Annotated in this window: 48 protein-coding genes and 3 pseudogenes (2 of these 51 only partly in view); 28 read left to right on the top strand and 23 right to left on the bottom strand. The window is 67.8% G+C overall.

Annotated elements, in window-relative coordinates:
* Positions 1-1268: the 5' portion of an AMP-binding protein gene (locus tag Q3A80_RS24495; RefSeq protein ID WP_446331447.1), read on the bottom strand. It extends 367 nt beyond the left edge of the window; the window shows 1268 of its 1635 coding nt (coding positions 1-1268); the start codon lies at positions 1266-1268; its stop codon lies beyond the left edge, outside the window.
* A gap of 585 nt (positions 1269-1853) precedes the next feature.
* On the opposite strand from Q3A80_RS24495, the gene Q3A80_RS24490 reads away from it, so the two are divergent.
* Both Q3A80_RS24490 and Q3A80_RS24485 read left to right on the top strand, forming a co-directional pair.
* The gene (locus Q3A80_RS24490; RefSeq protein ID WP_446331446.1) at positions 1854-2309 is read left to right on the top strand and encodes a carboxymuconolactone decarboxylase family protein; all 456 of its coding nucleotides are present in this window, start codon (positions 1854-1856) and stop codon (positions 2307-2309) included.
* Between the two features lie 130 nt (positions 2310-2439).
* On the top strand, positions 2440-3540 hold the full coding sequence (locus Q3A80_RS24485) for an AraC family transcriptional regulator (protein ID WP_446331445.1): 1101 nt from the start codon (positions 2440-2442) through the stop codon (positions 3538-3540).
* Positions 3541-3565: 25 nt separating this feature from the next.
* Here the strand turns inward: Q3A80_RS24485 and Q3A80_RS24480 are convergent, their stop codons facing one another.
* The 6 genes and pseudogenes from Q3A80_RS24480 to Q3A80_RS24455 form a co-directional block, all read right to left on the bottom strand.
* Entirely contained in the window at positions 3566-5059 is a 1494-nt protein-coding gene (locus tag Q3A80_RS24480) for a HAMP domain-containing sensor histidine kinase (RefSeq protein WP_446331444.1), read from the bottom strand.
* Positions 5059-5778 carry a response regulator transcription factor gene (locus Q3A80_RS24475; RefSeq protein WP_446331443.1) on the bottom strand — a complete coding sequence of 240 codons (720 nt, stop codon included), beginning with the start codon at positions 5776-5778 and terminating at the stop codon, positions 5059-5061. Before Q3A80_RS24475 ends, Q3A80_RS24480 begins: the two co-directional genes overlap by 1 nt.
* A gap of 264 nt (positions 5779-6042) precedes the next feature.
* Positions 6043-6299: pseudogene (locus tag Q3A80_RS24470) on the bottom strand (transposase); the annotation flags it as partial.
* Positions 6300-6377: 78 nt separating this feature from the next.
* A complete protein-coding gene (locus Q3A80_RS24465) occupies positions 6378-7349 on the bottom strand; it encodes a PDR/VanB family oxidoreductase (protein ID WP_446331442.1) in 972 nt (323 codons plus the stop codon).
* Positions 7350-7371: 22 nt separating this feature from the next.
* A complete protein-coding gene (locus Q3A80_RS24460; RefSeq protein WP_446331441.1) occupies positions 7372-8769 on the bottom strand; it encodes an SLC13 family permease in 1398 nt (465 codons plus the stop codon).
* A complete protein-coding gene (locus Q3A80_RS24455) occupies positions 8766-9992 on the bottom strand; it encodes a Rieske 2Fe-2S domain-containing protein (RefSeq protein ID WP_446331440.1) in 1227 nt (408 codons plus the stop codon). The genes Q3A80_RS24460 and Q3A80_RS24455 overlap by 4 nt, the downstream gene beginning before the upstream one ends.
* A gap of 273 nt (positions 9993-10265) precedes the next feature.
* Between Q3A80_RS24455 and Q3A80_RS24450 the strand changes: the two genes are divergently transcribed.
* A complete protein-coding gene (locus tag Q3A80_RS24450) occupies positions 10266-10826 on the top strand; it encodes an SLOG cluster 4 domain-containing protein (protein WP_446331439.1) in 561 nt (186 codons plus the stop codon).
* A 67-nt stretch (positions 10827-10893) separates the two neighbouring features.
* Here Q3A80_RS24450 and Q3A80_RS24445 read toward each other — a convergent pair whose 3' ends face one another.
* The 6 genes from Q3A80_RS24445 to Q3A80_RS24420 all read right to left on the bottom strand — a co-directional run bounded on the left by Q3A80_RS24445 (position 10894) and on the right by Q3A80_RS24420 (position 16980).
* Positions 10894-12210, bottom strand: coding sequence for a hydantoinase/carbamoylase family amidase (locus tag Q3A80_RS24445; RefSeq protein WP_446331438.1), 1317 nt, complete (start codon positions 12208-12210; stop codon positions 10894-10896).
* Positions 12210-13187, bottom strand: a complete 978-nt coding sequence (locus Q3A80_RS24440) for a dihydroorotate dehydrogenase (RefSeq protein ID WP_446331437.1) — start codon at positions 13185-13187, stop codon at positions 12210-12212. The genes Q3A80_RS24445 and Q3A80_RS24440 overlap by 1 nt, the downstream gene beginning before the upstream one ends.
* Positions 13180-14040 carry a dihydroorotate dehydrogenase electron transfer subunit gene (locus Q3A80_RS24435; RefSeq protein WP_446331436.1) on the bottom strand — a complete coding sequence of 287 codons (861 nt, stop codon included), beginning with the start codon at positions 14038-14040 and terminating at the stop codon, positions 13180-13182. Before Q3A80_RS24435 ends, Q3A80_RS24440 begins: the two co-directional genes overlap by 8 nt.
* Before the next feature lie 39 nt (positions 14041-14079).
* Positions 14080-15327 carry an MFS transporter gene (locus Q3A80_RS24430; RefSeq protein ID WP_446331435.1) on the bottom strand — a complete coding sequence of 416 codons (1248 nt, stop codon included), beginning with the start codon at positions 15325-15327 and terminating at the stop codon, positions 14080-14082.
* A 151-nt stretch (positions 15328-15478) separates the two neighbouring features.
* A complete protein-coding gene (locus tag Q3A80_RS24425; RefSeq protein ID WP_446331434.1) occupies positions 15479-15802 on the bottom strand; it encodes a hypothetical protein in 324 nt (107 codons plus the stop codon).
* Positions 15803-15906: 104 nt separating this feature from the next.
* Positions 15907-16980 carry a porin gene (locus tag Q3A80_RS24420; protein WP_446331433.1) on the bottom strand — a complete coding sequence of 358 codons (1074 nt, stop codon included), beginning with the start codon at positions 16978-16980 and terminating at the stop codon, positions 15907-15909.
* 332 nt (positions 16981-17312) lie between these two features.
* Between Q3A80_RS24420 and Q3A80_RS24415 the strand changes: the two genes are divergently transcribed.
* Positions 17313-18227 (top strand): helix-turn-helix domain-containing protein, encoded by a 915-nt coding sequence (locus Q3A80_RS24415; RefSeq protein ID WP_446331432.1) that lies wholly within the window; start codon positions 17313-17315, stop codon positions 18225-18227.
* Between the two features lie 52 nt (positions 18228-18279).
* On the opposite strand, the gene Q3A80_RS24410 is transcribed toward Q3A80_RS24415, so the two are convergent.
* The 3 genes from Q3A80_RS24410 to Q3A80_RS24400 form a co-directional block, all read right to left on the bottom strand.
* Positions 18280-18921, bottom strand: coding sequence for an HD domain-containing protein (locus Q3A80_RS24410; RefSeq protein WP_446331431.1), 642 nt, complete (start codon positions 18919-18921; stop codon positions 18280-18282).
* Positions 18922-18957: 36 nt separating this feature from the next.
* Entirely contained in the window at positions 18958-20007 is a 1050-nt protein-coding gene (locus Q3A80_RS24405) for a patatin-like phospholipase family protein (RefSeq protein ID WP_446331430.1), read from the bottom strand.
* Positions 20008-20082: 75 nt separating this feature from the next.
* A complete protein-coding gene (locus Q3A80_RS24400) occupies positions 20083-23559 on the bottom strand; it encodes an AAA family ATPase (RefSeq protein ID WP_446331429.1) in 3477 nt (1158 codons plus the stop codon).
* A gap of 265 nt (positions 23560-23824) precedes the next feature.
* On the opposite strand from Q3A80_RS24400, the gene Q3A80_RS24395 reads away from it, so the two are divergent.
* The 4 genes from Q3A80_RS24395 to tcuC all read left to right on the top strand — a co-directional run bounded on the left by Q3A80_RS24395 (position 23825) and on the right by tcuC (position 28819).
* Positions 23825-24748, top strand: a complete 924-nt coding sequence (locus tag Q3A80_RS24395; protein WP_446331428.1) for a LysR family transcriptional regulator — start codon at positions 23825-23827, stop codon at positions 24746-24748.
* A gap of 92 nt (positions 24749-24840) precedes the next feature.
* A complete protein-coding gene (gene tcuA / locus Q3A80_RS24390) occupies positions 24841-26247 on the top strand; it encodes an FAD-dependent tricarballylate dehydrogenase TcuA (protein WP_446331427.1) in 1407 nt (468 codons plus the stop codon).
* Positions 26234-27436 carry a tricarballylate utilization 4Fe-4S protein TcuB gene (gene tcuB / locus Q3A80_RS24385; RefSeq protein WP_446331426.1) on the top strand — a complete coding sequence of 401 codons (1203 nt, stop codon included), beginning with the start codon at positions 26234-26236 and terminating at the stop codon, positions 27434-27436. Before tcuA ends, tcuB begins: the two co-directional genes overlap by 14 nt.
* 66 nt (positions 27437-27502) lie before the next feature.
* Entirely contained in the window at positions 27503-28819 is a 1317-nt protein-coding gene (gene tcuC / locus Q3A80_RS24380) for a tricarballylate/proton symporter TcuC (protein ID WP_446331425.1), read from the top strand.
* A 102-nt stretch (positions 28820-28921) separates the two neighbouring features.
* Here the strand turns inward: tcuC and Q3A80_RS24375 are convergent, their stop codons facing one another.
* Positions 28922-30268, bottom strand: coding sequence for an MFS transporter (locus Q3A80_RS24375; protein WP_446331424.1), 1347 nt, complete (start codon positions 30266-30268; stop codon positions 28922-28924).
* 299 nt (positions 30269-30567) lie between these two features.
* On the opposite strand from Q3A80_RS24375, the gene Q3A80_RS24370 reads away from it, so the two are divergent.
* The 3 genes from Q3A80_RS24370 to Q3A80_RS24360 all read left to right on the top strand — a co-directional run bounded on the left by Q3A80_RS24370 (position 30568) and on the right by Q3A80_RS24360 (position 34941).
* Positions 30568-31605: a LacI family DNA-binding transcriptional regulator gene (locus Q3A80_RS24370; protein WP_446331423.1), complete on the top strand. Its 1038-nt coding sequence runs from the start codon at positions 30568-30570 to the stop codon at positions 31603-31605.
* Positions 31606-31945: 340 nt separating this feature from the next.
* Entirely contained in the window at positions 31946-33727 is a 1782-nt protein-coding gene (locus Q3A80_RS24365) for an IlvD/Edd family dehydratase (RefSeq protein ID WP_446331422.1), read from the top strand.
* Positions 33728-33759: 32 nt separating this feature from the next.
* Entirely contained in the window at positions 33760-34941 is a 1182-nt protein-coding gene (locus Q3A80_RS24360) for a fumarylacetoacetate hydrolase family protein (RefSeq protein WP_446331421.1), read from the top strand.
* Between the two features lie 61 nt (positions 34942-35002).
* Here Q3A80_RS24360 and Q3A80_RS24355 read toward each other — a convergent pair whose 3' ends face one another.
* Complete coding sequence (locus Q3A80_RS24355) at positions 35003-35926, bottom strand: LysR family transcriptional regulator (protein ID WP_446331420.1); 924 nt, start codon at positions 35924-35926, stop codon at positions 35003-35005.
* Positions 35927-36064: 138 nt separating this feature from the next.
* Here Q3A80_RS24355 and Q3A80_RS24350 point away from each other — a divergent pair, with 138 nt between their 5' ends.
* The 3 genes from Q3A80_RS24350 to Q3A80_RS24340 all read left to right on the top strand — a co-directional run bounded on the left by Q3A80_RS24350 (position 36065) and on the right by Q3A80_RS24340 (position 39750).
* A complete protein-coding gene (locus Q3A80_RS24350; protein WP_446331419.1) occupies positions 36065-37015 on the top strand; it encodes a hydroxymethylglutaryl-CoA lyase in 951 nt (316 codons plus the stop codon).
* A gap of 7 nt (positions 37016-37022) precedes the next feature.
* Positions 37023-38174 carry a CaiB/BaiF CoA transferase family protein gene (locus Q3A80_RS24345; protein ID WP_446331418.1) on the top strand — a complete coding sequence of 384 codons (1152 nt, stop codon included), beginning with the start codon at positions 37023-37025 and terminating at the stop codon, positions 38172-38174.
* A 136-nt stretch (positions 38175-38310) separates the two neighbouring features.
* Positions 38311-39750 (top strand): MFS transporter, encoded by a 1440-nt coding sequence (locus Q3A80_RS24340; RefSeq protein ID WP_446331417.1) that lies wholly within the window; start codon positions 38311-38313, stop codon positions 39748-39750.
* Positions 39751-39841: 91 nt separating this feature from the next.
* Here Q3A80_RS24340 and Q3A80_RS24335 read toward each other — a convergent pair.
* Positions 39842-40024: pseudogene (locus Q3A80_RS24335) on the bottom strand (UTRA domain-containing protein); the annotation flags it as partial.
* Between the two features lie 101 nt (positions 40025-40125).
* Positions 40126-40322 (bottom strand): annotated as a pseudogene (locus Q3A80_RS24330) (histidine ammonia-lyase); the annotation flags it as partial.
* Between the two features lie 274 nt (positions 40323-40596).
* Here Q3A80_RS24330 and Q3A80_RS24325 point away from each other — a divergent pair.
* The 11 genes from Q3A80_RS24325 to Q3A80_RS24275 all read left to right on the top strand — a co-directional run bounded on the left by Q3A80_RS24325 (position 40597) and on the right by Q3A80_RS24275 (position 51938).
* Positions 40597-42291, top strand: coding sequence for a 5-guanidino-2-oxopentanoate decarboxylase (locus tag Q3A80_RS24325; RefSeq protein WP_446331416.1), 1695 nt, complete (start codon positions 40597-40599; stop codon positions 42289-42291).
* On the top strand, positions 42288-43760 hold the full coding sequence (locus tag Q3A80_RS24320) for an aldehyde dehydrogenase family protein (protein ID WP_446331415.1): 1473 nt from the start codon (positions 42288-42290) through the stop codon (positions 43758-43760). Before Q3A80_RS24325 ends, Q3A80_RS24320 begins: the two co-directional genes overlap by 4 nt.
* A gap of 149 nt (positions 43761-43909) precedes the next feature.
* Positions 43910-45007 (top strand): ABC transporter substrate-binding protein, encoded by a 1098-nt coding sequence (locus Q3A80_RS24315; protein WP_446331414.1) that lies wholly within the window; start codon positions 43910-43912, stop codon positions 45005-45007.
* Between the two features lie 4 nt (positions 45008-45011).
* Positions 45012-45938: an ABC transporter permease gene (locus Q3A80_RS24310; RefSeq protein ID WP_446331413.1), complete on the top strand. Its 927-nt coding sequence runs from the start codon at positions 45012-45014 to the stop codon at positions 45936-45938.
* A complete protein-coding gene (locus Q3A80_RS24305) occupies positions 45935-46777 on the top strand; it encodes an ABC transporter permease (RefSeq protein ID WP_446331412.1) in 843 nt (280 codons plus the stop codon). The genes Q3A80_RS24310 and Q3A80_RS24305 overlap by 4 nt, the downstream gene beginning before the upstream one ends.
* Before the next feature lie 38 nt (positions 46778-46815).
* A complete protein-coding gene (locus Q3A80_RS24300) occupies positions 46816-47883 on the top strand; it encodes an ABC transporter ATP-binding protein (RefSeq protein ID WP_446331411.1) in 1068 nt (355 codons plus the stop codon).
* A gap of 42 nt (positions 47884-47925) precedes the next feature.
* Positions 47926-48744 carry a transporter substrate-binding domain-containing protein gene (locus Q3A80_RS24295; protein WP_446331410.1) on the top strand — a complete coding sequence of 273 codons (819 nt, stop codon included), beginning with the start codon at positions 47926-47928 and terminating at the stop codon, positions 48742-48744.
* 43 nt (positions 48745-48787) lie between these two features.
* A complete protein-coding gene (locus tag Q3A80_RS24290; RefSeq protein WP_446331409.1) occupies positions 48788-49552 on the top strand; it encodes an amino acid ABC transporter permease in 765 nt (254 codons plus the stop codon).
* On the top strand, positions 49549-50205 hold the full coding sequence (locus Q3A80_RS24285) for an amino acid ABC transporter permease (RefSeq protein ID WP_446331408.1): 657 nt from the start codon (positions 49549-49551) through the stop codon (positions 50203-50205). The genes Q3A80_RS24290 and Q3A80_RS24285 overlap by 4 nt, the downstream gene beginning before the upstream one ends.
* A 40-nt stretch (positions 50206-50245) precedes the next feature.
* Entirely contained in the window at positions 50246-50971 is a 726-nt protein-coding gene (locus Q3A80_RS24280; protein WP_446331407.1) for an amino acid ABC transporter ATP-binding protein, read from the top strand.
* A gap of 40 nt (positions 50972-51011) precedes the next feature.
* Positions 51012-51938, top strand: a complete 927-nt coding sequence (locus tag Q3A80_RS24275) for a LysR substrate-binding domain-containing protein (protein ID WP_446331406.1) — start codon at positions 51012-51014, stop codon at positions 51936-51938.
* On the opposite strand, the gene Q3A80_RS24270 is transcribed toward Q3A80_RS24275, so the two are convergent.
* Both Q3A80_RS24270 and Q3A80_RS24265 read right to left on the bottom strand, forming a co-directional pair.
* On the bottom strand, positions 51892-52929 hold the full coding sequence (locus Q3A80_RS24270; RefSeq protein ID WP_446331405.1) for a LysR substrate-binding domain-containing protein: 1038 nt from the start codon (positions 52927-52929) through the stop codon (positions 51892-51894). The two genes, Q3A80_RS24275 and Q3A80_RS24270, sit on opposite strands and share 47 nt — an antisense overlap.
* 91 nt (positions 52930-53020) lie before the next feature.
* Complete coding sequence (locus tag Q3A80_RS24265; RefSeq protein ID WP_446331404.1) at positions 53021-53764, bottom strand: SDR family oxidoreductase; 744 nt, start codon at positions 53762-53764, stop codon at positions 53021-53023.
* Positions 53765-53969: 205 nt separating this feature from the next.
* On the opposite strand from Q3A80_RS24265, the gene pdxR reads away from it, so the two are divergent.
* The 3 genes from pdxR (at position 53970) to Q3A80_RS24250 (ending at position 56562) form a co-directional block, all read left to right on the top strand.
* Positions 53970-55469: a MocR-like pyridoxine biosynthesis transcription factor PdxR gene (gene pdxR, locus Q3A80_RS24260; protein ID WP_446331403.1), complete on the top strand. Its 1500-nt coding sequence runs from the start codon at positions 53970-53972 to the stop codon at positions 55467-55469.
* A 198-nt stretch (positions 55470-55667) separates the two neighbouring features.
* A complete protein-coding gene (locus tag Q3A80_RS24255; protein ID WP_446331402.1) occupies positions 55668-56147 on the top strand; it encodes a carboxymuconolactone decarboxylase family protein in 480 nt (159 codons plus the stop codon).
* 4 nt (positions 56148-56151) lie between these two features.
* Positions 56152-56562 carry a cupin domain-containing protein gene (locus tag Q3A80_RS24250; RefSeq protein WP_446331401.1) on the top strand — a complete coding sequence of 137 codons (411 nt, stop codon included), beginning with the start codon at positions 56152-56154 and terminating at the stop codon, positions 56560-56562.
* Between the two features lie 69 nt (positions 56563-56631).
* Here Q3A80_RS24250 and Q3A80_RS24245 read toward each other — a convergent pair whose 3' ends face one another.
* Positions 56632-56845, bottom strand: partial view of a PqiC family protein gene (locus Q3A80_RS24245; protein WP_446331400.1) — the end only. 428 nt of this gene lie beyond the right edge of the window; only the last 214 of its 642 coding nucleotides appear in the window; its start codon lies beyond the right edge, outside the window — the gene reads right to left on this strand; the stop codon is at positions 56632-56634.

The raw sequence follows: 56845 nt of genomic DNA, 5'->3' as shown, positions 1-56845 counted from the left end.
TAGCCGTCCGCGGTGAACGCGGCCGCGTTCGCTTCCGGCTTCTGCCAGTAGCCGCCCATCACCTGCGGCCCCTGCACGCAGATCTCGCCCGCTTCGCCGATCGCCACCTCGCGGTCCTGGTCGTCCAGCAGCTTCACGTCGGTGGACGGCAGCGGCAGGCCCGTCGTGCCCGTGAACGCGTCGATCGACTGCGGGTTGAACGTGACGACCGGCGACGTCTCCGACAGCCCGTACCCTTCGCGGATGAAATTGCCCGTCACCGCCTTCCAGCGCGCGGAGATCACGTCGATCACCGCCGCGCCGCCGCCGGCGGACAGCTTCAGCCGCGACCAGTCGACCTCCTTCAGCCGCGGGTGGCTCGCGAGCCCCGCATACAGCGTGTTGACGCCGACGAACACCGACGGCCGCGCGGCCTGCAGCACGTCGATGAAGCCGTCCATGTCGCGCGGATTCGCGACGAGCCAGTTCTCCGCGCCGATCGCGAAGTAGGACAGGAAGTTCACCGTCAGCGCGAAGATGTGATACAGCGGGATCGCCGTCACGACGACCTCCTCGCCCGGCTGCCGCGCGCCCGGCACGATCGCCGCGAACTGCTGGATGTTCGCGACCAGGTTGCGGTGCGACAGCGCGGCGCCCTTCGACAGCCCGGTCGTGCCGCCCGTGTACTGCAGCAGCAGCAGATCGGCGCCGCCGAGCGCGACGGGTTCGAATGCGAGCGACGCGCCGGCGGCGAGCGCATCCGCGAGCGCGATCGATCCGGGGGGCAGCGCGTCGCACGCGCCGGCCGGCGCATCGACGACGCCGAGATCGCCGCGGCCCACGCTCAGCACGGTCCGCACGCGCGTGCGGCCGACCACGTCGGCGAACGTGCCCATCGAGCCGCCGCACACCACCGCCACTTCGACGCCCGCGTCGTTGAGCTGATGTTCGAGCTCGTGCGCGGTGTAGAACGGGTTCACGTTGACCTGGATCGCGCCGATTCGCGCCACCGCGACGAACACCACCGGGAACGCGAGCACGTTGGGCAGCATCACGGCCACGCGATCGCCCTTGCGCACGCCGACGACCTGCTGCAGGTATGCGGCCAGTGCGGTCGACTGGCGGTCGACGTCGGCGTACGTCAGCGTGCGGCCGAACGCGCGGAACGCGGGACGGCCGGCGAAACGGCGCATCGCGTCGTCCAGCAGCGCGGTTACGGAAGGAAAGCGATCGGCGTCGATCTCGGCGGGGATCGAGCCGTACGAGCCGATCCAGTGTCTCTTCGTCATGTCCTGCTCCTCGGGGGACGGCGCCGGGCAGCGCCGTTCGCACGGCGGCCCGCGCATCGGATGCGCACGGGCCGTCGCCTGATCGGCGACTATCGCCCGCCGAAGGTGCTTTGGAAATGATCCGGCCGGCCGAAAAGATGATCGAAACGGACACGCGGGCGATGCAGCCTGTATGGGCAATGGTGCGACAGCGGCTGCGCGGTCGTGGCGGCCACGATCCGACTATCGGTCGAGCGGCATGACGAACATACGGAATCGGGCCGTTCCTGGCGTCGTTCCGGCCTGATACGATCGCTTCGCTTCGGGTCGCGGCCGCGCAAACATGTCGTGCGCCACCCGGCACCTCAAGCCGGTACATCAAGCCGGTACATCAAGCCGGCACATCAAGCCGCCCATCGCTTCCGCACAACGGAGCGCGCCGGCATCCTGCTCGTGTCATCGGCCGGGTCGCCGCCGGTATCGTCGCCCGATGCGCCGGTCGCTCGAAGTGCCAGACGATCAGGACACCTTCGCAACCGCCGCCGATCGCGGCAACGTGCCGATCCGCAAAGCCAGGACAACACATTCTCTCAAGGGTCATCCGCCATGCCAGAACGCATCTCGTTTGGACAACTCCCCGCTCGGCTGCGGGACGTCGTGCTCAACGTCGAGGAATACGCGAACAACACCGGCCACGACTTCCGGCTCGTCGAGCTGGTCCGTGCGCGCGTGTCGCAGTTGAATGGCTGCGCGTACTGCCTCGACCGTCATGTCAAGGAAGGCACCCACGCCGGCGAGGATCCGCTGCGCTACACCCTGCTGCCCGTGTGGCACGAAGCACTGTACCTGTACAGCCCGCAGGAGCAGGCCGCGCTGCGTTGGGCCGAGGCGCTGACGCTCATCGGCGGCAACACGATCGACGACGCGCTCGTGGACGCGATGGGCGAACATTTCGATCGCGACGCGCTCGCGACGCTCACGCTGATCGTCGCGCAGATCAACACGTGGAACCGGCTCGCGAAGCCGTTCGGATGGCAGGCCGGCGTGTTTCAGGCCGGTTGATTCAGCCCGCGGCACGGCCCGCGCCGGGTGGTGACGGCACGGATATCAGGGTGAACCCTGTGGCGCATGGCACCGTTCCCGATCAGAATTGCGTGCCGTAAACGATATCGAATCGGACGCAGAACCAGCCATGCCGCGCAGTGCGCTCTTGAACCCGACGGCCGCGGGCGCCGCCCCGCTGCCGGACGTCCCGCTCGCCCACGCGTCGCGCGAGAAACGCTTCTCGCCGGCGAAACTGGCCGTGCTCGTCGACGTCGCGCGGGAGCTCGGCCTCGACCCGGCTGCCGTGCTCGACGGCACCGGCCTGTCGCCTGACGCCGTCGCCGACCCGTTCACGCTCACGTCGCCGCTGCAGTTCCTGACCGCCGCGCGCAACGCGATCGGCCGCTACGGCGCGACCGACCTCGGCGTGCGCGTCGGCCTCCGGCTGCATGCGTCGAGCTACGGGATGTACGGCTACGCGATGCTGTGCTCGGAATCGCTCGCGCACGCGTTCGATTCCGCCGTCAAATATCACCGGCTCGCGAACGGAATGCTCGCGATCCGCTGGGTCGAACAGGGCGACACCGCGTCATGGCTGTTCCCCGATCCGCATGAAGCCGCGCTGCCCGAGCCGGACCTGCCGCTGTACCGCTTCCTGATCGACGTGCAGTTCGCGCTGCACGTGACCATCATCAAGGACGTGATGGGCGCGTGGTGCGTGCCGGCCCGCGCGCAGTTCGCGCAGCCGCGGCCGGCGCACGCAGCGCAGCTCGCCGACGCGCTCGAATGCCCGATCGCGTTCGATCAGCCGCATCACGTGCTCAGCTATCCGGCCGCATGGCTCGCGCGCGCGCCGCAACTGGCGAACCCGATCACCGCCGCGCAGGTGTCGTCGCACTGCGCGCGGCTGCTCGACGAATTGCGCAGCCAGGCCGGCATCACGCGGCGCGTCTATCAGGAACTCACGCGTACGCCCGGGCAGTTTCCGGACATCGACGCGATCGCCGACACGCTGTGCATGACGTCGCGCACGCTGCGCCGCAAGCTCGACGCCGAGGGCACGTCGTACAGCGAGCTGCTGACGAGCGTGCGCAAGGCGCTCGCGATCGACTACCTGAGCACCACCACGCTCAGCACCGAGGACATCGCGCTGACGCTCGGCTTCAGCGACGCAGTCGGATTCCGCCATGCGTTCAAGCGCTGGACCGGAATGACGCCGAGCGACGTGCGGCGCAAGCGCGGCGGGTAGTTCGCCGGGGCGCTGCCGCGCGGTTTCAGCGCCCTTCGCCAGGCGCCGGCTGCGCGACCGGCAGCGCGAACTCGAACACCGCGCCGCGCCCGTCCCGCTCGACGAGCCGGATCGCGCTGCCGTTCAGCATCAGCATCCGGTGCACGATCAGCAGCCCGAGCCCGCCGCTCGTCGCCGTGCCACCGCTCATCGGCCGCTGCGGGCGCTGGAACAGCCCTTCGCGCCGCGCCGGCGGAATCCCTTCGCCGGTATCCGACACGGTCACGACCACGCGGTCGTCCTGCGGCGTCAGCGCGACTTCGACTTCACCGTGCTGCGGCGTGTGCCGCAACGCGTTGTCGAGCAGGTTGGTCAGCACGCGCTCGATCATCGCGAGATCGGCCGATACGGCCGGCACGCGCGGCGGGATCCGCGCATGCAGTGCGATGCCGCGCGACTGCGCGGCCAGCTCGAACTTCTGGAACACGTCCTGCACGAGATCGACGAGCGAGAACGGCTCGCGCTCGGCCTGCACGCCGCCCGACTCCAGCCGCGCAAGTTCGAACAGCGCCTGCGCGAGCCGGCCGACCTTCGCGCTCTGCGCGAGCGCGATCGACAGGTAGCGGCGGCGTTCGGGTTCGGCGAGCGTGTCGGACTTCAGCGACAACGTTTCCAGATAGCCGTGCAGCGACGTCAGCGGCGTGCGCAGGTCATGCGAGATGTTGGTGATCAGTTCGCGCCGCTGCTGGTCCTGGCGCGTCAGTGCGCGCCACTGGTCGCCGATCCGGTCGGCCATCTGCGCGAACGCGGATTCGAGCACGGCGATGTCGTCGCCGCGCCGCCCCGGCGGCGAGCGCGGCACCGGCGGCTGCGTGTCGGGCGCGCCGTTCGCGTCGAAGCGGCGCATCGCGTCGGTCAGCCGGCGCAGCGGGCGCGTGATGAAGCTGAACGCGGTCAGGCCCGCGAGCAGGCCGAGCAGCGCGACGACCGCCATCGACCACAGCGTCGTGCGCAACACGTTGCCCGCGTCGAAACGCGCGGCCAGCCGGTCGTGCGCTTCGCCGAGCAGCACCACGTAGATGTAGCCCGACGGCGGCTGCCCCGCGCGCTGCAGCGGCGCGGCGCTGAACACCTTGCGCGCATCCGGGCTGCGCGGATCGTCGCCGAGGATCGGCAGCGGATCGCCCGCGATGAAGCGCTGCACCGGCGCGAGGTCGACGCGATCGCGCTTCACGTGGCCCGGCGGCGCGTCGTCGCCCTTGATGCGCCCCGCATTGTCGAGCAGGTACACCTCGACGCTCGGGTTCACGCCCATCAGCTGGCCGAACAGCGTGCGCACCGCGTCCGGACGCAGCCCGTTCGCGTCCATCAGCGGCGTGCTGCCCGCGATGTGCGCGGCGAGATCGCGCGACAGGCTCTGCACGACTTCCTTCTCGCGCATGTCGTTCGCGCGGATCTGCAGCCACGCGGACGCCCCCGAGCACGCGAGCAGCAGCACCGCGAACACGCACGACAGCCGCTGGGTGAGCGTCAGTTTCATCACGCGTCCCGCTGACCGGGGGCGGCGAGCTTGTAGCCGCGGCCCCACACGGTGAGGATCCGCACGGGCTCGGCCGGATCGGCCTCGATCTTCGCGCGCAGCCGGTTGATGTGGGTGTTCACCGTGTGTTCGTAGCCTTCGTGCCGGTAGCCCCATACGGCGTTCAGCAGGTCCATCCGCGAGAACACCTTGCCCGGATGCCGTGCGAAGAAATACAGCAGGTCGAACTCGCGCGGCGTGAGGTCGATGCGGGTGCCGTCGACGCTCGCTTCCCGTGCGATCGGGTCGATCGACAGCCCGGCGACGTCGAGCGTGCCCGCGTCGATCCGCGAGTCGCGCGCGAGCGCGTCGACGCGCCGCAGCAGCGCCTTCACGCGCGCGACGAGTTCGAGCACCGAGAACGGTTTCGCGAGGTAGTCGTCCGCGCCGAGTTCGAGCCCGAGAATCCGGTGGACTTCGCTCGAACGCGCGCTGGTGATGATGATCGGCGTGTAGCGCGCCATCGCGCGGGCGCGCCGGCAGATTTCCAGGCCGTCGACACCGGGCAGCATAAGGTCGAGGATCAAGGCGTCCCAGTTGCCCTGCTCGAGCAGGCGCAGGCCTTCGGTGCCGTCCGCGCTGTGCACGACTTCGTAGCGCTCGTCGCGCAGGTGCAGGCTCAGCACGTCGGCGATGTCGGCGTCGTCTTCGACGATCAGGATGCGTTTCGGGTGGTCCATGGCGGTCGGGGCGCTGCGTCGGTAGCGGTCTCGGGTCCGGAAGCTCGTGCTTGCCGCCCCGTTCGGTCCGGAATGCCGGCTCGCCGGGCGGCGGATCGCGACAGCAATGCCGCGCTGCCGACATTGTGCGGAATTTTTGGGCGGACGGGGATCACAAATCGTTTAAGTTTGAATCGTGGCTGTGCGGTCAGCCAATGCCCGTAAGGCTTTCCTTGCTGGAAGGTTCATTGGCTCATTGAAGGGGGCAGGTCGACGGGCAGGTCAATCGCGCTCCATTTTGACCGCGGCCAGTGCGCGCTTGACCTGCGCCAGCTCGACTTCCATTTCCGTCGGTGGCTTCAGGTGCCGGCCGACCTCTTTCATCTTACCGGCCTTCGCCGCGCGTGCCCGGTTTGCCAGCGTCTCGATCGGGATCGACAAGCGCCGGGAAGCTTCCGATACCCAACACCTTCAGTCAACGCCAGTCTGACCGCTTCGTCGCGAAACGCCTTCGTACAGACCGCTCGTGGCATTCGATTCATCCATGCCTCCGTTTCTCGATTTCACGAAACGTTGGCTTCCATTTTTCCGACCGGCCTCACTCAGCCCCACGTGGCGGCTCAGAGATCGAGCACCAGCCGTTCGCCGCGGCATCGCGACACGCACGGCATCATGCAATCGTTGCGGGCCTTTTCCACCGCACTCAGGAACGCGTCCCGATGATCGGGCGTGCCCTCGAGCACGGTCGTCCGGCATGCGCCGCACACGCCCGCCTCGCACGACGTGGCGATCGCGATGCCGTGCTCGTACAGCACATCGGTGATCGACTGCCCCGGCGCCACGCGTAGCGCGCGCTGCGAGCGCGCGAGCTCGATCCGGAACGCGTCGGCCCCGCCGTCGGCAGGCACCGCGGCTGGCGCGGAAAAATACTCGTGATGAAGCCGCGCATCGCCGAGCGCCGGGCGCGCGATCGCGTCGACGGCCGCCATGAACGGCGCCGGTCCGCAGAAATACAGATGCGAGCGCGAATCCATCGCGCCGACGATCGTCGTGATCGCGTCGCGGGTCGCGTCGGGCGTCAGCCCCGTGTGCACCGTCGCGAGGTGCGCGAGCCGCGACGCGAGCGTCGCCCCGTACGCGGCCGCGTCGGCCGAACGCACGAAGTAGTGGAACGCGAACGGCCGCCCCGCGCGCACCAGGCTATGCGCCATCGCGAGCAACGGCGTCACGCCGATCCCGGCGGCGAGCAGCACGGCCGGGCTGTCGTCCGGCGCGAGCGGGAAGTAATTCAGCGGCGCGCCGATCCGCAGCACGTCGCCCACCCGGATCGCATCGTGCACGTGCGCGGAGCCGCCGCGCGACGCCGGCTCGCGCTTGATCGCGATCTCGTACACGCCGTGCTCGACCGGATCGTTGCACAGCGAATACTTGCGCGTGAGCCCGTCGCGCAGATGCAGGTCGATATGCGCGCCAGCTTCGAACGCCGGCAGGGCCAGACCCGGCACGTCACTGACGAGCCGCAGCGAAATCACGTCGCACGCGACGCGCTCGCGCGCAATCACGCGCGCGGCAAGCAGATCGTTTTCGATCATTGGATTCACCGTTCAGGAAAACTCACAGCAGCCCGATCAGCCGCCACCACAACGCATTGACCGGGATCACGAACACCACGCCCAGTAGCGCCGTCGCGATGCAGTACCGGAGCACCGCACCCCGGTCCAGCTGCGCGAGCGCGTTGCCGAACACGATCGGCGGCGACTGGTACGGCAGGACCGTGGTCGCATAGCCCGCCACCTGCGCGAGCAGGCCGGCCTTCAGGTGCAGCCCCTGCGCGAGCAGGCGCGACACGATCGGCACGTATAGCGCCGGTTCCGCATTCGACGTGACCGCGAAGCAGATCACGATCGACAGCGCGGTCAGCGCGAAATACATGAGCATCGGGCTGTCGCGCAGCGCGTCGAGCGCGAGCGTGTCCGGCACGCGCATGTCGAGATGGTTGACGAGCGCGGTCAGCCCGATGATCGCCGCGATGAACCACAGCAGGTCCATCTTCAGCGTCGCGGTGAAGCGCTCGAGCTGCGCGGGCGGCGACGTGCCGAAGTAGGCGAGCGCGAAGCCGAGCCCGACCCAGCCGGGCGCGATGCGATGCACGGCGTCGGTGAACCAGAACGCGAGCGTGATCGCCAGCAGCACGATCGCGTGCCATTCGCGGCGGCCGAGCGCGACGCGCGCCGCCGGTATCTCGACTTCGCCGACCGTATCCGCGAACAGCCACCAGGACGCGAGCACCAGCACCGCGCCACGCACGATCACGCCGGCCGGAAAGAACAGCAGCAGATACTCGGAGAAGCGCAGATGCATCCCGTGCGACTGCTCGAGAATCCCCGCCATGATCACGTTCGGCAGGTTCGCGGGCAGCACCGCGGCAGCCAGCTCGTACGAGCCGACGATCACGAGCAGCAGGATGCCGCGCCGCCCGTTCGCGTGCGCGCCGAGCTTCACGACGTCGCAGTAGCCGATCGCGATCGGAATCAGGATCGCGATCCGCCCGAACGTCGACGGCATCACGAGCGACAGCACGAAGCTCAGGATCGCGAATGCGAGCAGCGCCTTCAGATACGAGCCGCCGATCCGGCGCGCGAGCGCGATGCCGATCCGTTCGCTCAGGCCGCTCTCCTTCAGCGCGAAGCCGATCGCCGCGCCGCTGAACACGAGCCAGAACGCGCTCGACCCGAAGCCGGAGAAGATCTCGGCGGTGGGCACCGGCGTGCAGGTCGCCGCAAGGAAGAAAAACAGCAGCGACACCCACAGGCTCGCGACCGCGCCCGTCGCCCACAGCACGATGCAGGTGAACACGATCGCGACGATGCGTGCGTCCCCGGCCGACAGCGTGCCGCGCGCGCCGAGCGCGGCGACGCTCGCGAGCCCCGCCGCGAGCAGCGCGGCCGTGACGCGGCCGCCCGTCAGCATGCCGGCGCCGCGGCCCGGCCCGCCGAGCGCACCGCCGCTCAAGCGCGCATCACCGGCGAGTTCGCCGGGATCTCGTATTCGACGTGCGACTCGTCGAAGATGTCGCCGAATTCGCGCTGCTGGCGGAACGTCGGGTCCGGCGCGCAGCTCATCGGCAGATAGCCGCCCATCCATGCGCGCAGGTCGGTCACGTCCGGCGCGCCACCGTATACGTTCGCGACCGGCCGCTCGCCGCGCGCGACCGCGTCGATCTGCTCCTGCAGCATCTGGCGGAACATCACGATGCCGCGATCGGACGCGCCGAGGTTCTCGCGCGAACGATCGAAGATCGGGCCCTGCGTCTCGACCGCCATCGCATCCTGGCTCATGAACGTGTCCATCAGGTAGCGGCCCGCCGCGTCGGTGCGCGCCGGCTGGCGGACGATCTTCGGCGCCTCGCCCGCGGGCGGCTGCGCGCCGTCCGCGTTCGGCGTGAACGACACCCAGACGATCCGCGTCGTCGTGTCGTCGACCGGCACGCGCCAGTGCATCTCGGTCATGATCCGCAGCATGTTCGGGAATACCATCAGGTTGCCCCAGCCACGGCCCTCGCCTTCGTATTCCCAGCTCTTCACGATGCCCCAGTCGAAGCGCTGGAAGCCGAACCGCTTGAACGGCTTGCCGAACCCGGACGCGTCGCGCATGCCGAGGTGCTCGAAGTATTTCGAGTGCGTATAGAAGGTGTGCGTGACGTCGACCGCGTTTTCCTGCACCTGGAACCAGTTGCACGCGAGATCGTCCTGCACCTCGAAATGGCGGACGCCGTCGGTGCGCACGAGGATGTCCCAGTTCGGAAACGCGGGCTTCTGCTCCGCCGGCCCCATGTAGGCGAAGATCAGCCCGCCGCATTCGTGCGTCGCATAGCTGTCGATCAGCTTCTTGCACACGCGGCTCGCCTTCGCCGATTCGAATGGCCGCTCCACGCATTCGCCGGCCGCGTTGTACTGCCAGCCGTGATACGCGCAGCGGATCGTGGCTTCCTCGACGAAGCCGTACAGCAGCGATGCACCGCGATGCGGGCAACGCTCCTGCACGAGCAGCACGCCGCCGTTGCCGGTGCGCGCGAGGACGAGATCCTCGCCGAGAATCCGCACGCGTTTCGCCTGGCCGACTTCGGCCAGCTCCGACGAATAACCGACCGGATGCCAGTAGCGACGCAGCAACTCGCCGCACGGCGTGCCGGGCCCCACGCGGGTCAGCAATTCGTTGGTGGCGTGGTCAAGCATGAATACACCTCTCTCTCAGGTTGTAGCGGGCTGTATCGCCCCGGAGACGTCTGCGTACCGGCGACCCTTCGAGTCGCGATACGTCCGTCGATAATCTATTTTTTTAGACTAAATAAAGTGAAGAAAAAATGCAAGGCAGGAAAATCCACAATTTTCAGCGCTTCATCGCCATCGCATCGCCAAAAATCGGCCGATGTGTATAATTAAAAAGACGAACGGCATGCGTGATCGCTGAGATCGACGCGCCGCGCGTCGGCCAACCAGGAGGACAAGATGGCGATCATTGGCGTGATGGGCTCGGGCAAGAACGAATGGCCGGAGTGGGCGACGCCGCTCGGAACGTGGATCGCCGCGCAAGGATTCGACCTGCTGACCGGCGCCGGCCGCGGCGTGATGCTGTCGATCGCGCGCGCCTACGCGACGACGCCGGGGCGCCGCGGCCGCTCGATCGGCATCGTGCCGAGCGAAGCGCACCCGCTGTTCGGATTCGTGCCGATCGCCGGCTATCCGAATCCGTTCATCGACCTGCCTATCGTCACGCCACTGCCGCGCAAGGAAGCGAACGCGCCGGACGACGCATTGAGCCGCAACTACGTGAACGTGCTGACGAGCGACGTCGTCGTCGCGCTGCCGGGGAGCAAGGGCACGCTCGACGAGATCCGCCTCGCGACGCGCTTCGCGAAGCCGTTGATCTGCGCGGGGCCGGCGGGCGCGTTCGATGGCGTCGCGGCCGGCACGCGCATCGTGTCGGCGCTCGATGACGTCTATGCATTCGTGCTCGCGCACGTGAACCGCGCGGATGGCGGCGCGGGCGCACACGTTCCGCCGGCGTGAACCGCACGCGTTCCGGATCCACGGCGCGTCGGGCGCCATCGCTTCCCGTAGTTTCCCGTATGGCCGGTCACAGCCGCGCAATCGTGTCGGCGAGCACGCGCACCCCCAGCATGAAATCATCGATCGACATCGCCTCGTGCGGGTTGTGCGACCCGTGATCGTTGCGCACGAACAGCATCCCGCTCGGCACGCCCGCGTTCGCGAACAGCGCCGCGTCGTGGCCCGCGCCGCTCGCCAGCGTCGCATGCGGCACGTCGAGCCGCGTGCACGCGTCGGCAAGCGCGGCGCGCAAAGTGGCATCCATCCGCGCCGGCGCGCTCGCCAACCGCCGGTCGAAATCGAATCGCACGCCACGCTCGCGCGCGATCGAATTGCATTCGGCGATCAGCAGCTCATGGAAGACGTCGAGCGTCTCCGTGCTCTCGCTGCGCGCCTCGAAGCTGAAATGCACCTGGCCGGGAATCCGCGAAATCGAATGCTCGTCCTGGTCGGTCGACACGATGCCGGTCGTCACGACGAGATCGATGTTGCGTTCGAGTAGCCGGCGCCAGTGCTCGTCGAGCCGCGTGATCAGCTCGGCGACCGCGAAGATCGCGTCGTGCCGCAGGTCGCGCGGCACCGCGCCGGAGTGGCCGGCCTCGCCGATGCAGCTGATGGAGTTGTGCCGCACGTTGCCGCGAATGCCGGACACGACCGCGACCGGCAGCCCGCGCGCGACCATCACGGGCCCCTGCTCGATGTGGAGCTCCAGATACGCATGCGCGCGCCGCACGTCGAACAGCGGCTTGCGCGCCCGCACCGCGTCGATGTCGACGCCCGCCGCCGCCATGCAGTCGGCCAGCGGGCGGCCGGTGCTGCGATGCTTCATCGCGAGATCGTCCGGCGTCAGCCGGCCGAACAGCGCGCTCGATCCCATGTACGCCTTGCCGAACCACGCGCTCTCTTCGCCGCGCAGCGCGATCACGTTCAACGGGTGCGGCGACGCGCGGCCGCTGCGCCGTTGCGCGACGAGGCACAGCAGCCCCGCGACGATGCCCGCGAGCCCGTCGTAGTTGCCGCCATGCGGCACCGAGTCGAGATGCGAGCCGACCCAGATCGCACGCGCATGCGGGTCCGCGTCGGGCAGGCTGAAGACCAGGTTGGCCGCGCGGTCGGCGCGCACCGCGATGCCCTCGCGTTCGGCGTGCGCCGCCAGCCGCTGCGCGGCCGCCGTTTCGCTGTCGCCGTAGCTCTCGCGCGTGACGCCCACGCCGTCGGCCGACAGCGCGCGGATCTCGTCGAACCACTGCTCGGCGAGCGCCGTCAGTTCGACAAGCGGCAGCGCCGCCGCGTCGCGCATCTCGATGTCCGCCGGCGCGTCCGGCCTGTCGGTATGCGCGTTCATCACGCCCCCGCCGTCGTGCCGCCCGCGCGCGCCGGCGCCGCGCAAAAGCGCCGCCAGCGCTCGCTCAGCTCCGCGTCGAGCCTGACCTGCCCGGTCAGCGACGCGATCGCGCCGATGCCCTCGTCCGCGCAAAACTGTTCGAGCCCGTCGATGATCGTGCGCATCACGCCCGGATCGCGGAACGACGCCGTACCCACCTGCACCGCGCTCGCGCCGGCGAGCAGGAACTCGATGGCGTCGGCGGCGCTCCGGATGCCGCCGCAGCCGATCACCGGAATCGACACGGCGCGGTAGCACTGGTGGACGAGCCGCAGCGCGATCGGCTTGATCGACGGCCCGGACAGGCCGCCCATCACGTTGCCGAGCGACGGCCGGCGCGTGCGCACGTCGATCGACATGCCGAGCACCGTGTTGCCCATCACGATCGCGTCGGCGCCCGCGTCCTGCGCCGCTTGCGCGATCTTCGCGATGTTGCCCGCGTTCGGCGTCAGCTTCACCCACAGCGGATGCCCGGTGCGCGCGCGGATCGCGTCGACGACCTGCCGGGTCGTGCCCGCGTCCATCCCGAACGCCATGCCGTCCGCCTCGAGATTCGGGCACGAGATGTTCGCCTCGATCGCCGCGACGTCCGGCCGCGACAGCGCCTCGCACGCGCGTGCGAACGCGTCCGCCGTATCGGCCGACACCGACGCGACGACCGGCGTGCCGTGGCCCGTGTACGCGGGCAGCACGTGTTCGAGATAGTCGTCGATGCCGCGGCTCGGAATGCCGATCGAATTCAGCATGCCGTCACCCGCGTCGGCGACGCGCGGCGTCGGGTTGCCCGGGCGGCTGACGGGCGAGACGCTCTTGATCACGAGCGCGCCGAGCCCGGCCAGGTCGAGCGCCTCGCGATACTCGATCGCGAAACAGCCGGATGCCGGCATCACGGGATTGCGCAGGCGCAGCTCGCCCACGCGTACGCTCAGGTCAGCCAACTTCCACCTCCGTCACCACGTCGCGAATCGCGAACACCGGGCCCTCGCGGCACACGCGCCGGAATGCGCGGGTCGCGCCGTCGTCGAACATCCGCACGCACGACAGGCAGACGCCCATCCCGCATGCCATCCGCTGCTCGAGCGCGACCTCGCCGCGCATCGACGGACGGTCGGCGAGCACGCGCTGCAGCAGCGCGAGCAACCGTTGCGAGCCGCACGTGTAGACCGCGTCCGGCCGATCGCGCGCGATTCTCGCGCGCAGCAGCGCGTCCACGTTCGCGACCGCCGACGAGCCGTCGCTGTCGAACACCGCATGCACGTCGGCCGGCGCGCCGCGCAGGAATTCGGCGGTCATCAGGTCGTCCGGCGAGCGCGCCGACATCACGACCGTCAGCGCGATGCCCGCCCGCGCCGCGCGCTGCACGAGCGGCGCCATCGTCGCGAGACCGACACCGCGCGCGACGAGCAGCAGCCGTCGCGCATCGGCGTCGAGCGTGAACGGGCGGCCGAGCGGCCCGACGATCGACAGCCGCGCGCCGACGCCGAGCTGTGCGAGCGCACGCGTGCCTTCGCCGGTCACGTTGTACAGGAACTCGATTTCGCCGGCGCCGGGGCCGACGCCGTACACGCTCATCGGGCGCGGCAGGAATGGCCGGTGCAGATCGCTGACGGGGCAGACGAGCTGATAGAACTGGCCGGCCTGCGTGACGCTCGCGAGCGGCGCGTCGGCGCGCACGCGCAGATAGCGATAGCGCCGGTTCACCGCGCGATGCGCGACCACGTCGCACGCGTGCGTGGCGACCGTGGCCGCCCACGGCTGCGCGCAGGCGCGCGCCCCGTCGATCACGTCCATCGTTCTCTCCTCGTTACGGTTGGGCGGCAGGCACGCGCGTCAGTCGAGCGCGCGGTCCTTCAGTTCCGGAATCAGCGTGACCGTGACGATCATGTCGAGCACGTAAAGCGCGGCCAGCATCGCGATCGCGATCTGAAACGAATAGCGCGCGGCGAGCGCGCCGACGACGAGCGGCCCGAGCCCGCCGATCGCACGGCCGACGTTCCACAGCACGTTCTGCGCGGTCGCCCGCACCGCGGTCGGGTACGCTTCGGACATCAGCGTGCCGTAGCCGCCGACCATGCCGTTCACGAACATGCCCATCAGCGCGCCGGCCCACAGCATCGTGGCCGGGTCCGTCAGCCGCGAATACGCGAACACCATCCCCACCGCGCCGAGCTGGTACAGCAGGAACGTCGGCCTGCGGCCGATCCGGTCGGCCAGGTGTCCGAACAGCCAGACGCCGGCCATCATCCCGAGCACGGTCACGGCGGTCCACACGCCGGATTTCGTCAGCGAGAAGCCGAGCTGCTTCGACAGGAACGTCGGCATCCAGATCATGATCCCGTAGTAGCCGAAGTTCTGCACCGCGCACAGCACGACGATGCCGATGCTCGTGCGGGTCGTGCGCGCATCGGCGAACAGCAGCCGGAAACGCGCGCCCGTGCGCGCCGGCTGCCGGCTCCGGACGAACACTTCCGGCTCGTGCAGCTTGTTGCGCAGCACCCAGGCGACGATCGCGGGCAGCACGCCGATCGCGAACATGCCGCGCCAGCCGACGCTCTGCAGCAGCAGCGGCGTCAGCAGCGACGCCGCGAGCACGCCGCTCTGCCAGCCGAGCGCCACGTACGACGACACGCGGGCGCGCTTGGCTGCAGGCCACGCTTCGGCCGCGAGCGCCATGCCGATCCCGAATTCGCCGCCGAGGCCGATGCCCGCGATGGTCCGGTACGCGAGCAGATCCCAGAAGCCCTGTGCGAACGCGCACATCCCGGTGAACACCGCGAACAGCAGGATCGTCCAGGTCAGCACGCGCACGCGGCCGCAGCGATCGCTGAGCGCGCCGAAAATCACGCCGCCGACGACCGCGCCGACCAGCGTCCACGTGACGAGCGCCCCCGCCTGCTGCGCGCCCAGCTGCAGCGACGCCGAAATTGCCGGCAGCATGAAGCCGAGGATCAGCAGGTCGAAGCCGTCCATCGCATAGCCGATGGCCGAGCCGGCCAGCACTTTCCACGCGTAGCGCGACACCCTTTCGGGCGGTGCGTCGGCGGCCGCGGTCGCGGAGGATCGAAGGTTCGCTTCCATGATTGTCCGTATCGTGAGGACGGGATATCGATGCCGGCGGTCCGCCTTGCGGTCGTTTGTCGTTTTTTTTAGACAGACTGACCGCAACCCGATCGTCGGCATCGCACAGCTCAAGAGCGTGGCCCGGGCAGATTCGCGCCGGCGTCGCGCATCAGACGACCAGTTCCTTCGACACCTGCGCGGCGAAGCCGTTGAGCGCCGCGAGCAGCGCGTCGTCCGAGCGCCCGCTCGCATCGCTCAGCCGCCGCGCGTGCTCGCGCAGCTCGGCGAGAAACGCCTTCACCGTCTCCGTGCAGACCGCCACGCCCTCCTGCCGTTCGGCGAACGTCGCGGCCGCCTGTGCGAGCAGCACCAGCGCCGCCGATTCCCGCCCGTGCGGCGCCGCCGCGTCCCGGCAGCGCGTCGCGAACCGGTGAATGTCGGAAAAGCCGACGACGTCCTGTGCCAGCCACTGCGTGGCGTCCATAAGGTTCATGCTCTCCTCCTCGTCTAAATATTTAGACTACTCGCATCAAAAACGGAATGCAAGCGTCCGGTGTATCGGGGTTAACCGGGAAGCCTCGCATCGCGATGCCTGCGTCAGAAACGCGTGCGCAGGCCCGCGCCGTACGTGATGCCGGTCGACAGCCCGCCGACGTGATCGACCTTGATCGCCGAATAGAGGTCGGTGCGCTTCGACAGCAGATAGTCGTAGCCGAGCGCGCCGGTGCTGCGATGCGCGCCGTCGGCAAGCGCCCCGCTCGAATGCGTGTACGCGTAGCTCGCCAGCAGCGAACCCACGCCGATCGGCACGCTGACGCCGGCCTGCAGCGTATCGCCGTGGAAGTTGCCGCGCTGCGCGCGGTTCGCGACGTTCATGTACTGCGCGAACAGCTTCACGACACGCCAGTCGTACGACGCACCGACCTGCACCGTGCGCTGGCTCGACAGGCCCGGCGCCGCGGCGAGCGCGCCGTCGAGATCGCCAGGCGTCGCGCTGAAATTCACGTACTGGAAGACCGCGGCGGCCGCGAACGCGCCGCGCGCGTAGTGCGCGTTGACGCTCCATTTCTTCGCGCCGTTCCGGCCGGCCGTATTGCCGAGTGCATACAGCAGCCCCGCATTGAATCCGCCGAACGTCGGGCTCGTATAGGCGAGCGCGTTGTTCCACGCCGAATCGCCGACCACGCCCTCGGCGCCCACGCCCTTGAACGTGTGGAAGATCATCGGCGAGAACGTGTACGAATTGAACAGCGGGTTGAACTGGATCGTCGCGAGATACAGCGGCGTCGTGATCCGGCCAAGACGAAGCTGGCCGAACCGCGTCTGCAATCCCGCGTACGCATTGCGCGAAAACAGGCTGTCGCCGGCGTAGCGGCCGTACGCGCCGCTTTGCGGTTGAAAGTAGCTTTCGAGCACGAAGAACGCCTTGTTGCCGTTGCCGAGATCCTCGCTGCCGCCGAGCCCCCAGAACGACGTCGTCATCCCGCCGCCCGACTGCACGAGCGCCGTGCGCCCGCCGGGTTGCTTCACCGAACCGACGAAAGCGTCGGCGACGCCGTACAGCGTCACGCTCGACTGCGCGTGCGCAAGCGGCGCGATGCCAATGGCGCCTGCCGCGCCGGCCATCAGGAATCCTGCCCGAAATCGGGCGCACGGGGTGCGCAACGTCATGCTTTTCTCCTCCCGGCGCAATGGGCCGGCACGTGGGAATGTCTGGAAGGTGCGATACCGCTGTCGCCGACAGCATCCGCGCGTTCGCCGTTCGTCCAAATATTTAGACGACGTGCGCGCGCACGGACCCGGTGCGGTCGCGGGCCGTTACTGCGCACCGGACGAGCGCAAGCCGCGGTTGTGCGCGCATCCGCTGTCGGCTACGTTAAAATACCCGATACAAAAAAATAGACAAACATCGATCTTCGCGATGCCCGCGGCAGGATGGCGGCGCGGCGCGGTCGCGCAACCCGGTGTCTGTCGATTTTTCACCCGTCACCCAGAGGTACTTCATGTCCACCGCCGGTTCCCGAAAGACCCGTCTGCGCGGCGCGCGCTTCGACTTCGACAGCATTGGCGAGCGCTTGCGCGCGTACCGGATGGCTGCCGAGTTGCGCAGCGAGGATGTCGCCGAGCGCCTGAACATCTCGCGCGCGGCGGTCTACAAGCTCGAACGTGGCGAGATTGTAAAGATCGATACGCTCGAGCGGCTCGCCGCGCTGTTCGGCGTGTCGCTCGCGAACCTGATGGGCGTCGAAGTCGAGTATCACGATTCGGCGATCAGCTACTTCGAGCGCATGCGCCAGATCGAGAGCCGCTCGCAGCGGATCTTCGCGCATTTCGATCCGTTCTCGTTCCTGCTGACCTCCGACGACTACGAAGGCTGGCTGCTCCAGATGCTCGAGGAAAGCATTCCGCCGTCGCTGACCGATGCCGCGTGGCGGCAGACGCTGTCGAAAGTGATGGCGATCCTCGCGGACCGGAAAGCCGCGTTCCGGCGCGCACCGCTGAACGTGACGAGCCTGATCGGGCTGCGCCAGATCGAACAGTTCCTGCACCACGGCCTGGTCGGCCGCCTCGGGCTGCCGCCGGGCGTGCAGCTCGAGCGCAAACTCGCCGCGCGCCGGGAAGTGATGCGGATCGTCGGGATGCTCGAGGACGATGCGAAAGGCGTGCGTATCGGCATCGTCAGCGACAACCTGCCGAACGAGACCTTCCAGATCTTCGAAGACGACGACAGCGCGCATATCGCGGTATCGCCGTTCCGGCTCGGCGAGCTGCCGAACATTCGTACCGGCATCGCGACGATCACCACGTCGGCGGATGCCGTCGCGATGTACCGGAAGATGATCGACCGGCTGTGGACCGATTCCACGAAGGGGGCCGACGGGGCCAGGCTGCTCGTGGACCTGCTCGACCGGGTGTAGTGCGGCGTCGCATCGAGGCCACGCCCGCAAGACCGAAGGCACGACGCCGTCGTCACTCCGGAACCGGCAACCCCAAGCGCCAGTTCAGATTCCTGCGCGCCTGCTGCTCGCACCGCGCGTAGAAGAAGTCGGTCAGGTAGATCCGCGGCCGAACGAGCAGCCTGCCGAGAATCGTCCGCTCGTGAAGGTCGTAAGCCCGGTCGTCGAGATCGGGGCGCTCGGCGCGCAGCCGCATGCCGTCTTCGCGAAACCGGCTGCGCGCGGCACCCAGCACCGCCAGGTCGATATCGCGCACGAAGCGCGTATCCGGTTCTTCCGCCGTGCCCGCATGGGTCGTCGCGAGAATCATCGCGCAGATGCGATCGCACGCCGCGATCCGGCCGCCGGCCTGCTCCCGAAACCAGTCCGCGCTACGCTGCTCGTTGTCCTGCGCGCCGGGCACGAAGATCACGTCATGGAACCACAGCGCGAGCTCGACCGCGTCCGGTTCGGGAATCGCATCGCGTGCGACGTCGAGATGACGCAAGCAGCGCCGCACGTGCACGAGCGTATGGTAGTGGCGCGCCGGCTCCGCATAGCAGCGCGCGAGCCGCCGATAGACGCCGTCGGCATCCGTCCCGCCGCTGCACGACCACAACGCGACGAAGCGCGCCTGCGTCCGGTTCACGTTCGCTCCTTGGGCCGTGGCGGCCATGCACGATCGCCCGATGCCGACATCAGCGCGACGCGTTCACATGAATTCCCTGCGAATGTCGATACTCGAGCGCTGGCCGATGTTTCCGTAGTGATGCGCGAGCCATGCGTCAGCTTCGCGCCGCCCGTGGTCACGCAGCCCGCTCAGGAATCCCCAATCCGCGTTGTACTTGCTCGAAACGCTCAACGCGCTCAATGCGTCGTCCGCGCGAATCGAATGGATCAGCATCTCCTTCATGTCGCCGCGCTTGATCGTCCCTTGCTGGATCAGGTCGGTGACGAACGCGATCGCCCGCATCTCGCGCATCAGCGACGAGTTGAAACTGATCTCGCTGATGCGGTTCAGGATCTCCGCGGCCGTGATCGGTACGCCGCGCCGCACGAGCGGATTGATGTGCACGATCACGACGTCGCGCGTCGCGCAGTTGTAGATCAGCGGATAGATCGCCGGATTGCCCATGTAGCCGCCGTCCCAGTAGTACTCGCCGTCGATCGACACCGCCTGGAACAGCGTCGGCACGCATGCGGATGCAAGCACCGCGTCGGCACAGACGTCGTCTCGCGTGAACAGGCGTATCTTCCCCGTCTCGACGTTGGTCGCGCACAGGTACAACCGGATCGGGCAGTGCTTGCGCAGCGCGTCGAAGTCGACCTGGCTGTCGAGCACTTCGCGCAGCGGATTCAGGTTGTTCGGATTGAACTGATAAGGTGAAAACACGCGCAGCATCATGTCGGCGAACGCGTACACCGGCGAGTGATCGAGCCCGAAGCTGTGCGTTCCCTTCAGCCACGGTGCCCAGCGCAGCGGGTTGTAGCGCTCCGCCGAGCGCGCGACCGCCTCCCAGAAGTCGTGCAGCGCCTGGCGCGCGCCGTCCGCGCCGCCTTTTTGCAGACCGTATGCGAGGACCGCAGCGTTCATCGCGCCGGCACTCGTCGCGCTGACCCCTTCGATCTCGAGCCTGCCGTCCTCGAGCAGCCGGTCGAGCACGCCCCACGTGAAAGCGCCATGCATGCCGCCGCCCTGCAACGCGAGCGCGATCGGTTTGCGCGGGACATCGTCGCGGCGTCTCGTCTGCGTGGTTGCCATGCCTGTCTCCTCGATTCTTCATCATGCGTAGCGGCGGGTGCTGGAACGCACGTCGCCGCGCGACGCAGCACCCATTCAGTCCCCGCTCATGCTCCATGCATCCAGCAGCGCCTTCGCCTGTCGCAGATCGTGCGTAGCGAAACCTTCGGTGAAGCTCGCGTATACGTCGGACAGCACCTGCTTCGCGTCGGCCGTCTTCCCGCGTCGTTGCAGCAGCCGAGCGAGATCCGACACTGCCCGCAATTCCAGTGCCCTCGCACCCTGCCGACGTGCGCGCGCGATCGCGCGGTCGAAGCAGTCGGCGGCCGCGTCATCGGATGCGGCGGGTACCCCCGCGCCGTCCGCATCGTCCGCGCCGTCGGCCAGATAGACGCCCCTGAGCCGGTACAGCTCCGCCTCGTAGCAATGCTCGCCGGATCGCTCGACGATCGCCATCGCATCGTCGAGCATGCGCAGGGCTGCGCGCCTGTCACCCGAACGCCAGTAACTGTCGGCGAGCAATGCGAGAAAATACGGACGCTGATCTTCGCCGCCGGCCGCCCGGTGCGCATCGAGCCCGCGCCGCATCTGCGCAATGCCGCTGTCGATGTTTCCTTGCGCGCTCATCGCCCAGCCTTGCAGCAGCGTCCCGCACGCGAGCCAGTATGGCAATCCGTGCTCGGCCGATACCGCGATGACGGCTTCCGCGCGCTCGGCGGCAAGCGCCGGCTCGCCGCGCAGCTGATGCAGGTGTGCGGCGTAGGTCAGGCTGAACGCCAGCGACGGCCCATACGCGAGCGACTGTGCGAGCGCCAGCGCGTCGAGGCTGCGTTTGAGCGCCTGGTCGGGGTATCCCTGGAACCACAGGGTCAACACGAGGAAGCTGAGCGCGCGGATGCCGGGATCCACGCCATGCGCGAACACGTGCGCCTGATGCTGCTCCGGATCGTAGATCTCGAGCGCCTGCTCCACGTGCGTGCGCGCCGCGTCGAAATCGCCCTGCAGGAAGAAGCACGAACCGAGCGCACTGTGTGCCTCGATCAGGAAGCCCGGATCGTTCGCATCGCGCGCCGTGCCGAGCATCTGCTTGCCGAGATCGGTCGCCAGCGCATATTCGCCGCGCACCACGTGGTGCATCCGCAATCCGAGCTGCGTCGCAAAGCGTTGCGATGCCTCGCCCGTCCGCTCGCACAATTCGAGCGCGCGCGTATAGGTCGCGCCGACCTCCGTCGCGCCATACCCGCGCACGTCCATCAGCACCGGCCCCAGGGACAGCAGTAGCGTCAGTTCCCAATGCGCGCGCATCGCGGTATCGGGCAGGCGCTTCAGCAACGCGAGCGCCGCGCCGAGATGATTCATCGCATCGTGATGGGCCGCATGGCGCAGCGCCTGCTGGGCCGCACGATGCAGGTACTCGACGGCCTTCGGGATGTTGCCGCTCTGACTGTAGTGATGCGCGAGCTCGCTGCAGTAATCGGCGATACGCGTCGGGAACAGCGTCTCGATCGCCTGCGCCGTACGCTCGTGCAGCGTCGTGCGCCGCTCGGTCAGCAACGAGCGTCCCGCCACTTCCTGCGTCAGCGCGTGCTTGAACGAATAGTTGACCTCGGGGAAAGCGGGCCGCTCGTAGATGAACTCCGCCGCTTCGAGATGCGCGAGCAGCCGGCGCAGTTCGTCGTCCCGCACCGGCTCCTCGCCGCAAATTCGCCGGATCAGGCTGAACGGAAACTCGTGGCCGATCACGGCGAGCGCCTGCAGCAATTCCTTTTCGTCGATCGGGAGCCGGTCGATCCGGGCGGCCAGCACGCCCTGCACGGTGGTGGGAATGTGCAGCGTCGCCGGCGTCTCGACGATGCGGTAATGGCCTGCTTCGCCGAGCAGCGACTGCTCCTCGACGAGCGTCTGGACCACTTCTTCCATGAAGAACGGATTGCCCTCCGTCTTCTCCAGAATCAGCTGCTTCAGCGGCACGAGCGTGCGGTCGTCGCCGAGCAGCGCCGCGAGCAGTCCCTGCGCGTCGGCCGGGCCGAGCGGTTCGAGCCGGATCGCACTCCAGTGCGCGGCGTGCGTCCACGCGGGCTGATACTCGGGCCGGTAGTTCACCAGAAGCAGGATGCGCGTGTCCGGCACGTGGTCGATCAGGTAGGCGAGGAACGCCTCCGTTTCGCGGTCCAGCCATTGCAGATCCTCGAACAGCAAATGGACCGGCTGATTCTGGCTCTCGCGCACGAGCAGCTGCCGGATCGCATCGAACGTGCGGTCGCGCCGGATCTGCGGATCCATCTCGACGAGTACCGGACTGCCTTCACCGATGCCGACCAGATAGAGCACGTACGGGACCAGATCCTCGAAACTGCGCTCCAGCGCCAGCGCCTTGCCGATGACCTTTTCGCGGCAGCGCCGCTCGTCGTCCTGCGCGGTGATCTGGAAATAGTTCTTCAGCAGCTCGATGAGCGGCAGATTGGAAAACGCCTTGCCGTGCGATACCGAGAACGTCTCGAGCACCAGTGCGCCGCGTCGCGAACGCTCCTTGAATTCGTGGAAAAGGCGCGACTTGCCGACGCCCGCCTCGCCCACCACGCCGACCACGCGGCCATGCCCGGCCCTCATGGTTTCCAGCGCGCGGTTCAGATGCTCCAGTTCCGTTTCGCGGCCGACGAAGCGCGCGAGACCGCGATGCGCGGACACCTGCAGACGCGTGCGCAATGCGCCGAGGCCGAGCACCTCGTAGACACACAGCGGTGCGGGAATGCCCTTGAGCTGCGTCGCCCCGAGCGCCTTGAACTCGAAATAGCCTTCCGCGAGCTTGTGCGTCGACTCGCTGACGAGAATCGACGTGGGCGCGGCGATGCCTTCGATCCGCGATGCGATGTGGATCGTGTGTCCGAGCGGATCGTAATCGGTATGCAGGTCGTCGGTGCGGATCGAACGGACGACCACCTCGCCCGTATGGACGCCGACGCGAATCTGCAGAGGAATGCCTTCCTGCAGCCGAATGCGGTCGCCGTGCTGCCGCATCGCCTGCTGCATGCGCAATGCCGCGAACAGCGCGCGCTGCGCGTGATCCTCGTGCGCGATCGGCGCGCCGAACAGCGCGAGGATGCCGTCGCCGAGCGATTTCGCCACGTACCCTTCGTAGTAGTGAACCGCTTCCATCATCAGCTCGACCACGGGCACGATCAGCCGATGCGCGACTTCCGGATCGAGATCGTGGATCAACGCGGTCGAGCCGGCCATGTCGGCAAAGAGCGCGGTCACGGTCTTGCGTTCGCCGGCCGGTTCGCCACGCGCTTCCATCGCCGCGTGTTCGGCGCGGATGCGCTCGGCCAGGTGATCGGGCGTGTAGCGGATCGGCGGCGGCGGCGGATCTCGAACGGCTGGCCGCGAAACCGGCGGCGCGGCGGCGGGGCCGGCTGCGGCAGCGTCCAGCGGCGTGCCGCAGTTGCTGCAGAAGCGGGCCCCGGGCGCTGCGTCATGCCCGCAGTGCGGACACGTGCGCGACAGCACGGCCTGACATTCCTGGCAGAACCTCGCATCGGGAGGATTCTCGGATCCGCAGATTGTGCAGCGCATAAAACCCTCTTCCTGCCAAGGGTCGACTTCTCAATATTATGCGCCGGCTGGTGCGGGAATTCAGGTGCGGTGAGTGGAGTGCCGGATATCGATGAGGGGGGGATCGACGACTCGCGCGCGGTAGACCGGTATTCGGCACCGTGCAACAACCGTCCGTGTTCAGCGCCACGCCGCGGCCTGCTTCCGCCCTTCGAACGGATCTGAAGATTCGACCAGCCCATCGATGACTGCGACAATACCGTGATCGAATCGATTCGGGGTGTCGATGGAACTCAGGCAACTGCGCTATTTCGTCTGCGTCGTGGAGCACGGCAGCATGGGCAAGGCCGCCCTGGAGCTCGGCGTGGTGACGTCCGCACTAAGCCAGCAGATCAGCCGGCTGGAGAGCGAGCTGTCGACACGCCTGCTGCAGCGCACGTCCGCGGGCGTGGTTCCGACGGACGCCGGTCTCGCCTTCTGGAGACAAGCGCAGCTCGCGTTGCGCCACGTCGACGATGCGGCACTCGCGGCCCGACAGGCGCGCCTGTCGGGGCACGTCAGCGTCGGGCTCGCGCCGAGCACCACCGGCGTGCTCGGCCTGGCCTTCATGAAAGCGATGCGGCAGCGCTATCCGGATGTCCGGTTGCGCATGGTCGAAAGCCTGTCGGGCTATCTCGGTGCGATGCTGAGCGCACGGCAAATCGACCTGGCCGTGCTGTTCCGCGAAGAACCCGCGCAGCGCTGGAGCGTCATGCCGTTGCTCGACGAGCGTCTGTTCGTGATCGGCAACGCCGGCCTGCCGGGCATGCCTGCCGGCCCGCAAGTGTCCCTTGCGAACCTCGGCGCACTGCCCCTGATCCTGCCCAGCGGCCCGCACGGGCTGCGCGCATTGCTCGACACCGCCTTCGCCCGTACCGGCTTCAGCCCGTATATCGCCGCCGAAGTCGACGGCCTGGCGATGTTGATGGACGCCGTGCGCGGCGGCCTCGGCGCCACCATACAACCGGGCGCGGCGCTCGCGCGACTCGACAATGCCACGCTCGCGAGCGTCCCGGTCGCCGACGAACATGCGATCAGACCCAACCTGATCGCGAGCATCTCCGACGACGAGTTATCGCCCGCCGGGCTGGCAGCACGGGTCGTGCTCGCCGACGTGGCGCGCGACATCGTCGCGGCCGGTAGCTGGCCTGGCGCGACGCTGCGTATGTAACTCTTCACGAAAACTGAAGACGTGTTGCCGCGCTGCCGATGGCGGCAGCGCGGGTCGATCCGTAGAGTGGCGTCTCAAAGGAGACAGCTCAGATGGTCGACGTTCTCGTAATCGGCGGAGGCAATGCCGCATTGTGCGCCGCGTTGATGGCGCGTGAAGCCGGCGCCTCGGTCCTGCTGCTCGAAGCGGCGCCGCGCGAATGGCGCGGCGGAAATTCCCAGCACACCCGCAACCTGCGTTGCATGCACGATGCGCCGCAGGACGTATTGGTCGGCGCCTATTCCGAAGAGGAATACTGGCAAGACCTGCTGAAGGTCACCGGTGGCATCACGAACGAGGCGCTGGCCCGGCTGGTGATCCGCGCGTCGTCGACGTGCCGTCCGTGGATGCATTCGCACGGTGTGCGGTTTCAGCCGCCGCTATCCGGTGCGCTGCACGTCGCGCGCACCAACGCATTCTTCATGGGCGGCGGCAAGGCGCTCGTGAACGCGTATTACCGCAGTGCCGAAGCACTCGGCGTACGCATCCGCTACGACACGCCGGTCGATGCGATCGAGCTCGATGGCGAGCGCTTCATCGCCGCGCGCAGCGGCACGCAACGCTTCGAGGCGCGCAGTTGCGTGCTGGCGGCAGGCGGATTCGAATCCAATCGCGCGTGGTTGCGAGCAGCGTGGGGACAAGACGAGCGCGGCGAATGGCCCGCCGACAACTTCCTCATCCGCGGCACGCGTTTCAATCGGGGCGTGCTGCTCAGATACATGATCGACGCGGGCGCGGACGCGATCGGCGACCCGTCTCAGTCGCATTGCGTCGCGATCGACGCACGCGCGCCGCTCTACGACGGCGGCATCTGCACGCGCATCGATTGCGTATCGCTCGGTGTCGTCGTCAATCGCGATGCACAGCGTTTCTATGACGAGGGTGAAGATTTCTGGCCGAAGCGCTACGCGATCTGGGGCCGGCTCGTCGCCGGACAACCGGGCCAGATCGCGTACTCGATCATCGACGCGAAGGCCGTCGGACGGTTCATGCCGCCGGTATTTCCCGGCACGAGAGCGGATTCGCTACCTGAGCTCGCGCGCCGCCTGAATCTGCCCGAGCACGCGTTTGTCGACACGCTGCGCGCATACAACGCCGCATGCCGGACCGGCACCTTCGATCACACGGCGCTCGACGACTGCCGTACCGACGGGCTGTCACCCGCGAAAACCCACTGGGCGCGCCCGATCGACACGCCGCCGTTCTTCGGCTACGCGCTGCGGCCCGGCATCACGTTCACCTATCTGGGACTCAAGGTCAACGAACGCGCGCAGGTCCACTTCGGCGGACGGCCGAGCGGCAACCTGTTCGTGGCCGGTGAAATGATGGCCGGCAACGTGCTCGGCAAGGGATACACGGCCGGCGTCGGCATGTCGATCGGCACCGCATTCGGGCGTATCGCCGGCACCCAGGCGGCGAAGGCCGCTCAATCGACTGGAGTTCAATGTGCAGAATCTTGAAGAACGCGTCCGCGACGCGCAGCCGCTTGCTCCCGCCCGGCGCGCGTCCGCCGGCGCGAGCGGCGCCGCGGTCATTCGCGTCCATCCCGTTACCGACAACGAAGCCGAGGTTGCGCGGCAGATGAGCATCTGCAACGCGTGCCGCTATTGCGAAGGATTCTGTGCGGTCTTTCCGGCGATGACGCGCCGCCTCGATTTCGCGAAGGCCGACGTCAACTACCTCGCGAACCTGTGTCACAACTGCGGCGCGTGCTATCACGCGTGCCAGTACGCGCCGCCGCACGAGTTCGCGGTGAACGTGCCGAAGGCGATGGCGCAAGTCCGGTTCGATACGTATGTCGAATATGCGTGGCCGGCGCCGATGGGCCGGCTCTACCAGCGTAACGGCCTCACCGTCGCACTGGCCCTCGCGGCCGGGCTCGCGCTGTTTCTGCTGCTCGGTGTCGCGATGCACGGTTCGCTGTTGAACGGCCCGGTGGGCGGTAACTTCTATGCGATTTTTCCGCACAACCTGCTTGCCGTGATGTTCGGCAGCGTGTTCGGCCTCGCCATGCTCGCACTGGGCACCGGTGTCACGCGATTCTGGCGCGACGTGTCGGCAGGCACAGCCAATGTGCCGGCAGTCGCCGAAGCGGCGAAGCACGCGCTCGCGCTGACCTATCTCGACGGCGGTCACGGTGAAGGCTGCAACGAGTCGGACGATGCATTCACGCTCGCTCGACGGCGCTTCCATCACTTCACGTTCTACGGCTTCATGCTGTGCTTCGCGGCCACCGTGGTGGCGACGTTCTATCACTACGCGCTCGGCCTGCACGCGCCGTACGCGTTCGTGAGCCTTCCGGTGCTGCTCGGCACGGCGGGCGGCATCGGCCTGCTGATCGGGCCGGCCGGGCTGCTATGGCTCAACATGCGCCGCGCCCCCGAGCGGACCGATCCGAAGCAACGCCCGATGGATCGCGGCTTCATCGCACTGCTGATGCTCGTGAGCGCATCGGGGCTGGCACTCCTTGCATGGCGCGACAGCGGCGCGATGGCGGGCCTGCTGGCCGTCCATCTCGGTGTCGTGATGGCGCTTTTCGCCACGCTGCCATACGGAAAATTCGCGCACGGCATCTTTCGCTGCGCGGCACTGCTCAAGTCGTCGATCGAAAAACGCCAGGCCACGCGCCTGCAACCGAGCCCGGATTGAACCGGGTCATACGAAGCGATTCGGTCGCTTGCCGGATTCGCCCAAGACATCCATAGGAGACAATTCATGCATCGCTCACCGCCAGCTGCGCCGGACCGCGCCGCCGCCCGCACGTCGACGTTCGGCACGGTCCTGCGCGTCACCAGCGGCAACTTCCTCGAGCAATTCGACTTTTTCCTGTTCGGCTTCTATGCGACCACGATCTCGCGGGTGTTCTTTCCGACCGCAAGCGAATTCGCATCGCTGTTGCTGACGTTCGCCGTATTCGGCGCCGGCTTCCTGATGCGCCCGCTCGGCGCGATCGTATTGGGCGCGTACATCGACGAAGTGGGCCGACGCAAGGGGTTGATCGTGACGCTCTCGATCATGGCGAGCGGGACCGTGCTGATCGCGTGCGTACCGGGCTATGCGACGATCGGACTCGCAGCGCCGGTGCTGGTGCTGCTTGGACGCTTGCTGCAGGGCTTTTCGGCGGGGGCGGAACTGGGCGGCGTGTCCGTCTATCTCGCGGAAATGGCGACGCCGGGAAACAAGGGCTTCTACACGAGCTGGCAGTCCGCCAGCCAGCAGGTCGCGATCGTCGTTGCGGCGGCGCTCGGCTATGTGCTGAATCAGCTACTGACGAGCCAGGAAATCGCCGCATGGGGGTGGCGCATTCCGTTCTTCATCGGTTGTGCGATCGTGCCAGCGATTTTCCTGCTGCGCCGAACGCTGCGGGAAACCGACGAATTCAAGGCACGCACGCATCATCCGCGGGCGCGCGAAGTGTTCGCGACGATGCTGCAAAACTGGCGCACGGTATTTGCCGGCATGCTGCTCGTTGCGATGACGACGACCACGTTCTACCTCATCACGGTCTACACGCCGACCTTCGGCAAGGCGGTCCTGAAACTGTCCACGGCCGACAGCCTGATCGTTACGTTGTGCGTGGGGGTGTCGAACTTCTTCTGGCTGCCCGTCGGCGGCGCAGTGTCGGACCGCATCGGACGCAAGCCGATTCTCGTGGCCATCACGATCATGGCCATCGCGACGTCGTATCCCGCGCTTGCGTGGCTGTCGTCCGCACCCAGCTTCGGCCGCATGCTCGCCGTGCTGTTGTGGCTTTCATTCTTCTTCGGCATGTACAACGGCGCGATGGTCGCGGCACTCACCGAGATCATGCCCGTCAACGTTCGCGTCGCGGGTTTCTCGCTCGCGTTCAGTCTCGCGACCGCCGTCTTCGGCGGCTTCACGCCCGCGGTGTCGACCTTTCTGATTCAGGTCACCGGCGACAAGGCGGCGCCAGGGTACTGGCTCAGTGCCGCCGCCTGCTGCGGGCTGTTTGCCACCCTTGCGCTCTATCGCCGAGGCGGCGCCGCGGAGCGCTCGGCTTCACTGGCCTGAGCGGCCGTTGGCGGGCCGTGCGCGAAGCGGACATTCGCCGGCCCGTCGCAGCCGGCCGTCGGCACACCGGGCGGCACCGCGACGCGACGGACGGCAAACGGCCTACTGCTCTGCCGACGGGACCAGCATGCTGCGCGGAATCGACATGATCAGTACGCAGCTGACCAGCAGGCACGCGCCCAGCGCATACGTGCCGTTGTTGATGTTGCCGGTCATTTCCTTGGCGATGCCGGTGATCATCGAACCCGTGAAGCCGGACAGGTTGCCTACCGAGTTGATCAGCGCAATGCCGGCGGCGGCGGCCGTGCCCGACAGGATCTGGCCGGGGAAAGTCCAGTAGATCGGCATCAGCGCGAGGATGCCGCACGTCGCGATGGTCAGGAATACGATCGACAGTCCCACGTTCTGCGCGCACGCCGCGCTCGCGATCAGGCCGACGCCGCCGATCAGCGCGGGAATCGCCGCGTGCAGCCGGCGTTCGCCGGTCTTGCGCGCGTGCGAGGCATTCCACACCATCGCGAAGATGGCCGTCAGGTACGGAATCGCGGTAAGCAGGCCGATATGCAGCGGGCTGCGCACGCCCGACGCGCGGATGATCGACGGCAGCCAGAACGCGAGCCCGTAGAAGCCGGTATTGAACGTGAGCAGGATGAAGGTGAGCAGCCAGACGCGCGGGCTGCGCAGCGCGGCCCCGACGCTGTGCGACTTGTGCGTGGCCTCTCGTTCGAGGTTGCGCGACAGCACCGCCTTCTCGTCGGTGGACAGCCATTTCGCCGACTGCGGACCATCGCCGAGGCAGGCCAGCACGATGAACGCCACCACGATCGACGGCAACCCTTCGAGCAGCAGCATCCATTGCCAGCCGCTCATGCCCGACAAGCCGTGCGTCTGCTCCATCAGCCATCCGGAAACCACGCTGCCGAGCGTGAGACTCAGCGGGATCGCCACCAGGAAGCCCGACATGGCCACGCTCTGGCGGCGCGCGGGAAACCAGTAATTCATGTACAGGATCACGCCCGGGAAGAAGCCCGCTTCGCACAGGCCGAGCAGGAAGCGCAGCGTGTAGAACATGGTCGACGTCTGCACGTGGAAAAACTGCGCGAGCGGCACGATGAAGGCCATCGACGACGACACGATTCCCCACGTGATCATGATCCGCGCGATCCAGAAACGTGCGCCGTAGCGGTGCAGCAGCAGGTTGCTCGGCATCTCGAACAGAAAATAGCCCCAGAAGAAAATGCTCGCCCCGAGTGCATAGACGCCGTCGCTCAGGTGCAGGTCGTCGAGCATCTGCAACTTCGCGAAACCCACGTTGACGCGGTCCAGATACGCGACGACGTAGCAGAGCAGCAGCAAGGGCAGGATGCGCCGCATGACCTTCCGGTACAGCGCGTCCTCGGACGAGTCGGCCGCGGCCGATGCGGCAGCGGTCTGTGCAAGGGATGGCATCGGTGTTGTCTCCTGATCGTGTAGGTCTTCTTCGTACCGGCGGGTTCGGCGGCGCACGAATGTTACCGGTAACATTCCGGAGCAAAAAAATCCGCCGACGGGACGACGGGAGCAACCGGCGTTCTGATACCGATAACATCAATCAAGGTAGCATGCTGGGACGTGTGCATTCAAGGTCCGGAAGACGAGTGGTTTCCCTAGTGCCTGCGTCGCGGCGACGAGCGCGCGGCGGCCGGCCTCTACGGCATCGGGCACCGGTATGATGTAGCCTTCCCGGCTTTCTCCCGATCGCGATTCCGATGCCCAGTCCCACTGCCGTCCGGCCCGCCGGACCGCCCCGCATGTCCGACGTAGCGCGCCTGGCCGGCGTATCGAAGATGACCGTGTCGCGCGTGCTTGCCGGCCACAGCGTGGCCGCCGACACGCGCGAACGGGTCTGCCGGGCCATCGACCAGCTGGGCTACGTGGCCGATGCCGCGGCGGGCGCATTGTCGTCGGGGCGCTCGGAATTCGTCGCGGTGCTGGTGCCGTCGCTGTCGAGCTCGAACTTTTCCGACACGGTGCGCGGCCTGACCGACGCGCTCGAGCCGCACGGCCTGCAGCTGCTGCTCGGCGACACCGACTACGACCTCGAACGCGAAGAACGGCTGGTGCGCTCGATGCTGCGTCACCAGCCGCGCTGCATGGCGTTGACCGGTGCGCAGCATACCGATGCGACGCGCAAGCTGCTGGAGCGCTCGGCCATTCCCGTGGTCGAGATGTGGGACCTGCCCACGCGTCCGATCGACACCGCGGTGGGCTTCTCCAACGTGCGCGCCGCGCGGGCGATGGTGCGGCATCTCGCCGAGCGCGGTTACCGGCGCATCGGCTTTCTCGGCGGCGCCAGCGAACTCGACCGCCGCGGTCTGGACCGGCTCAAGGGCTATCAGGCGGAGATCAAGGCACTCGGACTGTGCGCGCCGCGCGTCGTGCGGCTCGGCGATTCGCCGATCACCATGAGCCACGGCGGGCCCGCGATGGCGGCGATGCTGGAGCAGTGGCCGGACACCGACGCCGTGATGTGCGTGAGCGACATGTCGGCGTTCGGCGCGATCATGGAGTGTCACCGGCGCGGACTGTCCGTGCCGGCGGACGTCGCCGTGGCCGGCTTCGGCAACTTCGAAGTGGCGACTTGCTGCCACCCGACCATCACGACCGTGTCGGTGGATGCATACGGCATCGGCCTGCACACGGGCGAGGCGCTGCTCGGCGCGCTGCAAGCACGCGATGACGGCGCACCGGCCGAATCGCGCAGCATCCGTATCGACTACACGATCGTCGCGCGGGAAAGCGCGTGAGCGGCTGAACTGCGGCCGTCGGACGTTGCGCGCACCGCCGCGTGCCGGCGCGCAGCGCATGCGAGTGCGTAGACGCGCAGGCCCCTCCGCAGGCCCCTCGCTACGCCTCGTCCAACGCGGGGGGCCAGGAAGCGTTCGACGATCAGCGCACGTCGATGCGGCCAACTCGGCGCCGTGCAAACCGACGCATCGCGCGCCACGCCCGCGCCCCTCTGCGCTGCGCGAACGCAAATTCACCCTTCCTCAACGCGAAATCCCCGTGCTAACATCGACCCGGATGTTACCGGTAACTATCCGGCACGAAAAAACCGACTACAGCCCCATTCGGAGACAGCCCGCCATGTCACAACCCGCTCGCCGCCTGCGCAGCCAGGAATGGTTCGACGATCCCGCGCATGCCGACATGACCGCGCTCTATGTCGAGCGCTTCATGAACTACGGCCTGACGCGCGAAGAGCTGCAGTCCGGGCGCCCGATCATCGGCATCGCGCAAACGGGCAGCGACCTGGCGCCGTGCAATCGCCATCACATCGAACTGGCCGAGCGCACCAAGGCCGGCATCCGCGACGCGGGCGGCATTCCGATGGAATTCCCCGTGCATCCGCTGGCCGAGCAGAGCCGCCGGCCGACGGCCGCGCTCGATCGCAATCTCGCGTACCTGGGGCTGGTGGAAGTGCTGCACGGTTTTCCGCTGGACGGTGTGGTGCTGACGACCGGCTGCGACAAGACCACGCCCGCGTGCCTGATGGCCGCGGCCACGGTCGACATGCCGGCCATCGTGCTGTCGGGCGGCCCGATGCTCGACGGCTGGCACGACGGCAAGCGCGTCGGCTCGGGCACGGTGATCTGGCATGCCCGCAACCTGCTGGCAGCCGGCGACATCGACTACGAGGGTTTCATGCAGCTGACCACGGCATCGTCGCCGTCGATCGGCCACTGCAATACCATGGGCACCGCGCTGTCGATGAACAGCCTGGCCGAGGCGCTGGGCATGTCGTTGCCCGGCTGCGCGAGCATTCCCGCCGCGTACCGCGAGCGCGGCCAGATGGCGTATGCGACCGGCAAGCGCGCCGTCGATCTGGTTCGCGAAGACGTGCGCCCGTCGCGGATCATGACGCGCGCGGCGTTCGAGAATGCGATCGTCGTCGCGTCCGCGCTCGGCGCATCGACCAACTGTCCGCCGCACCTGATCGCCATTGCGCGTCACATGGGCGTGGAACTGAGCCTCGACGACTGGCAGCGTTTCGGTGAATCGGTGCCGCTGCTCGTCAACTGCATGCCGGCCGGCGAATACCTCGGAGAAAGCTTCCACCGCGCCGGCGGCGTGCCCGCGGTGCTGCGCCAGCTGGATGCGGCCGGGCTGCTGCGGCGCGACTGCCTGACCGTGTCCGGCCGCGCGATCGGCGAGATCGCCGACGCGGCGCCGGCCGCGGACCGCGACGTGATTCGCACGCCTGACGAACCGCTCAAGCACGGTGCGGGCTTCATGGTGCTGTCCGGCAACTTCTTCGACAGCGCCATCATGAAGATGTCGGTGGTCGGCGAAGCGTTTCGCCGGACCTACCTCGCCGAACCCGGTGCGGAGAATACGTTCGAAGCACGCGCGATCGTGTTCGACGGCCCCGAGGACTACCATGCCCGCATCAACGATCCCGCGCTGCGCATCGACGAACGCTGCATCCTGGTGATCCGCGGTTGCGGCACGGTCGGCTATCCGGGCAGTTCGGAAGTCGTCAACATGGCACCGCCTGCCGACCTGGTGAAGCGCGGCGTGACGTCGCTGCCGTGCCTGGGCGACGGACGCCAGAGCGGCACGTCGGCCAGCCCGTCGATCCTGAACGTGTCGCCGGAAGCCGCGGTCGGCGGCGGCCTTGCGCTGCTGCGCACGAACGACCGGATCCGCGTCGACCTGAATCGCCGCAGCGTCGACGTGCTCGTCGATGAGGACGAACTCGCGCGCCGCCGCGAAACGGCGAGCTTCGCCGTGCCGCAGGCGCAAACGCCGTGGCAGGAGCTCTATCGCCGCTTCGTCGGCCAGTTGTCCACCGGCGGCTGCCTCGAGCCGGCCACGCTGTACCTGAAGGTGATCGAGCAGCGCGGCAACCCGCGCCACTCGCATTGATCCAACCGCCCCACGACCTTGCCGAGCCGACCATGCGAAATCTCTCCGTTTCCGACTGCCTGCCGCACGACCTCGCCCACGCGCTGCTGATCGGCCGCGTCTGGCGGCACGACGGTGCCCACGCGGGCCCGAGCGTCGTCGCCGTGCGCGGCGGCGACGTGTTCGACATCACGCGCACCGTGCCGACTACCGCGGATCTGTTCGACCGCCCGGACGCGGTCGATCTCGCGCGTGCCGCGCCCGGCGAATCGCTCGGCCGCGTCGAGCCGCTGCTGCAGGCGGCGCTCGACGGCACGCCCGGCGCCACGCATCTGCTCGCGCCGTGCGATGTGCAGGCCATCAAGGCGTGCGGCGTCACGTTTGCGGTGAGCCTGATCGAACGCGTGATCGAAGAACAGGCCGGCGGCGATCCGGCCCGGGCGCGGGAAGTGCGCGCAACGATCGCCGCGACCATCGGCACCGACCTGTCGAAGATCGTGCCCGGTTCGGCAGCCGCGCTGCGCCTGAAGGCGGAACTCGAACGCCGCGGCGCGTGGTCGCAATACATGGAAGTCGGCATCGGCCCCGATGCCGAGGTGTTCTCGAAATCGCAGCCGATGTCCGCGGTGGGCTTCGGCGCGGACGTCGGCCTGTTGCCGACGTCGGTCTGGAACAACCCGGAACCGGAGATCGTGCTGGCGGTCAGCAGCAGCGGAACGCCGGTAGGCGCGACGCTCGGCAACGACGTGAACCTGCGCGACATCGAAGGCCGCTCGGCGTTGCTGCTCGGCAAGTGCAAGGACAACAACGGCTCGTGCGCAATCGGCCCGTTCGTGCGGCTGTTCGGCGACGGTTTCACACTGGACAGCGTGCGGCATGCAAGCGTGTCGCTGCACGTCCAAGGTGCGGATGACGGCTTCGTCCTCGACGGCATCAGCCACATGCGCGAGATCAGCCGCGACCCGGCCGACCTCGTCGCGCAGACCTGCGGCGCGCACCATCAGTACCCGGACGGCTTCATGCTGTTCCTCGGCACGATGTTTTCGCCGATCCAGGATCGCGATGCGCCGGGCGGCGGATTCACGCATCACCTCGGCGACCGCGTGATCATCTCCACGCCCGCGCTCGGCGCACTCGTCAATACCGTGCGGCTGTGCACCGAGATCGCGCCGTGGACCTTCGGCGTGCGCGCGTTGTATGCGAACCTGGCCGCGCGCGGGCTGCTCGATGCGTGACGCGGCGTGCAGGTCGGCGCGCGTGCGGTAACGGGCGGCTACGCTGCCGGCGGCGCCGCCCTCAAGCCCCACCCTCCGGTTCCGCCACACCCGCCCGGCTCGCCAGATAATCGACCAACCGCTGCGCGGCCGGCTGCAGCGCGTCGAAGCGCCGGAAGCACACGACGAACCGCCGCTTCGCCCACGCATCGGTGAGCGGGATCACCTTGATGCCGAGCACCGGCCGGTAGGTCTCGGCCACTTCGACCGGCACGACGCTGATGCCGAGCCCTGCCGCGACCACGCGAAACGCCGCATCGAAGCTCGACACGATCACGCGATACGACACCGTCTTGCCGGCACTGGCCGCCGCGCGTTGCAGCATCGTGTGCACGGCCGTCGACGGCAGCAGGCCGACGTGCTCGTAGCCGAGCGTCTGGTCGAAGCACAACGACGTCTCGTTCGCGAGCGGATGATCGCGATGCACGGCCAGCGCGAGCCGATCCTGCCGATACGGCCGGTGCTGCAAGCCCTGCAGGTCGACACTGTCCCAGCACACGCCCACGCTCGCCGCACCTTCGCGCAGCTGCCGCACGAGTTCGGACGACAGCCGCTCTTCCACGTCGACGCGAATGTTCTCGTTGGCCGGCTCGCGCATGAACGACGAAATGTCGTCGAGCAGCGCTTCCGCGATCGCGGACGCCGACGCGCAGATGCTCACGTGCCCCTTCAACCCGCCGCCGAACGCCGCGATATCGCTCGCGAGGCGCTCCATCGTGAACAGCATGCTGCGCGCATGCTCGAGCAGCGCATTGCAGGCGGCCGTCGGTTCGACACCGCGCCGCGAGCGCGTGAGCAGCGGCACGCCGAGATCGCTTTCGAGTTGCGCGATGCGCTTGCTGATCGCGGACGGCTCGATATGCGCTTCCTCCGCTGCCCGCGCGATGTTGCGGTGATCGCACACGGCCACCAGCAGCCGCAGCGTCTTCAGGTCGATATCGCGCATTCGCCGTCTCCAGGGCCCAGACATTCCGGTTCGGAAGCATGACGCTTCCGAAATACCGCTTTAATGTTCATCGGGAATGGCTAAAGTTAGCACGACGCCGGCGGATCCACGACCGGCCACGCTCATGGAGACAGCATCGTGCCTTCGTTCCCCCAGCATGTCGTCGTTCGCGAAGTCGGCTTGCGCGACGGACTGCAAAGCATCCAGCGCATTCTTCCGACGGAACGCAAGCTCGAATGGATCCGCGACGCGCATGCAGCCGGCCAGCGCGAGATCGAGGTCGGTTCGTTCGTGCCGGCGCGGCTGCTGCCACAGCTCGCCGATACGGCCGAACTCGTCGCATACGCGAAGACGCTGCCCGGTCTGCGCGTATCGGTGCTGGTGCCGAACCTGAAGGGTGCCGAACGCGCGCTCGAAACGGGCGCCGACCTGATCCTCGTGCCGCTGTCGGCGAGCCGCGCACACAGTCTCGCGAACCTGCGCAAGACGCCCGACGAAGTCGTCGCCGAAGTCGCGCGCATTCGCGCGGCGCGCGACGCGGCCGGCTCCAGCGCGCTGATCGAAGGCGGGATCGGCACCGCGTTCGGCTGCACGATCCAGGGCCGCGTCGAGCAGTCGGAGGTGCTGCGCTGCATGCAGGCGCTGCTCGATGCGGGCGCCGATCGCGTGAGCCTCGCCGACACCGTCGGTTATGCGGGCCCGGCCGCCGTGCGCGTATTGTTCGACAAGGCACTGGAGATCGCCGGCACGCGCTTCTGGTGCGGCCACTTCCACGATACGCGCGGGCTCGCGCTCGCGAACGTCTATGCGGCGCTCGAAGCGGGCGTCACACGCTTCGACGCGACGCTGGCCGGCATCGGCGGCTGTCCGCATGCGCCGGGCGCGAGCGGCAACGCATCGAGTGAGGACCTCGCGTTCATGCTCGCCGACATGGGCATCGAAACCGGCATCGACATCGCCGCGCTGCTCGAACTGCGCGCGAAGGTCGCAGGCTGGCTCGACGGCGAGACGCTGCACGGCGCGCTATGGCGCGCCGGCCTGCCCAACACCCACGCCACTGCAACGACCACCGCCGCCACGACCGACTGACACGACCATGAACCACGACACCCGACTTCCTCTCGACGGCGTTCGCGTCGTCGAATTCACGCACATGGTGATGGGGCCGACCTGCGGGATGATCCTCGCCGACCTCGGCGCCGAAGTGATCAAGATCGAACCGCCGGGCGGCGACAAGACCCGCAATCTGCCCGGCCTCGGCATCGGTTTTTTCCGGTCGTTCAATCGCAACAAGAAGAGCGTCGTGCTCGACATCAATTCGCCCGAAGGCAAGGAAGCCGCGGTCGAACTGATCGGCACCTGCGACGTGATGCTCGAAAACTTCCGCCCGGGCCTGATGACGAAGCTCGGCCTCGACTATGCGACGCTGTCGAAGCAATACCCCGCGCTCGTCTACGTGTCGCACAAGGGCTTCCTGCCCGGCCCGTACGACAAGCGTCTCGCGCTCGACGAAGTGGTGCAGATGATGGGCGGGCTGTCGTACATGACGGGGCCGGTCGGCCGGCCGCTGCGCGCCGGCACGTCGGTCAACGACATCATGGGCGGCATGTTCGGCGCAATCGGCGTGCTCGCCGCGCTGCGCGAACGCGAGCGCACGGGGCGCGGCCAGGAAATACAAAGTGCGCTGTTCGAGAACTGCGTGTTTCTGTGCGCGCAACACATGCAGCAGTACGCGATGACCGGCGAGGCGCCGCCGCCGATGCCCGCGCGCATATCGGCGTGGAGCGTCTACGACGTGTTCACGCTCGCCGACGACGAGCAGCTCTTCATCGGCGCGGTGAGCGACAAGCAGTTCGTCACGCTGTGCGACGTGCTCGACTGTCCCGAACTCGCGGCCGAACCGGACTTCGCGACCAACGCGTCGCGCGTCGCGGTGCGTCCGCTGCTGCTGGAGCGGCTCGGCGCCATCCTGAAACACCATCGTGCGGACGAGCTGTCGCCAAGGCTCGAGGCAGCCGGCATTCCGTACGCACCGATCGCGCGTCCGGAGCAGCTGCTCGACGATCCGCACCTGAAAGCGAGCGGCGGCCTCGTGCCGATGCAGACCGACGACGGCGGCACGACCGAGGTCGTGTTGCTGCCGATCACGATGGGCGGACGGCGCCCCGGCGTGCGCCAGGCGCTCGCACGCGTCGGCGAGCATACGCAGGAAGTGCTGTCGCGCCTGAAGCGCCGGGCGATCGCATGAGCGAGCGCTCGAACGCGCTCGGCCACCCGTAGCGAGCAGCCGGACCGGCGCGCGCGCGACGTGCGCCCCTATACCTTCGTCACGGCAGGCACGTCGATAAAAAGATGCCGCCGACGCAAAATGTCAGGAGACAGACATGCAGCAGACCATCACCGCGGGCAGCGCCGCGCTCGACACGCCCGATGCCCGCACCGGCGTCAATCTCGGCGCGGCCATCTCCGCGCGCATGGACCGGCTTCCCGCCACCCGCCATCTGTGGGTGCTCGTGCTGCTCATCTCGCTCGGCGGCTTCTTCGAGGTCTACGACCTGATCTTCACCGGCTATATCGCGCCGGGCATGACGAAGAGCGGCCTGCTGCAGACCACGACGCAGGCATTCTTCGGTTTCACCGGAATCGCCGCATTCATCGCGGCGACCTTCGCCGGGCTGTTCGTCGGCACGTTCGGTTGCGGCTGGATGCCCGACCGCTACGGCCGCCGCGCCGTCTTCACGTTCTCGCTGCTGTGGTATTCGGTCGCCTCGGCCATCATGGCGTTCCAGACGACACCGGACGGCGTGCTGCTGTGGCGCTTCATCACCGGCATCGGCGTCGGTCTGGAAATCGTCACGATCGACACCTACGTGACCGAGCTGGTGCCGCAACAGATGCGCGGCCGCGCGATCGCGTTCAACCAGGTCGTGATGTTCGCGGCCGCACCGGTTGCCGCGATCCTGTCGTGGTGGCTCGTCCCGCAGACGGTGTTCGGGCTCGACGGCTGGCGCATCGTCGTGCTGGCTGGTTCGGCCGGCGCCGTGATCGTCTGGTTCATTCGCCGCGCGGTGCCCGAAAGCCCGCGGTGGCTGGCCTCACGCGGCGACATCGCCAGGAGCGAGCGGATCGTCGGCGAAATGGAAGCGATCGTCGAGCGCCAGTCCGGTGCGCCGCTGCCGCCCCCGGTCGATGCGATCGCGCAACCCGACGTGCCGCGCGCGGCCTTCGCGGCGCTCTGGCGCGCGCCCTACCGTTCGCGTCTGCTGATGCTGATCGCGTTCAACTTCTGCCAGGCGATCGGCTATTACGGATTCGCGAACTGGGTGCCGACGCTGCTGATCGGCCAGGGGATCACCGTCACGAAGAGCCTGCTGTATTCGTTCGTCATCGCGTTCGCGATGCCGGCCGGGCCGCTGCTCGCGATCCTCTATGCGGACCGGGTCCAGCGCAAGCACCTGATCGTCGGCGGCGCGCTCGCCGTGATCGTGTGCGGGCTCGCGTTCGGACAGATGAAGGCGGCGGTGCCGCTGATCGTGCTCGGCGTGCTGATCAGCCTCGCGGGGCAGACGATCTCCGTATCGTTTCACGCATACCAGTGCGAGCTGTTCCCGACGGCGGTGCGTTCCCGCGCGAGCGGGATCGTGTATTCGGCGAGCCGCATCGGCGCGATGACGTCCGGCTTCATCATCGCGGCGCTGCTGAAGGACTTCGGCGTGCCGGGCGTCTTCACCGGGATCACGATTTTCATGCTGCTGGTGGCGGTGGTCATCGGCACGTTCGGCCCGCGGACCAACGGTGTGCGGCTCGAGGAACTCAACCGCTGACGCGCCGCTTACCCGGGAAGGCACCGTTGCGGAGCGAAACGTGCATCGATCCGCAGCGTCGCCTTCCCGTTCGCCTGCGCTTCGTCCAGTCCTACATCTTTCCGGCCAGATGAAACCGCGACGCCGGATGCCATAGCCGGACCGACGTGGCGACGTGCTCGCCGACCCACGTGCGTCGCCTCAGCACCAGGCACGGCTCGCCGATTTCCATCACGAGATGCCGGCGTACCTGCGCGTTGGGCTTCTCTGCATGGATGCGGGACTGCGCGCGACGCCGCCTTCGTTGGCCAGCCCGGCCCCGGACGGCATTGGGCCGCCGGGCTTCCAGCCACCCTTCGCGGTCCGCTCGACGACGTAGCGGTCGATCTATTGACAGGCCGCCGTGTGCGTCGCTCGATGCGGCGCTGCGCGTTTCGTTCGCGGATCGTATGCCTGCACGACGGCAAGCAGCTCGATCCCGCGCGCACGCGTCGCGTTCCCGATGATTACGCGCGCCTGCAGCGCGGCCGGCTCCGCACGGACAGGTGCATTTCCTGCAGCAGCGACGTGATGCCGCCGTCGAGACTCGCGGGCGCAGGCGGGACGATCGAACCGCAAGGATCATCAGACAAATTCCGAATTCGATCGCCGTTGCGCTCCGGCGGCGCGTGAAGACCGACACGTCGGACCATGGTCGTGACGACCGGTACCCGCCCCGGCGCGATTCGACACCGCCATGCACTACACACATGCGCCGCATGAGAACTAATCGATTGTTGGCACCGCCGACCGGCACCGACAATCCGCTTCATGCCCCGTCGTTTGCGGTACGGGCCGTTCACTCTCCCAACCGGCACATCACGACCCATGAGCCATCCAGCCCTCGTCTCCTGCATCGCCGACGCCCGCGCGGCTGCGGCAGCACCGTTCCATGCACGCCCGCGCACCTGTGGCGAAGCACTCGTCGACCTGCTCGAACGCCAGGGTGTCGAATGCGTGTTCGGCATTCCCGGCGTGCATACCGTCGAGCTCTATCGCGGCCTCGCAGCGTCGTCGATCCGTCATGTGACGCCGCGCCACGAACAAGGCGCGGGCTTCATGGCCGACGGCTATGCCCGCGTCACCGGTCGGCCGGGCGTCTGTTTCATCATCACCGGGCCGGGCATGACCAACATCGCGACCGCGATGGCGCAGGCCTACGCGGACTCGATCCCGATGCTGGTGATTTCGAGCGTCAACGCGCGGCGTGAGCTCGGCAGCGGCGACGGGCACCTGCACGAGCTGCCGTCGCAGCGCGACGTGTTCGCGGGGCTGACCGCGTTCTCGCACACGCTGCTCGATGCGGCCGACCTGCCGCAGGTGCTCGCGCGCGCATTCGCGGTCTTCGAAAGCGCACGGCCGCGGCCCGTGCATATCGAGATCCCGCTCGACGTGATCGTGATGCCGGCGCCCGCGCTGCCCGCCGCGCCGCTTGCGCTGCCCGCGCGCCCCGCGCCGGATGCGCATGCGATCGCGGCGGCGGCCGAACTGCTCGCGCAGGCTCGCCGGCCGCTGATACTGGCCGGCGGCGGCACGATCCATGCCGCGGCTGAACTGCGCGAGCTCGCCGAGCGCCTGCGCGCACCCGTCGCGCTGACGATCAACGCCAAGGGCCTGCTGCCGGCCGGCCACCCGCTGCTGCTCGGCTCTACGCAGTCGCTGCCGGCCACCCGCGCGGCGATCCGCGATGCCGACGTCGTGCTCGCCGTCGGCACCGAACTCGGCGAAACCGATTACGACGTCACGTTCGACGGCGGCTTCACGATCGACGGCCGCCTGATCCGCATCGACATCGACGCGCAACAGCTGATGCGCAATGCCCGCGCGGAGATCGCGATCGCCGGCGATTCGCGGCTGGCGCTCGGCGCGCTGTCGACCCGCCTGCACGAAAGGCCGGTGCCGACACCCGAGCCCGGCTGGGGCGCGGTGCGGGTAGCCGCCGTGCGCGACACGGTCGCGTCCGGCCACGACGACGCCGCACGTGCGCAGGCCCAGCTGATCGACACCATCGTCGCAACGCTGCCCGGCGCGATCATCGCCGGCGATTCGACGAGTCCGGTCTATGTCGGCAATTTCACCCACGATGCGCCGGCTCCGCGCAGCTGGTTCAACTCGTCGACCGGCTACGGCACGCTCGGCTACGGGCTGCCCGCTGCGATCGGCGCGAAGCTCGCCGCGCCTGCGCGGCCGGTCGTGTGCCTGATCGGCGACGGCGGCCTGCAGTTCACGCTGCCGGAGCTCGCGAGCGCGGTCGAGGCCCGTGTGCCGGTAATCGTGATCGTCTGGAACAACCGCGGCTACGGCGAGATCCGCAAATACATGGTCGAGCGCGATATCACGCCGGTCGGCGTCGATCCGTACACGCCCGATTTCCAGGCACTCGCGCGCGGCTTCGGCTGTGCGGCGCAGGCGGCCGCGACACCCGACGCCCTTGCCGAAGCGCTGCGCGACGCGGCAGCACGCGCGATTCCGACCGTGATCGAAATCGACGAGACGACCTGGTTCGATCAGGTGCAGCGATGAGCACGACACCGGAACACGCGTTCGATCCGCCGCTGCACACGCGCCACTTCATCGACGGTACGTGGCGCACGAGCGTCAGCGGCGCGACGCTGCCCGTCATCGATCCGTCGACCGAAGCGTTGCTCGCCGCCGTCAGCGCAGGCGGCGACGCGGATGTCGACCTTGCCGTGCAAGCGGCATCGCGCGCGTTTGCCGGCTGGAAGCGCACGACGGGCGCCACGCGCGCGGCCCTGCTGCGTGCGATCGCGCGCGGCGTCGACGCACGCCGCGTCCGGCTCGCGACACTGCAGTCGCTCAACAATGGCAAGCCGTTCGCCGAAGCCGAGATCGACGTCGCGGACGTGATCGCCACCTTCGACTACTACGCGAGCCTTGCGGACGCGCTCGACAGCGGCTGCGAAACCGAGGTCGCGCTACCCACCGGCGACCAGCGCGCATGGATCCGGCGCGAGCCGGCCGGTGTCGCGGCGCTGATCGTGCCGTGGAACTTCCCGATGGTCACGACCGCGTGGAAGCTCGCGCCCGCGCTCGCAGCCGGTTGCACCGTCGTGCTGAAGCCGTCCGAAATCACGCCGCTGCCCGAGCTGGAACTCGCCGCGATCATCGCCGAAGCCGGCCTGCCGCCCGGTGTGCTGAACGTCGTGACCGGCATCGGCCACGACGTCGGCGCCCCGCTGTGCGCCCATCCGCTCGTCGCGAAGGTGTCGTTTACCGGCAGCACGGCAGTCGGCGCACAAGTCATGAAGACGGCCGCGGACACGATCAAGGGCGTCGGCCTCGAACTCGGCGGCAAGTCGTCGATCGTCGTATTCGACGATGCCGACCTCGATCACGCGGTCGAACTGATCGCAGCTGGCGGCCTGTTCAACGCGGGGCAGATGTGTTCGGCGACCTCGCGCGTGCTCGTCGCCGCCCCGCTCGCCGATGAACTGATCGCGCGTCTCGCGCGGCGGATCGACGCCACCGTCGTCGGCCCGCCGTTCGCGCCGGGCGTACAGATGGGTCCGCTGACGAACCGCGCGCAATACGAGCGCGTGAAGCGCCATATCGCACAGGGCCTGGCTGACGGCGCGCGGCTCGTGACGGGCGGCGATACCGTGGGCGGCCCCGGCTACTTCATCCGGCCCGCGTTGTTCGCCGACGTGCCGGCCGACTGCGCACTATGGCGCGACAAAATCTTCGGACCGGTGCTGTGCGTGCGCGCGTTCGACACCGAGGACGACGCGATCGCGGCCGCGAACGATACCGAATACGGGCTCGTCGCAACCGTCGTCACGCAGGACACTGCCCGCGGCAAACGGGTCGCCGAGGCGCTCGAGGCGGGCGTCGTCTGGATCAACACGCCGCAACTGATCTATCCGCAAACCTCATGGGGCGGCTACAAGCGCAGCAGCATCGGGCGCGAGCTCGGCCCGTTCGGACTGGCCGCATTCCAGGAAATCAAGCAGGTCATGCAGCCGGCCCGCTGACGCCGCCGGCCCATGCGTTTATGTCATGCCGCGCATGCGGATATTTCGTTTGTTGCGGAAATTTGACGTCCATACAGTTCATCCACACCCCGCGCCACAGTTCGGCGCCCGGTAGCGAACCACACGGCATCGTTCATCAGGAGACGGCCATGCAACACTTCAAGGCGGGAAGAAGGCAGGTGATCAAGACCCTCGGCTCGGCACTCGCTGCATCCGCCCTTCCGATGCCGTTCATCAGTACTGCGAAGGCACAGTCCAGCAGTTTCTCCGGCAAGACGCTGCGCCTGCTCACGTGGTCCGACGATACCGGCGCGGCCGCACTGCGCAACATCGCGGAAACGTTCAGCAAGCAGACGGGCGCGCACGTGATCGCCGACCGCGCGGACGGCACGTCGGGGATGGTCGCGAAGGTCAAGGCCGCGGGCGAGCGGCCGACCTACGACGTGATCACGCTGGCCGGCGTCGGCGCGGCCGGTCTCGCCGATGCGGGCCTGCTCGCGAAGCCGGATCTGAACCGCCTGCCGAACCTGAAGGACGTCGCGCCGCAATACCGCACGGGCGCGAACGGGTTCGGCATCGGTTACCTGCTGTGGTCGGACGGGTTGATCTACAACACGGCCACCGTGAAGAGCGCGCCGTCGAGCTACGACGCACTGTGGGATCCGAAGTATGCGGGTCGACTGTTCCTGCCGCCGCCGGAATGGGCCGAAGCGGTCGACCTCGCGATCATCGCCGCCAAGCTGGCCGGCGGTTCGCAGCAGAACATCGATCCCGGCTTCCGGAAGCTCGCGCAGCTCAAGGATCGCGTGATGACCCTCGGCGAAAACCCGAACCAGGTCGCCGACCTGTTCCGCACCGGCTCGCTCGACATCGGCGGCATCTATTCCCCGGCGTTCTTTCCGGACCAGATCCGCAAGCCCGACTACAAGATGGGCGTGACGTACGGGATGAAGGAAGGCTTCGCGACGCAGCTGATGTTCACGGTGATCCCGAAGGCGCACCCGGCCGATCTCGATCTGATCCATGCGTTCATCAACCATTCGCTCGACGCGGGCGTGCAGGGCCGGATGGCGGCCGACGTGCTGAACGGCCCCGTGAACGCGAAGGCCGTGATTCCGGCGGAAAGCCGCGCGTTCGTGCCTTCGCCGCAGCAGATCGCGGAGAAGGCGGTGCTGCACGACGACAAGGCACTCGCGGCCGTCCAGCCCGCGTGGATCAAGCGCTATACGGGCATCTTCTCGGCATAACGACATGGCCTCCCTGTCCTCCTCCCGCGACGCGGTGCCGGCCGCCGCTGCATCGGCCGGTGCCGACACCGGCGCCGGCGCTGCGCCGCCGCGCGTACCGCCGTGGCTGCTGCTCGCGCCGATCCTCGCGTTCCTCGCGGTGCTCGCCGCCGCGACGCTCACGGTGGCGCGGATGAGCGTCGGCGTATCCGGCGACGAATGGCGGACCTTCACGCTGCAGAACTACGTCGACCTCGCGGACCCGTACTTCACGAAGTCGCTGTGGCTCACGCTGCGCCTCGCGTTCCAGAGCATGGTGTGCGCGGTGCTGCTCGCGATTCCCGTGGCGCTCGCGATGGCGCGCACCGAATCGCGGCTCGCGCGCCGGCTGATGCTTGCCGGCGTGCTGCTGCCGCTGCTCGTGAATCTGCTGCTGCAAGGCTATGGCTGGCTCGTGATGCTCGGCCCGGCCGGGATGCTCAACCGCGCGCTGCTGGGCACCGGCGCAATCGAGCGGCCGCTGCAGCTGCTGTATCGCGAACACGGCGTGCTGCTGGGGCTGATCCAGACCGCGTTCCCGCTTGCGGTGCTGCCGCTGTCGAGCGCGCTGCGCGCGGTCTCCCACACATACGACGAAGCCGCCGCGACGCTCGGCGCGAGCCGCTGGCAGACGCTGCGGCATGTGACGCTGCCGCTTGCGATGCCCGGCCTCGTCTCCGGCGCGCTGCTCGTGTTCGCGTACAACGCCAGCGCATTCGCCGTGCCGCTGCTGCTCGGCGGCCGCCGCGTGCCGATGCTCGCGGTGCTCGTGCACGACCAGGTCGCACCGTTGCTCAACTGGCCCGCGGCGTCGGCATCGGGCATCGTGCTGATGGGCGCGACGCTCGTCGTGATGGCGGTTTCCCAGCGCCTCGTGCGCACCCTGCAACGGGCCGGCGAGGTGAACCGATGAATGCCCTGCTGCCGCGCGCGCCGCTGCCCGGCCGCCTCGGACGCACGACCGGCGCGCTCGCGACGCTCGTGCTGTTCGCCGCCGCGCTCCCCATCCTGACGATGATCACGATGTCGTTCGGCGCATCGGGCACGCTCGAATTCCCGCCGCGCGATTTCAGCCTGCACTGGTATCGCGCCGCGTGGCAGACGTTCGTCTCGTCCGACGCGGGCAGTCCGCAGTCGATGGGCGCGGCGTTGACGACGAGCCTCGTCGTGGCGGTCGCGACGATGCTGATCGCGACCGCCGTGTCGGTACCCGCGGCCTACGCGCTGTCGCGCTGCCGCTTCCGCGGCAAGGCGCTCGTCGAACAGCTCGTCGCGTTGCCGATCGTCTATCCGCTCGTGATGCTCGGCCTCGCACTGCTGATCGTGTTCAACGCGCTGCCGGTCGAGCTCGGCATCGTGCGGCTCGTCGTCGCGCACGTGATCCTGACGCTGCCGTTCACGGTGAAGAACTGCGCGGCCTCGGTCGCATCGATCGGCCCGGACTTCGAGGAAGCCGCGTGCGTGATGGGCGCGAGCCCGCGCCGCGCGCTCGTCGACGTCGTGCTGCCGCTGATGCGGCCCGGCATTCTCGCCGGGATGCTGTTCGCGTTCATCGTGTCGTTCAACGAATTCACGGTGACGTTCTTCCTGTACAGCATCGACACGATGACGCTGCCGGTCTGGCTCTACAGCCGCACCGTGTCGTCGCTCGACCCGACCGTGTTCTGCTTCGCCGTGTTCACGGTCGCGATCGACTTCGCGCTGATCTGGATGCTCGAAAAACTCGTTGGCGACAAGGGCGTCGCGCTCTGATGCGCACGGCCGCGCCCTCGCCCGTGCAAGGAACCCTCATGACCCAGCTCATCCTCCAGGACGTGACGAAGCGCTTCCAGCAAGCGTATGCGGTCGATCATGTCGACCTGTCGGTGCCGGACGGCAAGCTCGTGTGCTTTCTCGGTCCGTCCGGCTGCGGCAAGACCACGCTGATGCGGATCATCGCCGGCCTCGAAACGCCGACGTCCGGCACCGTGACGTTCGCCGGCCGCGACCTTACGCACGTGCCGGCCAACCGGCGCGACTTCGGCATGGTGTTCCAGTCGCTCGCGCTGTTTCCGCACATGACCGTCGCGCAGAACGTCGCATACCCGCTGCGGCTGCGCAAGACGGCCCGGGCCGCGCAAACGCAGCGCGTCGCGGAGCTGCTGGAGCTGATCCAGCTTCCGCACATGGCCGACCGGCTCGTCACGCAGCTGTCGGGCGGGCAACGCCAGCGCGTCGCGATCGCACGCGCGATCGCGTCGTCTCCGCGCCTCTTGCTGCTCGACGAGCCGCTGTCGGCACTGGACGCGAAGCTGCGCGAAGCGATGCAGATCGAGATCCGGCTGCTGCAGCAACGGCTCGGCATCACGACGATCATGGTCACGCACGACCAGCGCGAAGCGATGACGATGGCCGACGAGATCGTCGTGATGGAGCAGGGCCGGATCCAGCAGGTCGGCCGGCCGCTCGACATCTATCGCGATCCCGTCAACGAATTCGTCGCCGACTTCATCGGCCTCGGCAACATCCTGCCCGCCGTGCGCGACGGCGACGACGCGATCGTCCTGCCGGGCGGCCAGCGTCTCGCGATCCGGCGCGCCGATGCGGCCGGCACGCCCGACGCCGTGCGCCTGCTGATTCGTCCCGAGGACGTCTGCGTGCGCCCGGGCCCGCCGGCGGCGGTGCCGAACACGCTCGCCGGCACGATCACGTTCGTCCGCGACGTCGGCGCATCGATCGAAGCGACGATCGACTGCCGCGGCTTCACGCTGACGGCCGCGACGACGCCGCGCGAGACGCCCGATCTCCACGTCGGCATGCCGGTGCTCGCGGAATTGCCGCCCCATGCATGCAAGCTCATCGCCGCCCGCGGCGCCTGATCTCCGCTCCCTTTTCTCCAGCGCAACAACGAGGACCTCGCCATGAACGCCACGATTCACGCAACCCGCCGCATGCAACGCCTGCTCGCCCGTACCGTCCTGCTCTGCGCCGGCGCGGCCGCCCTTGCCGGCTTCGCGCCGCTCGCGCACGCCGACGCGCTCGACACGATCGCGAAATCGGGCGTCGTGCGCATCGGCGTGTTCGAGGACTATCCGCCGTTCGGGTCGATCGGGCCCGACATGAAGCCGCAAGGCTACGACATCGACATGGCGAACCTGATCGGCCGCGCGCTCAATGCGAAGGTCGAGCTCGTACAGGTCACCGGCGACAACCGGATGGCGTATCTCGCCGACCGCAAGACCGACATGCTGCTGTCGGTCGGTCAGACGCCGGAACGCGCGAAGGTGATCGACTTCTCGAACGCGTATGCGCCTTACTACCTCGCGGTGTTCGGCCCGAAATCGCTGGCCGTGAAGGGCAATGCCGATCTCGCCGGCAAATCCGTCGCGGTCGCGCGCGGCACGCTCGAGGACTTGAGCGTCAGCAAGGTCGCGCCGCCGAGCGCGACGATCAAGCGCTTCGACGATCCGAACGGCGCGATCGCGGCGTTCCTGTCGGGACAGGCGCAACTGCTGGTGGTCGGCAACGACGTCGGCGCTACGATCATCGCGCGGCATCCGTCGATCGATCCCGAGCAGAAGTTCTCGCTGTTCAGCTCGCCCGATCACGTCGGCCTGAACAAGAACGAGCCGCGCCTGATGCAGAAGGTCAACGACGCGATCGCCGGCGCGAAGAAGAACGGCACGTTGAACACGTTGTCGCAGAAGTGGCTGCACGCAGCGCTGCCGGCCGATCTGTGATGCGCATCGCCCCTGCCCCGCACCCACGACGAAAGGCATCGCGATGACCTACGTGTTCGACTTCAGCGATTTCGGTCTGTACGCCGGCATGCTCGCGCGCGGCATCGGCGTGACGCTCGCCCTCACCGCCGCCGCGACCGTGCTCGGCGGCCTGATCGGCACCGCCGGCGCGTGGACCGCCCTCGCGGGCCCGCGCTGGGCGCGCGCGCTCGTCGCGTCCTACGTCGAGCTGATCCGCAATACACCGTTCCTCGTCCAGCTGTTCTTCATCTTCTTCGGGCTGCCGGGTATCGGCGTACACATCGACGAGGCGCAGGCGGCCGTGCTCGCGATGACGGTCAATCTGGGCGCCTATGCGGTCGAGATCCTGCGCGCCGGCATCGAATCGGTGCCGCACGGCCAAGTGCAGGCCGCACGGGCACTCGGGCTGCACGGCCGGCAGGTGTTCGGTCACGTCGTGCTGCCGCAGGCACTCGCGAACGTGTACCCGGCGCTGCTGGGGCAGGTGCTGATCGTGATGCTGGGTTCGGCGGTCGTGTCGCAGATCTCGGTGCCCGACCTCACCTACGCGGCGAACTTCATCCAGTCGCGCAATTTCCGTGCGTTCGAGATCTACATCGTCGTGACCGCGATCTATCTGTTGCTGTCGATCGCACTGCGCATGCTGCTCAATCGCATCGGCCGGCGCCTGTTCCGGGGCCGCGCGCCGCACCGCGCGGCAACCGCGCCGCGACGTATCCGCGCCGCCCGCTTCGCGTGGCGCGCGCGTTCCCCCGAGACCCGCCTGCCGACGGAGCATGCACGATGATCGAGTTCACCTTCCAGGACATTGCATGGAACCTGCTGCTCGCCGCACGCTGGACCGTGCTGCTGTCGCTGATCACGTTCGCCGGCGGCGGCGTCGCCGGTTTCGCGCTGCTCATGCTGCGCATCTCGCCCGTACCGGCGCTGCGCCGCTTCGTGATCCTGTACGTCGAACTGTTCCAGGGCACCCCGTTGCTGATGCAACTGTTTCTCGGCTTCTTCGGATTGCCGCTCGTCGGCATCGACGTGACGCCGTGGGTCGCCGCATCGGTCGTGCTGACGCTGAACGCGAGCGCGTATCTGGCGGACATCTGGCGCGGCTGCGTCGACGCGGTTCCGCACGGCCAGTGGCACGCCGCGGCCAGTCTCGGCATGACGTGGACTCAGCGGCTGCGCTACGTGGTGTGGCCGCAGGCGTGGAAGATCGGGCTGCCGCCGACCGTCGGCTTCCTCGTCCAGGCGGTGAAAAGCACCGCGCTCACGTCGATCATCGGGCTGACCGAACTGACCAAGACCGGCAACATCATCACCAACGCGGTATTCAAGCCGTTTCCGATCTACGCGATGGTCGCGTTGCTCTACTTCGCGATGTGCTTCCCGCTGACGTGGTATGCCCGCTCGCTGGAACGTCGCTACCGCGTCGCGAAGGCGCGCTGAATCGGCGCCGCGCGCCCCTCATTCCGATGCAGGTACTTTCATGATTTCCATCAGCAACGTTTCGAAGTGGTACGGCCAGTTTCAGGTCCTCACCGATTGCACGACCGAGGTCAGGAAAGGCGAGGTGGTCGTCGTGTGCGGTCCGTCGGGCTCGGGCAAGTCGACGCTGATCAAGACCGTGAACGGCCTCGAGCCGTTCCAGCAGGGCGAGATCCTCGTGAACGGCCAGTCGGTCGGCGACCGGAAGACGAACCTGTCGAAGCTGCGCTCGAAGGTCGGGATGGTGTTCCAGCATTTCGAGCTGTTCCCGCACCTGTCGATCACCGAGAACCTGACGCTCGCGCAGATCAAGGTGCTCGGCCGCGGCAAGGACGAAGCGGCCGACAAGGGCATGAAGCTGCTCGATCGCGTCGGCCTGAAGGCGCATGCGCACAAGTTCCCGGGCCAGCTGTCGGGCGGCCAGCAGCAGCGCGTCGCGATCGCGCGTGCACTGTCGATGGACCCGATCGCGATGCTGTTCGACGAACCGACGTCCGCGCTCGATCCGGAGATGATCAACGAAGTGCTCGACGTGATGGTCGAACTCGCACAGGAAGGGATGACGATGATGGTCGTCACGCACGAAATGGGCTTCGCGAAGAAAGTCGCCCATCGCGTGATCTTCATGGACAAGGGCGCGATCGTCGAGGACGACCGCAAGGAAGCGTTCTTCGCGAATCCGAAGTCGGATCGCGCGAAGGACTTCCTCGCGAAAATCCTGCACTGAGCGATATTGCGCCGCCGTCCGCTGCATACCGATGCTTCCGATGAAACGACTTCCTTCCCTCAATGCGCTGCAGGTCTTCGATGTCGTCGCGCGCCACGGCAGCTTCACGCGCGCCGCCGGGCACCTGTGCCTGACGCAGGGCGCCGTGAGCCGGCAAATCCTCGCGCTCGAAAGCTTTTATCAGTTTCCGCTGTTCAAGCGCACGCCCAAAGGGCTGACGCTGACGGCCGAGGGCGAGCTCCTGTTGCCGACCGTGCGCGAAAGCTTCGCCCGCATCGAGGAGGTGTCGATGCGCCTGTCACGCAGGCGCACCGAGCTTGCGCTGAAGGTGCCGACCTGCATGATGCAATGGATGCTGCCGCGAATCATGCGTTTCCAGGTCGAGCATCCCGAGCTGCAGGTGCAGATCACGACCACGTGGGATCATCACGTCGATTTCCGCGTCGAACCGTTCGATGCCGCGGTGATCTATGCCGACGGCGCCGGCCCCGACATGCACGCGATCCCGTTGTTCGAAGAGCGGCTCACCCCGGTCTGCGCGCCGGGCCTGCTCGAGCGCCAGCCGCTCGCGAGTGTCGACGAACTGGTCGGCCATACGCTGCTGCATCCGACCCGCGATCATCAGGACTGGAAACGCTGGCTCGACCATGCGGGCGCGGCGCACGTCGACTCGACTCGCGGGTTGAGCTTCGAAACGCTGGACCTCGCGACCCGCGCGGCGATCGACGGATACGGCATCGCGATCGGCGACAGGACGCTGGTGGACGAAAGCGTGGCGGCACACCGGCTCGTGATGCCGTTCGACCTGTCGTTGCCGACGGGAATGGGTTACTACTTCGTCTATCCGGGCGGGATCGAACAGCCGCACAAGATCCGGCTGTTCGGCGACTGGATCGCGGACAAACGCAGGTGGGATTGCATCACGCCGCCAGCCACGCCGGCTCGGCCGTCGGAACGACCGGATTGACCCGTGTCATGCAATCCAGATCGAGCGCGCGAATCTGCTCGGTCATGAAGTCGATGAAGATCCGCGTCCGCGCCGGCAGGTGCTGCCGGCTCAGATAGCAGATGTAGTGGCCGCGGTCTTCCGGCGCATGCTGCGCCAGCGCGACGACGAGCGCGTTCGACGCAAGATGGTCGCGGATCTGGTACGCCGCCATCTGCGCGATGCCCGCTCCGTTCAACACCGCACGCAATACCAGATCCGGGTCGTTGAACGTGAGCCGCGACGGCGGCAGCACCTTCTGCACGCGCCCGTCGACGTTGAACTCCCATTCGAATATCCGGCCGTTCGCAAAACGGAAATTGACGCATGCGTGCCGGTCGAGATCGTCGACGCTTTGCGGCAGACCGTGCGCCGCCACATACGACGGCGCCGCGCAGAGTGCCATCTGCATCGGAATCAAGCGCCGCGCGACGATGCTCGAGTCGTCGATCCGTCCATTGCGGAACGACACGTCGATCCGCTCCGACACGAGATCGACCGGCCGGTCGTCGAGCAGCAGATCGATCTCGATGCCCGGGTACGCATCGGCAAACTTTTCCAGCAGCGGCGCGACGATCTTGCGGCCGAATCCCATGGCCGAGCTGATGCGGATGAGGCCGCGCGGCGGGCCCTGCCGCAGCTCCAGCATGTCGTTCATCGCTTCGACGATCCGCGCGACGCCCTGATGGCAGTTCTCGAAGAAGCGCCGTCCCTCGCACGTGAGTTCGGTCGTGCGCGTGGTCCGCTGGAACAGCCGCGTACTCAGCTGCGCCTCCAGCTTCTGCACGTTGCGGCTCACCGCCGGCCGCCCGACGCCGAGCCGCTCGGCGGCCTTCGTGAAGCTTCCCTCGGTCGCGACCGCAACGAACGCGAGGATGCCTGCGTAGCTCGCACCGAAGCTCGCTGACAACGCATCGGCGCGACCAGCCAGGTCGCGACGCATGCCGTACTCCGATGGTTCCGCATGATCCATTTCCGCTGCCCCCAACGCATGTCGATCGTCACGCATCACGCTTGCCCGCACGCGGCGCGCACGCGCGAACCGCAGCGCGTGCGCGCCCGCTTCAGCTTCGCGCGAGCCACTGGTCCAGACCGATGCGGCCGAGCCGGGCCGCGCCGAGCGGCACCAGCGACGTTTCCTCGACCCGGCCGCCGTAGTAGCGGGCATCGCGATCGGTGACGACCGGCCGCGTATCGCCGACCGACTTCAGATAACGCGCGACGATCTCCGCGAACGGCGCGCGGTCCGGACCCGCGATCTCGACCGTGCCGTTCTGCGGCCCGGCGAGCGCAACCTGCGCGACGAGCGCCGACACGTCTTCCGCGGCGATCGGCTGAAACAGGCCGTCGCCGATGCGCACGGTGCCGTCGGCCGTGCCGGCATCCGCGATGCCGCCGATGAATTCCATGAATTGCGTCGCGCGCACGATCGTGTACGGCACGCCCCCCGCTTCGATCGCCTGCTCCTGCGCGACCTTGGCGAGGAAATAGCCGTTCTCGGGCATCCGGTCGCAACCGACGATGGACAGTGCAACGTGATGGCGCACGCCTGCGGCAACCTCGGCCTTGCCGAGATTGCGGGCCGACGTGCGGAAGAAGTCGAGGACCGCCTGCGGCTCCCACGACGGCGCATTCGCCAGGTCCACGACGACGTCCGCGTCCGTCAATGCGTCGGTCAGCCCTTCGCCCGTGATGGTGTTGACGCCCGTGCGCGGCGATGCGGCGACTGCCTGATGGCCGGCTTCGCCGAGCAGCGTGACGACCCGCGAGCCGATCAGGCCCGAACCGCCGATGACAACGATCTTCATCGCAAAATCTCCTGACGAATGAACTGCATTGGAATGCGAAGGTACGTGGCGGGCGCCGGAACCGATCGAGGCGGTCACGACCGTCGCATCACGTGGCGCAATTGTGGAAGAATCATGTCCTATCCATAAGTGCCAAGAATCGTCGATCGGACTGGTCCATGCCGCATCGGTATCCGTCGCTGTTCGCGTTCTCCGGGAGACCGTGATGTCCGTGCCCACGCCGCCGCTCACCATCGAAATCGACCGCCAGCATCAGTTGCCGGTCTACCTGCAGATCTGCGAGCGGTTCAGGGCCGCGATCGCCGCCGGCCACCTGCGTCCGGGCGATCGCGTGCCCGCGCTGCGCGGCCTGGCCAAGCAACTGAACACCGCGCGCGGCACCGTCGAACAGGCTTACACGATCCTCGTCGACGAGGGCTATCTGCAGATGCGCGGCGCGGCCGGCACGTTCGTGTCGCCGTCGCTGCCGCTGTCGATGACACGGCCGTCGCCGGCCCGCCCGGAAACCGGCGACTCGAATCGCGCGCCGGGCATCACGGCCGACACCCCGCCGCCGCCCCGCCCGCAACCGATCGCCGTCGCGATGAGCGGCGAGCCGCGCCCGCTGCAGCCCGGTCTCCCCGCGCTCGACGCGTTTCCGCGCAAGGTCTGGCACCGGCTCGTGTCGGCGCGCGCACGCAGCAGCGAACGCGCACTGCTCGGCTATCCGAACCCGGCCGGTTACCGGCCGCTGCGCGAACACATCGCGACGTACCTGACGCTGTCGCGCGGCGTGACGTGTGTGCCCGAGCAGGTGTTCGTCACCGGCGGCTACCGCGCGACGCTCGAACTCGTGCTGCGCAGCCTCGCGCGTGCGAACGACCGCGTGTGGTTCGAGGATCCCGGTTACCTGCTCGCGCGCGGCTTCCTGTCCGAGACCGGCGTGCAGCTCGTGCCGGTGCCGGTGGACGCCGAAGGGATCGACGTCGAGCGCGGGATGCAGCTGGACGCGCACGCGCGCTTCGCGCTGGTCACGCCGTCGCATCAGAGCCCGCTCGGGCATACGTTGTCGCTGTCGCGCCGCATCGCGCTGCTCGGCTGGGCCGAAAAGACGTCGGGATGGATCGTCGAGGACGACTACGACAGCGAGTTCCGCTATCTGGGCCGGCCGCTGCCGGCGTTGAAGAGTCTCGACCGGCGCGATCGCGTGATCTATTGCAGCACCTTCAGCAAGGCGATGTATCCGGGTTTGCGGCTCGCGTACGCGGTCGTGCCGAAGCGCGCGGTGGAACGCGTCGAACGTGTCGCATGCAGCATGAACGCCGGTTCGCCGACGCTGCTGCAGGCCGCGCTCGCCGATTTCATCGAACAGGGCCACTTTGCGCGGCACCTGAAGCGCATGCGCGCGCTGTACGGCGAGCGCCGCACGCTGATCGTCCACGCATTGCGGCACGCGTTCGGCGCGCGGCTGATCGTCGAATCGCCGGTCGGCGGCATCCAGTTCGCGGTGCGGTTCACCGACGGGCCTGACGGGCCGGTCGACGACGTCGCCGTCGCCGCACGCGCGCGCGAGGCAGGGCTTGCGGTGCTGCCGCTGTCGATCTGGTACACGAACAGCCAGACGCAGCACACGCCGCGCGGCCTCGTCATCGGATTCGCGAACATCGCCGATGCAGATGACGCGCAGCGTCACGCACGCGCGCTGCGCGCGTGCCTTGACCACTGACGCGCGGTCCGTGCCCGCGATGCGGTCGTGCCCATGCACGTCGTGCGTGATTGGTGCCGAAGCGGCAACAGAGTGCGCACCTTCCCGGCTCTACTGACCCGCGCAACCCGCGATTACGATGGTTGCCACGCAGGCCGTGCGATGAATCGCCATGCGCACGGCCGGCAGTCTCGCTTCTATCGATCAGGAGAACGGCTCATGACGCAACGTATCAATTACTTCCAGCAATCGCCGGAGCTGACGAAGAAGCTCGTCGAACTCGACGGGCTGCTTCAGAAGACGACGATCGAGACGCCGGTTCGCGAGCTCGTCGAGATTCGCGCGTCGCAGCTCAACGGCTGCGCGTTCTGCGTCGACATGCACGTGAAGACGGCCAGGATGCACGGCGAGCGCGAGCTGCGCATGCATCACGTCGCAATCTGGCGCGAGTCGACGCTGTTCTCGCCGCGCGAACGCGCGGCGCTCGAATGGACCGAAGCACTGACGCAGCTGTCGCCGCATGGCGTGCCGGACGATCTGTACGAACGCGTGCGCGGCCACTATTCGGAGAAGGCGCTGTCGGATCTCACCTTCCTCGTCGGCGCGATCAACAGCTGGAACCGGCTGAATGTCGCGTTCCGTGCGGTGCCCGGTTCGTTCGACAGGATGTTCGGGCTCGACAAGGCCAACCTGGAGTAACGCCATGAAACGCATCGTGCTCGTGCTCGCGCCGCTTGCGCTTGCGCTGTCGCTGTTGATGCCCGTGCCGCCAGCCGGCGCCGCGCCGCAGGCCAGGGTCACGCAACTGACCACGGAACCGTTGCCCGAGTATCCGGGCAAGGAGGCCGAGATGATCGTCGTCGACTATCCGCCCGGCAGCGTCGATCCCGTGCATCGTCACGATGCGCATGCATTCGTGTACGTGCTCGACGGCAGCGTCGTGATGGGCCTGAACGGCGGCAAGGAGATCACGCTCCACGCCGGCGACACGTTCCACGAAGGTCCCGACGACGTGCACACGATCGGACGCAATGCGAGCAGCACGAAGCCGGCGAAATTCGTCGTGTTCCTGATCAAGAACAAGGGTGCGCCGGTGCTCACGCCGGTGAAATAGCGGGTCGCCATCGCCATCGCCATCGCCATCGCCGACGCGACGCGGCGGCGCCGGCGCGATCCGCCCCGTTCAACGTGCCGGCAGCGCGCTCGCGATCCGGTCCGCGAGCTGCGCGAGCAGCCGGCTCAACGCGGCCGCCTGAGCAGCGGCATCGTGCTGCGTCATCGGCGACGTCAACGTCGTCTCCCGGCTCAGCGTCACGTTGGCTGGACTGCCGGACATCAACGTCCATGCAGCCTGAAGCGTCAACGTACCGTTTTCATCCGCGTGCGCATCGAGCACG

It is taken from the genome of Burkholderia sp. SR8 (genome assembly GCF_052851275.1).
Note: the sequence above shows the minus strand (reverse complement) of the source record. Positions and strands in the feature narration are given on the sequence as shown.

What these genes read in the sequence shown, in the direction of transcription:
- Q3A80_RS24445 (WP_446331438.1), bottom strand. Translation starts at nt 12,210, where the DNA reads ATGAACGCGCATACCGACAGGCCGGACGCGCCGGCGGACATCGAGATG.
- Q3A80_RS24485 (WP_446331445.1), top strand. Translation starts at nt 2,440, where the DNA reads ATGCCGCGCAGTGCGCTCTTGAACCCGACGGCCGCGGGCGCCGCCCCG.
- Q3A80_RS24375 (WP_446331424.1), bottom strand. Translation starts at nt 30,268, where the DNA reads ATGCCATCCCTTGCACAGACCGCTGCCGCATCGGCCGCGGCCGACTCG.
- Q3A80_RS24255 (WP_446331402.1), top strand. Translation starts at nt 55,668, where the DNA reads ATGACGCAACGTATCAATTACTTCCAGCAATCGCCGGAGCTGACGAAG.
- Q3A80_RS24355 (WP_446331420.1), bottom strand. Translation starts at nt 35,926, where the DNA reads ATGCGCGATATCGACCTGAAGACGCTGCGGCTGCTGGTGGCCGTGTGC.
- Q3A80_RS24305 (WP_446331412.1), top strand. Translation starts at nt 45,935, where the DNA reads ATGAATGCCCTGCTGCCGCGCGCGCCGCTGCCCGGCCGCCTCGGACGC.
- Q3A80_RS24340 (WP_446331417.1), top strand. Translation starts at nt 38,311, where the DNA reads ATGCAGCAGACCATCACCGCGGGCAGCGCCGCGCTCGACACGCCCGAT.
- Q3A80_RS24410 (WP_446331431.1), bottom strand. Translation starts at nt 18,921, where the DNA reads ATGGCCGCCACGGCCCAAGGAGCGAACGTGAACCGGACGCAGGCGCGC.
- Q3A80_RS24365 (WP_446331422.1), top strand. Translation starts at nt 31,946, where the DNA reads ATGTCACAACCCGCTCGCCGCCTGCGCAGCCAGGAATGGTTCGACGAT.
- Q3A80_RS24275 (WP_446331406.1), top strand. Translation starts at nt 51,012, where the DNA reads ATGAAACGACTTCCTTCCCTCAATGCGCTGCAGGTCTTCGATGTCGTC.
- Q3A80_RS24450 (WP_446331439.1), top strand. Translation starts at nt 10,266, where the DNA reads ATGGCGATCATTGGCGTGATGGGCTCGGGCAAGAACGAATGGCCGGAG.
- Q3A80_RS24405 (WP_446331430.1), bottom strand. Translation starts at nt 20,007, where the DNA reads ATGGCAACCACGCAGACGAGACGCCGCGACGATGTCCCGCGCAAACCG.
- Q3A80_RS24420 (WP_446331433.1), bottom strand. Translation starts at nt 16,980, where the DNA reads ATGACGTTGCGCACCCCGTGCGCCCGATTTCGGGCAGGATTCCTGATG.
- Q3A80_RS24475 (WP_446331443.1), bottom strand. Translation starts at nt 5,778, where the DNA reads ATGGACCACCCGAAACGCATCCTGATCGTCGAAGACGACGCCGACATC.
- Q3A80_RS24395 (WP_446331428.1), top strand. Translation starts at nt 23,825, where the DNA reads ATGGAACTCAGGCAACTGCGCTATTTCGTCTGCGTCGTGGAGCACGGC.
- Q3A80_RS24315 (WP_446331414.1), top strand. Translation starts at nt 43,910, where the DNA reads ATGCAACACTTCAAGGCGGGAAGAAGGCAGGTGATCAAGACCCTCGGC.
- pdxR (WP_446331403.1), top strand. Translation starts at nt 53,970, where the DNA reads ATGTCCGTGCCCACGCCGCCGCTCACCATCGAAATCGACCGCCAGCAT.
- Q3A80_RS24310 (WP_446331413.1), top strand. Translation starts at nt 45,012, where the DNA reads ATGGCCTCCCTGTCCTCCTCCCGCGACGCGGTGCCGGCCGCCGCTGCA.
- Q3A80_RS24295 (WP_446331410.1), top strand. Translation starts at nt 47,926, where the DNA reads ATGAACGCCACGATTCACGCAACCCGCCGCATGCAACGCCTGCTCGCC.
- tcuA (WP_446331427.1), top strand. Translation starts at nt 24,841, where the DNA reads ATGGTCGACGTTCTCGTAATCGGCGGAGGCAATGCCGCATTGTGCGCC.
- Q3A80_RS24465 (WP_446331442.1), bottom strand. Translation starts at nt 7,349, where the DNA reads ATGATCGAAAACGATCTGCTTGCCGCGCGCGTGATTGCGCGCGAGCGC.
- Q3A80_RS24270 (WP_446331405.1), bottom strand. Translation starts at nt 52,929, where the DNA reads ATGGATCATGCGGAACCATCGGAGTACGGCATGCGTCGCGACCTGGCT.
- Q3A80_RS24480 (WP_446331444.1), bottom strand. Translation starts at nt 5,059, where the DNA reads ATGAAACTGACGCTCACCCAGCGGCTGTCGTGCGTGTTCGCGGTGCTG.
- Q3A80_RS24290 (WP_446331409.1), top strand. Translation starts at nt 48,788, where the DNA reads ATGACCTACGTGTTCGACTTCAGCGATTTCGGTCTGTACGCCGGCATG.
- Q3A80_RS24400 (WP_446331429.1), bottom strand. Translation starts at nt 23,559, where the DNA reads ATGCGCTGCACAATCTGCGGATCCGAGAATCCTCCCGATGCGAGGTTC.
- Q3A80_RS24430 (WP_446331435.1), bottom strand. Translation starts at nt 15,327, where the DNA reads ATGGAAGCGAACCTTCGATCCTCCGCGACCGCGGCCGCCGACGCACCG.
- Q3A80_RS24320 (WP_446331415.1), top strand. Translation starts at nt 42,288, where the DNA reads ATGAGCACGACACCGGAACACGCGTTCGATCCGCCGCTGCACACGCGC.
- Q3A80_RS24345 (WP_446331418.1), top strand. Translation starts at nt 37,023, where the DNA reads ATGAACCACGACACCCGACTTCCTCTCGACGGCGTTCGCGTCGTCGAA.
- Q3A80_RS24370 (WP_446331423.1), top strand. Translation starts at nt 30,568, where the DNA reads ATGCCCAGTCCCACTGCCGTCCGGCCCGCCGGACCGCCCCGCATGTCC.
- Q3A80_RS24300 (WP_446331411.1), top strand. Translation starts at nt 46,816, where the DNA reads ATGACCCAGCTCATCCTCCAGGACGTGACGAAGCGCTTCCAGCAAGCG.
- Q3A80_RS24280 (WP_446331407.1), top strand. Translation starts at nt 50,246, where the DNA reads ATGATTTCCATCAGCAACGTTTCGAAGTGGTACGGCCAGTTTCAGGTC.
- tcuC (WP_446331425.1), top strand. Translation starts at nt 27,503, where the DNA reads ATGCATCGCTCACCGCCAGCTGCGCCGGACCGCGCCGCCGCCCGCACG.
- Q3A80_RS24455 (WP_446331440.1), bottom strand. Translation starts at nt 9,992, where the DNA reads ATGCTTGACCACGCCACCAACGAATTGCTGACCCGCGTGGGGCCCGGC.
- Q3A80_RS24325 (WP_446331416.1), top strand. Translation starts at nt 40,597, where the DNA reads ATGAGCCATCCAGCCCTCGTCTCCTGCATCGCCGACGCCCGCGCGGCT.
- Q3A80_RS24425 (WP_446331434.1), bottom strand. Translation starts at nt 15,802, where the DNA reads ATGAACCTTATGGACGCCACGCAGTGGCTGGCACAGGACGTCGTCGGC.
- Q3A80_RS24265 (WP_446331404.1), bottom strand. Translation starts at nt 53,764, where the DNA reads ATGAAGATCGTTGTCATCGGCGGTTCGGGCCTGATCGGCTCGCGGGTC.
- Q3A80_RS24415 (WP_446331432.1), top strand. Translation starts at nt 17,313, where the DNA reads ATGTCCACCGCCGGTTCCCGAAAGACCCGTCTGCGCGGCGCGCGCTTC.
- Q3A80_RS24250 (WP_446331401.1), top strand. Translation starts at nt 56,152, where the DNA reads ATGAAACGCATCGTGCTCGTGCTCGCGCCGCTTGCGCTTGCGCTGTCG.
- Q3A80_RS24435 (WP_446331436.1), bottom strand. Translation starts at nt 14,040, where the DNA reads ATGGACGTGATCGACGGGGCGCGCGCCTGCGCGCAGCCGTGGGCGGCC.
- Q3A80_RS24490 (WP_446331446.1), top strand. Translation starts at nt 1,854, where the DNA reads ATGCCAGAACGCATCTCGTTTGGACAACTCCCCGCTCGGCTGCGGGAC.
- Q3A80_RS24285 (WP_446331408.1), top strand. Translation starts at nt 49,549, where the DNA reads ATGATCGAGTTCACCTTCCAGGACATTGCATGGAACCTGCTGCTCGCC.
- Q3A80_RS24360 (WP_446331421.1), top strand. Translation starts at nt 33,760, where the DNA reads ATGCGAAATCTCTCCGTTTCCGACTGCCTGCCGCACGACCTCGCCCAC.